Genomic DNA, 54,174 nt, shown 5'->3' with positions numbered 1-54,174 from the left:
ATTATGGCCCGCAAACATAACCGCTGCGATTCTGGCATTTTCGTCTTTCAATGTAAAATACATGTGACCACGACTATGATTTTTAAAGTTGGAAATTTCACCTTTTAACCAAACAGACTGTAAATGCGGGTCATATTCTATTTTTGTTTTTATATAGCGTGTTAATGCTGTAACGGTTAAATATTGTTTCTCCATTTCTCTCTCCTCATAGCCGACTCAAATTATTTACAAACGACACCTGCGCGTTTGGCAGATTCAACAGTATTATGAAGAAGCATTGTAATCGTCATTGGACCAACACCCTTTGGCACAGGCGTAATGTAACCCGCAACGTCTAACACGTTGTCAAAGTCAACATCACCACAAAGCTTGCCTGTTTCTAATCGATTCACACCAACGTCAATTACAACCGCGCCTTCTTTCATATAATCAGCTGTTACCATTTTAGGTCGTCCAACAGCTACGATTAAAATATCAGCTAACTTCGATAATTCTTTAATATTTTGCGTCTTAGAATGACAATATGTGACAGTTGCATTTTCATTTAAGAACAATTGCCCCACTGGTTTGCCGACAATATTACTTCTTCCAATTATTACAACATGTTTTCCCGAAATATCAAGATTCGTTTCTTTTACTAATTCTACAATACCATGCGGTGTACATGGAAGGAATGTATCTTGTCCCGTCATCATACGTCCCACGCTGATTGGGTGAAATCCATCTACATCCTTTTCTGGTGAAATTCTTTCAATGATAGCTTTTTCTTCAATATGTTTTGGTAAAGGTAATTGCACTAATATGCCATTAATGCGGTCATCGCCATTTAAGCGATCGATTTCAGCAAGCAAACGTTCCTCAGTAATCGTTTCAGGAAGTTCAATTAGCTCAGAATAAATTCCTACTTGTTCACAGCCTTTTTCTTTTCCTTTTACGTAAGAACGAGATGCTGGATCTTCTCCCACTAAAATCACTGCTAATCCTGGTACAATCCCTTGCTCTTTCAACTTCACAACTTCTTCTGTTAATTGTGCTCGTTTTTTCTCCGCAACTTCATTTCCTTTGATGATTACTGCTACCATTTTAAGATTCCCCCTTAAAGAAATTACAGTGTATCTTTTATATTAGATAAAACGCCGTTAATAAAACGACGAGATTCCTCATCCCCAAATGTTTTAGCAATTTCAATTGCCTCGTTAATTGTTACGTTGTGTGGAATTTCTTCCATGTACTTCATTTCATACACAGCTACACGTAAAATACTGCGATCAACAATACTAATACGCTCAAGCTTCCACTTTTTTAAGTTTTGACGAATTGCTGCGTCAATCTCTTCTTTATTGTCTACAAATCCTACAACAAGTGATTCTAAAAACTCATTTGTTTCTTCACCTTCATCTAGCGTATTTTCCACCGCTACCTTCGGTTCTAATTCACCTGTAATATCCATTTGGTATAATGCTTGCATAGCTCTTTCTCTAGCCGTCCTACGTTTCATTGTAACTCTCCTTTATGCTTCAAGTCTTTCCTTATGCTTTGTTATATTATTATAATTTATAAGCCGTCAATTCACTTACTCTTACAGTTTTCATTGATTTTCCAACCTTATAATACAATGATAATAACACAATTTATCGTTTCACACACGGGTTACAAGGCTGAAAAATAATAAAAAGATTAACTTCAAGTTCCATATCTTATCACAATGTACGTTTTTTGGAAAAACGAAACATTTTCTTTTTTATTTCTTATTTTTTGAAATAGTATAACAATTAGAGGGTTGTAATTTGTGAAGAAATGAAACGATAAAAAAGATGCCTATGTTACTAGGCACCTTTTTCATTCTTACACTGGTTCAATTTCTGTTTTTTGTGTTTCGAATGTTACGCCAACGATGTGAACATTCACTTCTTTTGGCTCAAGTCCTGTCATTGTAAAGAGTGCTTGGCGAATATTGTCTTGAATCTTTTGTGCAACAACTGGAATTGCTACACCAAAATACATTACAACATAAAGGTCAACGATAATATCTTCGTTTGCTAATTCAACCTTTACACCTTTACCATGATTTTTCTTACCTAACTTCTCAACAACATCTGTAGCAAAATTACCACGCATTGCCGCCACACCTTCTACCTCAGCAGCTGCAATACCTGCAATTACTTCAATTACTTCTGGTGCAATTTCTACTTTACCAAGAGTTGTATCTTGACCCATATCTAACATATGTTCAGCCATGAAAAAAACCTCCTTTAATGTATCACTGCGTCACAAGTTCATGCTCTTCCAAAAACTTCGTATTAAACTCACCTTTTACAAAATCAGGATGATCTAACAATTGCAAATGGAACGGGATTGTTGTATGTACGCCTTCAATGACAAACTCACTGAGTGCACGCTTCATTTTTGCAATTGCCTCTTCACGTGTTTTTCCGTGAACAATTAATTTAGCAACCATCGAATCATAGAAAGGTGGGATTGAATATCCCGGATATACAGCTGAATCGACGCGAATACCAAATCCGCCTGGTGGTAAGTACATTTCTACTTTACCTGGAGATGGCATAAATTTTTTGGCAGGGTTTTCCGCATTAATTCGGCATTCAATTGCCCAACCATTAAATTGTACTTCTTCTTGCTGTAACGATAACTTTTCTCCAGAAGCAACAAGAATTTGCTCTTTAATTAAGTCCATTCCTGTCACCATTTCAGTAACCGGATGCTCAACTTGAATTCTCGTATTCATCTCCATGAAATAAAAGCTTTTCGTTTTATATTCATAAATAAACTCAACCGTACCAGCACCTGTATAATCAACCGCTACCGCCGCTTTAACTGCCGCTTCACCCATCTGCTTGCGAACATTTTCATCAAGTGCAGGTGATGGACTTTCTTCTAATAGTTTCTGCAAACGGCGCTGAATTGTACAATCACGCTCTCCTAAATGAATGGCATTTCCGTGTGTATCTGCCATTATTTGAATCTCAACATGGCGGAAATCTTCAACGTACTTTTCTAAGTATACACCAGGGTTCCCAAAAGCGGTACTAGCTTCTTGCTGTGTAATTTGAATTCCTTTTACAAGCTCTTCTTCATGACGTGCAACACGAATACCTTTTCCGCCGCCACCTGCAGTCGCTTTAATAATAACTGGATATCCAATTTGATTTGCAAGCTCGATCGCTTCCTCGGTATTTTTTATAATCCCTTGTGAACCTGGTACAATCGGAACCCCTGCTTTTTCCATTGTATCACGAGCAACGTCTTTTGTGCCCATCTTTGAAATAGCTTCTGGACTTGGACCGATAAAAATTAAGTTACATTCACGGCATAACTCTGCGAAATCTGCATTCTCTGCTAAAAATCCGTATCCCGGATGGATAGCATCGCAGCCCGTTAACTTCGCAACGCTAATAATGTTCGTCAAATTTAAATAACTTTCTTTTGAAACTGTTGGTCCTACACAATACGCCTCATCTGCAATTTGTACGTGAAGTGACTCTTTATCTGCTTCTGAATAAATCGCAACTGTTTCAATATCCATTTCTTTACAAGCACGAATAATTCGTACAGCAATTTCCCCACGATTGGCTATTAATACTTTTTTTATCATCACAAAGACTCCCTTATTACGCTTTCACAAGAAATAGCGGTTGTCCATACTCAACAAGCTGTCCGTTATTAACAAGAACCTCAACAATTTCGCCCTCTACATCAGCGTCAATTTCGTTAAATAACTTCATAGCCTCGACAATACATACGATAGAATCTTTCGATACCCTGTCTCCAACACTTACATATGGAGGTGTATCAGGTGAAGATGAAGAATAGAATGTACCTACCATTGGTGAGGTAATCTTATGTAGGTTTTCATCTTGAACAGCTTTCTTCTCTTCTTGTTTTGGTGCTTCTACTTGCGCTGCCGCTACTGCTGTTTCAACTTCAACAGATGCTACTGGTTGCATAGCTTGTTTCGCTACAGGTGCTTGCATCGCAACAACTTCATTACCACGCTTTTTCATTTTGATTGTTGTACCGTCTTTTTTGTATTCAAATTCATCAATATTAGAGCTATCAATTAATTTAATTAATTCACGAACTTCTTGAATTTTAAACATGTAAAATCCACTCCCATACTCTTGTTTGTCCCGTTTTTACAGATTCTCATCACTAACACTAGATTGACTGTAAAAATACGATGTATTCTATTAGAAAATTTATTTTATTTACTAATAGAAATATTTACTATTTCCATCTTACGATAAATTTTTTAAACATTCCAATTTATATTTCTTTATAATAAATCGAAACTCCTGTAAAAATATTATTCCAATAAAAAATTTATTACCTAGTAATAATACCAAGTTTCACACGAAATTGGCAAGACCACTTCCTAAAAAACATTCCTTACCTTTTCAAAATGCTACACAGTAAACATCTAATTGCCGCTCCACTCTTCACCACATCTACGGTTCATAACATATTTTTACCAAATATTATTTTTTTGTTTACACGCCGTTCATCATTCCTTCATATAAGAATAGTATGTTCAAAGTGTAGAAAATATATTGTATCGAGGTGTGGACATATGATATGGCTCATGCTCTTCTTACCTGCCGTAATGGTTTGGGCATTCGTTCTCTTCATCCACGTCAAATCTGGAAAAAGTAATCATCATCACCATGAACCGCTAATTTTTTATTCACAACGTATTTCTCCATTCCGAGTTGAACATAGTAAAAACACATACAAAGACGAAATAGAAAAAAACTATCGAAAGTGATAGCTTTTTTCTATTATTATTTTTATCTAATTATTTTGAAGTACTCTATGTTCTTATTTACAAACAATGCGATTAGTAAAAATTAATAATCCGTGGGGGAAATCCCCCACGGATTAAAATTCTACTTATTTTGCTGATGGATCAAATTTCACACCTACATCTTTAGAACCGCCTTCACTTCTTACAAGCTGTATAATTTTGTTCGCTTCTTTTTGTGAATGTTTCGCTGCCTTCACTGTTACTCTAATGTCAGTTCCATCAGCTCTTACAAGGGCATCTTTATATCCTCCTTGAGCTTTAATAACTGTTTCAAGTAAACCTTCTTTTGTTTCCATTGTAGCGATTGCATCCATACCATCTTTCGCCTTACTTCTTTCTTCAGCAGTAGCGTTAGAAGACTTTATTACATTTTGTAATTTTTCTCTTTCAGCACTACGCTTATCTTCCATTTGCATACGTAAAGCTGTGAAATTCTCATCACTCGATTGAACTGATACATTCCCCTCTTTTTTACTTGTTTCTTTTTTAGCATTTTCTTTTTTATCTGTCTCTTTATTTGTTGTCTCTTTATTTGGTGTTTCCTTGCTTGGAGTTTCTTTTGTTGTTTCTTTATTTGGCGTTTCGTTTGTTACTGCTTTGTCAGTACCTTGTTTTTCTTGTCCAATCTTTTCACCTGTTGCCGGCGATGCTGTATTCATTTTGTCAGGAGTTGTTACGTAATACACAGATAGTACAACAACTAAACTTAACATTGTTAATAGCCAAACCGTTTGTTTTTTTAACACTTTATTTCCTCCCTATCAATTTTTCGGTGAAACTGAAACACGATGGGCTGGTACATCTAGCAGCCTTATCACAGCTTCTTTTACCATTGCTTTAACTTGTATATTATCCACTCCTTTTGCTACGACGAGAACACCTCGTACTTTCGGTTTCTCTGTCCGTAAAACAACGGGAGTTTCTTTATCACCTTCACGTATAATGACAGTCTTTTCATCAAGAGACTCGTCCTCTACTTCCCTCTTACCGCCTGTTTTATCTGTTTCACCTGTTGTTTGTGAGCGTTTCACTGTATTTTTTTCTAAAATTTTTTCTTCAGATGAATCTAAATTCACCTTAATCGTTACGTCTTTTACTCCTGCTATTTCTTCTAAAGCAGCTTTTAATTCTTGTTCATACGCTTTTTCATATTTTTCTACATTTGACATACTATCATTACTTTTTTGTCCGAAAGTTGGTACGTCTTTTTCTTGGTTTTGAGTTTTTTGTTCTTTAAATACAGGTACTTCTTCTTTTTTACTTGAAAAGAGACTACTAGAAAACATAAGCAAAATTCCAAGTATGAGTAGGACAAGTAAAAACTTAGGTGTTACCTTTTTCCCCTTCTCGTTGCTTTCTTTTTGATCCCCATTCAATAAGTTTCGAAAAAATGAGAACTTCGAATTTTTATCTTTATTGTCCATTTACTCTACCTGTCCTCCCTTCCGTTTGAACTTGGATTTGTTTATTCTCTAGTTGCCACCTGCTTGAAAAGAAATCTTTCATTTCTACATTCGTTTCTTCTACCTTTTTTGGAGGTTCATTCGTATTAATTTCAATTGGCTTTACTGTTTCAATTGCGTCATTTTTACTGCGTTCTTTTTCTTTCAACGTCACAACAACAGATTGAATATCTTTGGCTGACTTTACTTCTTCTACCCTTTCCGTTGCGACTATTTGTATTTCAGAGACTGTCATACCATACTTTTTCTCAAACTCTTTTCCTACTTCTTTTTTCATTTTGGTAGCCATCTCTTCTAAACTATATGCACGTGTTAGAGCTTGTATTTCTTTTTTCTTCGAATCTATTGAATTTTTTACAGATCCCTCTGCTACATACTTTTCTTCATTAAAATTTGCGATTACTTCATTTACATCTGTTTGCAACAGTTTAAAAAGAGGTGTTAAAATTAATACAACTAATAGTAGACTTACGACGAATTTAACGTATTTTTGCAAATTCGAGTTTGGAAGAATAAGATGAAGCATTGTCGCTAAGAGTAAAAAAACGATAATATTTCTAATCCACTCTGTAACAAATTGCATACTCTTCACCTCCTATCGCATCATAAGCGTAATGTTCCCCGCAGCAATAATAATTGTGATACTTAAAAAGAACATAAATGATACGATAGCTAAGCAAGCAAACACGTAAATGATGCTTCGTCCAATGATATCTAAACATTGAATAATTGCTCCTCCGCCAACTGGTTGCAATACTGCTGCTGCGAATTTATAAATAAACGCGATACAAAAAATTTGAATCGCTGGAAAAGCGACAATTAAACATAACATAACGAGCCCTATAATTCCGACTGTATTTTTTAATAACCCCGACGCACTAATAACAGTATCCGCTGCCTCTGTAAACATCCTTCCAACTACAGGAATAAAGTTCCCTGTTACAAATTTAGCAGTTTTCACAGCTATCCCATCAGCAACCGCTGTCGCTGTTCCTTGTACAGATAATACTCCTAAAAAAATCGTTAAAAAGATCCCGATAATCCCAACGCTAACGTTTTGCAGAAGCTTGGACAATTTCGTAACTTTATATTGATCACTCATCGTACTTACAATACTTAATATCGTTGCAAGTAATAAAAGTGGTAGAACGATGTAATTCATAAGAAGCCCACTCGTATTCATTAAGAAAATGATAATCGGATGAAAAAACGATACAGATACAACACCGCCTCCAGTTGCTATGAGTGCAAGCAAGATTGGTAATAGCGCTAATATGAAATCTACCATTGTTTGTATCGTTTCTCTTGCATATGTCATAACCACATAAAAACTATTTAAAGCAAAAATAATAAGCACCATATATACAACTGCATCGGCAATTTTACTTACACTACTCTTTGAAAAGGCAGATTGCAGTGATTGCAACAATGCACTAAAAATTGTGAGCATAATGAGTGTTCCAAGTAGCTTTCCATTTGCAGCAAGCTCGTGAAACAAATATTTTAATAAACCTAGCATCCATTCTTTTATAGAGAATTCTTTTTCTCCCTTTACAAACTCCATAAAGCTTCCTTTTTGACTCTCTGGTAAATAACCTCCATATTTTGTAACAAGCCCGTCCCAAAATTGCTTCACATCTTCAATTCCGAGCTTATCCAATTGTTGATCAACGACGTTTGTTTCTACAGGAGAAGCTTGTACAACAACCGGTAAAGAAAAGAAAAGGAAGCAAGCAAATAGCAGCTTAGCTCCAAACTTCCTCAACATTCACTCCCCCTTATCCCGTCGGTAAAAATCCGAGAATAGTTTCAATTACGACTGTCAAAATAGGAATTGCCATAACGAGAATTAAGATTTTACCAGCTAGTTCAATTTTCGAAGCGATTGCACCTTGCCCAGCATCTTTTGTAATTTGCGCTCCAAACTCAGCGATATAAGCAATCCCAATAATTTTCAGTAACGTTTCTACATAGACGTTGCTAACTTTCGCTTCACTCGCTACTCTCTCAATCATTTGTAAAATAGAGTGAATTTGATCGATTAAAATAAGAAACATTACGCTACCTACAAAAACAATAAATAGCGATGTAATGCTAGATTTATGCTGATTCAAAACAGCTGCTAAAAACGTAGCAACGAGGCCTAATCCGACAATTTGTATAATTTCGATTCGGACCGCCTCCTTTACTGGAAGAGAAAGACACTTTTAATCTTGTCGAACAACGTATTAATTAAAAATGCAACATGGAATAGAATGACGACAAAACCGACAAGGATAACCCAATTTGCAATATCCTCTCGTTTTAATTCTTTTAATACGGTATGAATGAAAGCTAAAACAATGCCGATTCCGGCGATTTGAAATATTAATCCAACATCAATGGACATCGCCTTTCTCCCTCCTATAGCAGTAAAATTACGATAAGTAGCCCCGCTAGTACCCCTAAGCTCTTAATCATTTTTTCATATTGCAGTTGTAACGCTTTCGCTTCTTCTTCCTCTCTCTCTAAATGTGTAATACATAATCGAATATGTTTTTGTTGTGATTCACGATCATGTTGTCCAAGTGTTTCACCAAATTGCTGCAAGATTTCATACTCGGTTTGTTGAAATGCTGTTAACTTCCAATTCTCTTTCAAACTTTCTATCCAAGCTTCCCTTACTGTTTGTTCCCCGTTTTCTAGTTTTTTGGCGAAACTTTGAAATATCCAATTTAATGGCTTGGGCATTTGTTTAACTAATCGTTCGGCGGCTTCAGATAAAGGTGTGTGCCCATACATAATTTCTGCCTCTAATGATTGGAGTGCCGATTTTAATAGTCTAAGTTGCCGCGGCCTCTCACTATATCTTTTTGCGTATGAAAACCCGAAAAAAGTGCTGACCGCAACGATTAACACTGCACCAATTATTTTCACCATACGCCCCCAGCCTTTCGATTCGGTAGTACTGGTTTTCCATATCTATCTTTCACTTGCATAACTGTTCCTGGGCCTCTTGCTTTTGATAACTCCACAAACCTATCAAATATGCCAAGCTCCAGCACTGCCTGTAGCGATGGACGTTTCACAACATCATCATAAGAAAACCCGTGTGCACTTATAAAAAGCTGGACCCCTGCATGCACCGCCTCCATAATTGCTTCACTATCTTCTTTACGTCCAATCTCATCTACGATCAAAACATCTGGACTCATAGAACGAATCATCATCATCATTCCTTCAGCCTTTGGACATGCGTCTAACACATCTACTCGTGTACCAAATTCATACTGAGGGATTCCTTTCACACATCCAGCAATTTCTGACCGCTCATCAACAATCCCCACTTTGCAAGAAGGAATTTTCGACGTACCAACCCCTTGACTCATGCAACGTGCTACATCTCTTAAAAGTGTCGTTTTCCCCGTTTGCGGCGGGCCAATTACCATCGTGTTTAACCATCTTGATTCATACAAATACGGCAAAAGCGGCTCAGCTATTCCTATTTTTTGACGAGAAATACGAATATTAAATGAAGAGACATCACGAATCATTTTCACTGTACTTTTCTCTGTAATGACTTTTCCTGCTAGGCCAATTCTATGTCCTCCTCGAAGTGTCACATACCCACGTTTCAATTCCTCTTCCATCGTATAAATTGAGAATTGACTTAACTTATTCAATAAGTAACTTGCATCTTCTGCTGTAGCGATATAGTCGTAAAAAAACACCTCTCCATGCGCAATACACTCTAGCGGTCTTCCAATTCGAACACGAATTTCCTCTAAAGTATTGTATTGCTTACAACTTTCAACTAACTGTTTCATCATTTTTGGTAAAACCTCTAATACTTCTTTCATAGGCTTCTCCCCACTATACTCGACTTACTATTTCAACAATGCGATAAAAATGCAGCCAATTCCAAGTGCCAGAAAAAAGAGTTTCAAGAAAGAAATTTCGCTCGCTACACTCGCTATGCCTATTGTCATTGTTAAAATTAATACGGTCGGTCCAACAAACGCCAACATACCATTTATAAACAATGCTTTCTTCGCATCATTCACGTAAAGCATAAGCAAAGCGGCGAATATTTCCGCGCTACCCGAAAACAACCGAAGTAACCCCATTACGAGCACGGATGTTTCCATTGCCGCTAGCCACTGTTTCATTCTCCCACCTTCTCCCGTAACGGTTACGAATTCTACATTCCAAAAAAGAATATATTTGTACAACCATATGCAGAGGTTGTCTATTTCAGAAGTAAAAACATAATTTTTCTCTAACACCTTTATTTAAATCTGAATATTCGTGTTTTTTAATGGTATATTATGGTATATTTAATTTAAAAGGGGTATAGACGATGCAGCACGTTACTTTATTACCACTTGATTTACGCTATGCAAATGTGCTTTTTGAGCTATCAAGTGAACCACACGTAAAAAATGCATTAGGAATACAGGTAGAAAAAGTCGAAGACACGAAAGCATTTCTTCTTTTTGCAATAGAAGAAGAGCGCCAAAAGAAGTCTTTATCGAGAATGATTGTAAATGAAGAGAATGAAATACTTGGCCTCACCACACTTAAACATATTAATTATGGGAAGAAACAATCTCACATTGGTAGTTGGCTTGGCTATCCATATTGGGGTAAAGGGTATAATGAGGCAGCTAAAAAAGAAATCTTTAAAATCGCTTTTTTAGACTTACAACTTACATACGTATTCACTGGTGCTAAAACGACTAACATTCGCTCGTTAAAAGCACAAGAAAAACTACCTTACATTTCATTGCATGTGAAAAACAAGTTTCCAGGCGAACATGCTGCACTGGAGAAAGAAGTAAAATCACCTTGCGTACTGCATGTCGTATCGCGTAAGAAATTTTTAAATTGGCTGGACGTACAAAATGAGGGGGGAAAATATGAAGGTTTTGAAAATTAGTTTAACAATTGTAGTAGAATTAGCTCTTATTTATCTTTTTTCATTATTGGTCGGTTGGTCATTTATAGAGACCTTTTTCCTTGGCAGTCTAGCAATATTTGCAATTATGTGGTTAATTATTATGAGTAACCATAGAAATAACATTACAGATCACGCAATAAGTAAAACATTAACTGGTGTTGAGACTGGTGAAATAAAACCATTTCAATTCATTTTCACACCATATATAGCGGGTACTCTTTCACTTGTTTTAGTTAGTTTTGTTGTCACCGCAATTTACTATATGCCCTATTTTCTATAAAAAAGCACTCGTGATAATCACGAGTGCTTTTTTACTATGCACGAGAAACGTATTTACCTTCACCAGTGTTGATGATAAGCATTTCGCCTTCGTTAATGAAGATTGGTACTTGTACAACAAGACCAGTTTCTAATGTAGCTGGTTTTGTTACGTTAGAAGCTGTGTCACCTTTAATACCAGGCTCTGTTTCTGTAACTTTTAATTCAACTGTGTTTGGAAGTTCAACACCAAGTACTTCACCTTGGTATGTCATAATAGATACTTCCATGTTTTCTTTTAGGAATTTTAATTCGCGCTCGATTTGGTTTTCACCAAGTTCGATTTGCTCATAAGTTCCGTTATCCATAAATACATGAGCCTCACCGCTCGCGTATAAGTATTGCATACGACGGTTTTCGATGTGTGCTTTTTCTACTTTTTCACCTGCACGGAATGTTTTCTCTTGAACAGAACCTGTGCGAAGGTTACGTAGTTTAGAACGAACGAATGCAGCACCTTTACCTGGCTTTACGTGTTGGAAATCAAGTACTTGCCAAAGGGCATTGTCCACTGAAATTGTTAAACCTGTACGAAAATCGTTTACTGAAATCATGTAAAAAAATCCTCCTGTGTATTACAAAATAATAAGTTCTTTTGGTGATTTCGTAATTACTTCATTACCTTCACTCGTTACAATGATATCATCTTCAATACGTACGCCGCCAATACCTGGAATATAAATACCTGGTTCTACTGTTACAGCCATACCTGGTTCAAGTACTGTATCAGAACGGAACGCTAAACCTGGCGCTTCATGGATTTCAAGGCCGATTCCATGACCAGTAGAGTGTCCAAAGTATTCACCATATCCTTTTTCCGTTATGTAATCACGCGTTAATGCATCTGCCTCGCGGCCTGTTAAACCAGCTTTAATACCGTTTACACCACGTAATTGTGCTTCTAAAACGACATTATAAATTTCTTTTAATTTATCAGATGGTTCACCGACTGCAATTGTACGAGTAATATCAGAACAATACCCTTTGTAATAAGCGCCGAAGTCTAATGTAACGAAATCTCCTGTTTCTATCACTTTTTCAGATGCCACGCCGTGCGGTAATGCCGAACGAAGACCTGAAGCAACGATAATATCAAACGAAGAAGATGTTGCTCCTTGTTTTCTCATGAAAAATTCAAGTTCATTTGACACTTCAATTTCAGATACTCCCGGGCGAATGAATGATAGAATATGCTCAAAGGCAGCATCTGCAATCTGTGCAGCTTCCTTTAATATCTTAATCTCTGAATCAGTCTTTATCAAGCGTAACTTTTCTACAAGCCCAGAAGTCGGGATAAATTCAGCTTCGATCGCCTCATTATGCGTTACGTAAGAGCTATATGTAAGAGTATCCTGCTCAAAGCCAAGCTTTTGAATTCCAAGTTCTTTCACTTGCTTTGCAACTTCATCAATAATTAATCCCGCATGCTGCACGATTTCATATCCAACAGCTTGTTTACTAGCCTGCTCTACATAACGAAAATCCGTAATAAATTGAGCACGCTCTTTTGAAATAAGTACAACTCCAGCTGTTCCAGTGAAGTTAGCCATGTATCTACGACTATGTTCATTTGTTAATAAAATACCGTCGATACCAGCCTCAGCAAATGCGCTTCTTAATCTTTCGATTTTCTCCATGACTTTATGCCTCCCTTAATTTCTCCATTAATGCAAATAACGCTAACTTATAGCCATAAAAACCAAATCCAACAATTTGTCCTGCACAAACAGCCGCCGTCACAGATTCGTGACGGAACGATTCACGCTGGTGAATGTTAGAGATATGTACTTCAATAACAGGAATCGAAATGCTCGCAATTGCATCTCGAATTGCATAGCTATAATGCGTAAATGCTCCAGGATTTAAAATGATCCCTTCATATATATCTTCAGCCTCATGAAGACGATCGATAATCGCACCTTCATGATTCGATTGGAAACATTCTAACTCCACTCCCATTGTTTTTGCTTCTTGCTTCATATCTGCTTCAAGTGTCGCTAACGTGCCCTTTCCATATACATTTACCTCACGAACACCGAGGCGATTTAAGTTAGGACCGTTTACGAGGAGTAACTTTTTCATATTCTTAAAACTCCTTAATATTAAATATCTATACAACATTTTAACATAGGAGTTACTTATTTGAATAGTTCGTCTTCTCTTCTCCTTCTTGCTCCGCTTTATTACTATTTACTGCGTAAGAAACAGAGTATGCAATAAACACACCATACAATATAAAAATACATATTGTCGTCACAATCGTCTCTTTCGGCAAATTGAACGCACTTTTAATAACAGGTGCCATTAAACCCATTCCGAAAAACAGTAACGCCCACCAAAATAGCCCATAAATAATCCCTGGAATGATTCCTTCAAATTTCGCCAAAAACGCTTTATACAAAAAGGAAATCAAGATTGAAAGAAGTCCCATGCAAACAATTCCTGACAGATTGCCCCATATCCCTTCTTTCCAACTCCCAAACGCAAATGGTAACAGTAAATAATTAGGTCCCGCTTCCGTGAATGAAAATATATGAAGGAAATACCATATTCCTCCCCAAAAAATTCCACCAAACAAACCGATTTGCACATAATTCCTTGTTCCTAATTGTTCTTGACTCACATCAACACCTCCGCTCAATAGTATGCCCGAAACTATTTTGAAGCATGTTTAAATACTGCGAAATTTGTCTATAAAAAGAATAAGAAATGTCCGACTCTCGTAACATTTTCTCTTGTCATATACTTGTATTTGTCGATAAAATAAAGGAAACTCGGTGATTGTCTTATTTCAAAACGACAGAACCCAGTATGACAATTGCCTCTTTTTCTACATAAGAGAGAAACAAATACAGGTTGGTGTTAACATGGCAGAAGAGTCAAAACAAATATATGGCGGGCAAGCAGTCATAGAAGGAGTTATGTTTGGCGGTAGAGAATATACTGTTACAGCGGTTCGTCGTAAAGATAAATCGATTGAATTTTATCGATTACCACGCGTTCGTAATAAAGCATTATCTATCCTAAAAAAAATTCCATTTTTACGAGGTATTGCCGCCATTGTGGACGCAAGTGCGAATGGAGCAAAGCATTTAAACTTCGCTTCAGAACGATTTGATGTCCACCCAGAAGATGATGAACAAATTGCAAATAAAAAAGAAGAACAATCAAAATTAACGATGGTATTAGGAGTTGCAGCAGTTGGCGTTTTATCTTTCATATTCGGTAAAGTCATTTTCACAGCAGTTCCTGCACTATTAGCTGAATTAACGAGACCGATTTTCCCATCTCATACAGGGCAAATCATTGTCGAAAGTGTCATTAAGCTCATGCTACTATTGAGCTATATATACTTTATTTCTTTAACCCCACTTATTAAACGGGTATTTCAGTATCACGGTGCAGAGCATAAAGTAATTAATGCTTATGAGAATAATCTTCCTATGACTGTAGAAAACGTCCAAAAGCAAACCCGCCTCCATTATAGATGTGGTAGTAGCTTTATTATATTTACAGTCATTATTGGAATGTTTGTTTATTTCCTCGTTCCTACAGATCCACTTTGGGCACGAGTAATAAACCGAATTTTATTAATTCCAGTCGTTCTCGGCATTTCGTTTGAAGTACTACAATTTACGAATCGATTGCGAGACATTCCTGTATTACGCATACTTGGATATCCCGGATTATGGCTGCAACTATTAACAACGAAAGAACCAACAGATGATCAAGTGGAAGTAGCTATTGCATCGTTTGAAGAATTATTACGTTTAGAAAACAAACAATAATTATTTAAAAATGGTGTTCAACTCCTCTCCTCATCGTTAATATACTAATTTTAATATATGTTTTTAGGAGGTGTTCCTTATGAACGGTCGTTCGTTTACTTTCGCTATATTTGTGCTTATAATCGGATTAGCAATATTCGGCCTTGTTTCATCTGTAATTACAAATCCAATGGGTGTATTAAGAAATATCGGGTATATGTTACTTGTTGTCGGTATCTTTTACTTGCTATACAAGATGTTTACTAATTCCAGTGGTTCTGCAAATTCGCAAAGCTCATATAAGCGCGCTGCAAAACAATCGAACCGCAAACATGGGAAACAAAATGTAGCACCCCTAAGCAATTCATTCTTGAAACGAAATACTTCTGATGACAAGGGCAAAAAGGGTAATTCTCCATCGTTGAAACGAAAAAGAAAACAATCTCATTTAACTGTCATTGAAGGTAAAAAGAACAAAAAGAAAGACCGTGCTTCCTTTTAGGAAATACGGTCTTTCTTTATACTTTCAAGCACTTCTTTCAAAGTTTTATCTATCATACTTTCAATTCGAAGGTGATGATTTTCAAATGGTAAATTTCTTGTCACATCATTTGGAACAACGACGCATTTTAATCCTGCCGCAACCGCTGCTTTCAATCCATTTAATGAGTCTTCAAATACAACAGCTTCTGATGGTTCAATTCCTAATTCCTCTATTGCAATTCGATAAAGTGCTGGATCTGGTTTTACCTTCTCAACATCTTCTCTCGTTTTAATTACTTCAAAATAATCTCGAATCTGTAGATCTTCTAAAAAACGAACAACCCATTCTCTAGATGAACTAGAAGCTAATGCGATTTTCAATCCCATTACTTTCGCTTCTTCTAAATATTCTTTTACCCCATCACGCGCTTCTGGTATTTTCATTTTCTCTTTATGTAAAGTCGTCACCTTTTCTTTTAGTGCACGCTCGTTAAACTTTTCTTTTAATTGTTCCTTTAAATATGCATAAAGTACATTATCTGTCGTTCCAATACATTTCGCAAATTCCTCTAAAGGTAACTCTCCGCCGTACTCACGAACAGCATCTCTGAAAGAGTGAAACCATATTGTTTCTGTGTCCACAATTAATCCATCAAAATCAAAAATAATTGCTTTCATAATTCTCCCGTCCTTTTCGATTGAAATAAAAAAGGAAACGCCATCCGTTCCCCTTAATTACTTTTCTCTTCATTTGCTTTTTGAACACCACGAAGTGTTTCTACTCGAACCTCATCTTGTTCAAAATATTGTACTAAATCACCGATACGGTCAATTGCTTCCCAACTTAAATGATGTTCAATCCCTTCAACATCATTGTAAATCTTGCTTTCATCCAAACCAATAATACGCATAAACTGCTCTAGCAAGTCATGACGATATACGAGACGTTCTCCGATTTTTTTACCTTTTGATGTTAATACAAGCCCTCTATATTTTTCATAAATTAGATATTCATCTTTGTCTAATTTTTGCACCATTTTTGTTACAGAGGATGGATGTACACTAAGCGCTTCAGCAATATCAGATACGCGGGCATAACCCTTTTCATCAATCAACAAATAAATTTGTTCAATATAATCTTCCATACTAGGGGTAGGCATCGGTTTCCTCCATCCAATTTCATTTTGCTTATTCCGAACGAAGCAATCAATAAAATGATACACCAGAAAGAATAACGTGACAAGGTAGAAACGAGCCTAAATCTGCAAAAGAGAAAAGAACCCGCATTCAAATACAAGTTCCTTTCATGTGAAATATTGAATTTCTGCGTCAGGAAAAAAGTGACGAATATATCCTCGAATCGTTTCCTCCAATACTTCTGCATCATCTTTTTTATAGACGTATTTCCCAATACCGTATCGTCCCCATTTATATTTCCGCTTCTCTTCGTCCATTTCAAGTTTCGTATTCGGATAACGCGCTTGAATGACCTTTTTTGCCGGCTTCGTAAAGCGATGCTGAATTAATTCAAACGTTAAATTTGGTATCACCATATCTTTCAAGGCATTGTATAATCTCTCAAACAATTCACGATACCCCTCTTCCCATCCTTCATGCATATAAAGTGGCGCAACTATAAAGCCAAGTGGATAATTAGCCCCTGCCACTTTACGAGCAGCCTCAATTCTCTCTTCGAACGGCGATGTCCCCGGTTCAAAATTTTTAATCACATAACGTGAATTAATGCTAAATCGAAAACGCGTTTTCCCATTATGCTTTGCATCTAATAAATGATCAACGTGCGAATATTTCGTAACGAAACGTAAACGCCCATGCTCACTTTCTCCCATAAATTCGATCGTTCGCTTTAAAGCATGCGTTAAATGATCAATTCCAACGATATCTGATGTACACGCCGCTTCAAATCTTGTTATTTCTGGTGCCCTTTCATCCATATATTGCTGTGCCTTCTCAAATATTTCATCTAAATTCACATATACACGAACGTAAGGTTTACTACCAAGCGTCGTTTGCAAATAACAATAATGGCAATGTCCCATACACCCTGTTGCAAGCGGAATTGCATATTCAGCTGACGGCTTTGACGTATCAAACTTTAATGTCTTCCTCACCCCAACGACAAGCGTTGCCTTTGCATTGCGATACTTTTGCAAATCATTTTCACCTGGCAAATTTCTAATTTGATTATGGGATGTCGTTTCACGAATTTCTAATCCCATCTTCGTAAACTTCTCATACAGCTCTTTTCCAAGTGGATATTCGAGTGCCTTCGGTTCAAAGTAAACAAGTTTTGGCATAAACGGTTTCATATACTTCCCTCCTCTCGTTAGTATGGAGAACATGGAAAAATTAAAACGCATTAAAGTTTTCCACTTCAGTAACTTGCATTGCAAGTTACTGAATGTTATAATTTGGATAACAGCTACCTTGCAAGGCAAGTTACCTGAATAAAAGGTGGGGAAATCATGCACAGCCAAATGTTAAAAGGTGTACTCGAAGGTTGCATCCTATACATCATTTCGCAAGAAGAAGTGTATGGATATGAGCTGAGTACAAAATTAAATAAATACGGCTTTACATTTGTCAGCGAAGGAAGCATATATCCGTTATTGTTACGTATGCAAAAAGAGAGGCTAATTGAAGGAACATTAAAAGCTTCCTCACTCGGTCCAAAGCGAAAATATTATCATGTAACCGATAAAGGAATAGAACAGCTTGAAGAATTTAAACAAAGCTGGGGAATGGTTTCGACAACGGTGAACAACTTATTACAGGGAGAGTGATAGGGATGAATGCGCAAGACATGATTGAATTGAACAACAAAAAACGCGAACTTCTAACATTTGAAAACGAAGCTTCTTATGGCGATATGCTAGTATATCTTCGGTTATCTAACGTACCTGAACAACAAGTAGAAGAACTATTATTAGAAATATTAGATCATCTCATCGAAGCACAAAGAGAAAATAAAAATGCTTATGATATTTTCGGCAATGACTTACAATCTTATTGTGATGAACTCATATCGGCTTTACCAGCTCAAACAAAGTTAGAAAAAACTTCTTTAATCGGTTTTGTTATTAGCTTACTTCTTGCTATACAGTTTGGAATGGATGCACTTGTTTCGACTTTCATTTTAATCTTCAGGAAAAATATCGAACAATTAAGCCCAGCTTTTAGCATCCCTGGAACCACTTTGTTCGTTTCACTTATTATACTAGGCATACTTTTCATTTTATATTTATTAAAGCGCTATTCCTTTGATCAAAAGATGAATTGGAAAAGAAGGATTCTATTTGGATTTGCATTTGCTACTCCATTTTGTTCAGCTGTATTTTTAAATGTCTATTTTAAAAAACAACCTTATCTCATTTACCACCTAACCTTTTGGCAAAACGCCTTAATTGCTATCTTATTTTTCATTTTATATAAATTACTATACAAAAAATCAAATTTTTAACAGCCTTTCAAAAGGCTGTTTTTCTTCTGTCTAATTTTACAAATTGAAAAATTTCATAAAGAAAATAAGAAAAATGCAAAATAATTAAAGTTAATTGTTGACGTGATGCTTTTATTATCGGTATCATAAATCTTCGTGAGCAATTATTTTTCGTTATACGATTTTTTTATTATTACTGAATTTTTGAGAGGAGAAATTAGATGTCAGTTAAGAAGAAAACGCAAGTACGCACCGGCAAAATGGTACGTGAACTAATGTTAGCAGACGAAGATGTAAATGCTTCGCTAATTATGGTATACAGTGAAAACGGTGTAAACGCAGAAATTAAAATCGAGGGCTTAACGCCGAAATGTAACGAAGAATTATTTTTGAGCGGAAACGTGGATTGGAACAAGAGTGTTATTTATAAAATTGTTGATTTCACTGGAAACGCTGAAGTTGGTAAAGTTACATTATCAGCGATGAACAAAAACAATGTTTCTCTAGAAATAGAACGCGTTATGTGGAGTAAAGAAAATAAAGAGGCTGCTGGTCAAGAAGAAACACCGGTAGAAGCCACACCGAAAAAAGAAGTAGTTGTAGAAGCTCCAAAAGCAGTTACACCTGCTCCTAAACCTATTACGCGTGTAGAAACACCTGCTATGGCCCCTAAGCCTACTCCGGTACCGACGCCGAAGCCAGTAAGCGTAGAAGCAGCTGTAGAACTAACTACTCCAGCACCTGTGAAAAAAGTAGTCCCTACTTCAGTTACAAAGCAAGAGACAGTACCGGTTGCTCCAGCAAAACCGAAACAACCTGCTTTGACTGAAACAAATTCAAAACTACAAGAAAATTATGTGAAACTCGTGAAAAAGACAATTGAAGTTTGTCAAGATTACGAGCTTGGCATCGACATAGATGATTCTATTGAAGGCTTAAAAGAAGAACTACAAAGCCAAGGTATTAGCGTTACATTCGACAAAGAAATTATGGACGTTGTAAATCGCCTTCGTTCTTTACAAGATAAAGGAATCAAAGTAGAAAAAGTACTTAATTTACTATAAAAAAATAAGAGATGGCAATTGCCATCTCTTATTTTTTATAATTCCATTCCTTACTTTCATACTTTTCTTTTGCTAACGTTTGAACTTCATGTAACTGTTCTTCTGTTAATTCATATGGCACAAGCTCTATATCCAATCCTTTTTCAAACCCAACCTCGAACGCTTTAATTAACTGTTCGATCGTAAATGTACGGTCTGTCAATTTATTAATTGCTACCGCTTTAGAAGAAAACATACTTTTCATACGTTCTTTCACACGTTCATTTGGGAATAAAAATAGGTCGTATAGTTCGTCTAAATCTATTTCTAACGGAATCGATCCGTGCTGTAAAATAACACCTTTTTGACGTGTTTGAGCACTACCTGCGATTTTTCTTCCTTCAACTACAATTTCATACCAAGATGGCGCATCAAAACATACTCCTGAACGCGGATTTTTTAAATTCTCACGATCCGCCTCTGTTTTCGGAACTGCATAATACGCTTCTAATCCTAATGCCTTAAAACCGTCCAATAAGCCTTGCGAAATAATGCGGTATGCTTCCGTAACTGTTTTTGGCATATTTGGATGATCTTCAGACACAATAACACTGTACGTTAATTCTTTGTCATGTAGTACACCCCTGCCGCCTGTTTGACGACGAACGAACCCATATTTCTTTTCGTTAACTACATCCATATTTATATCTTTTTCAACACGCTGGAAATACCCGACTGTTAATGTTGGTACTTCCCATTCATAAAAACGAATTGTTGGTTGCATCTTCTTTTCACTTTGCCAATTTAATAAACATTCGTCTAACGCCATATTAAACGCTGGTGAACATTGACCAGAGTTAATATAACACCATTTTTCTTTTCCCATCCTACACCTCATATAACCAATTATTTTTCACATTCTCTAGTCTACCAAATTCGACAAAATTTGTGAAAGAATACGAAATTTCTCCTTATATACAAATGAATCTGTTGCATAAATACATATGGGCATTATAATATTGAAAGTAGGATAAGAAAAAAGGGAGCGATAGAACCGTGTCAACAACTTGGATTATTTTATTAGCCGTAATCGTAGCGTTCATCGGTTACACTGTATGGATGTATTTCTATCAGAAAAAATTAATTAAAACTCTTACAGAAGAAGAATTTCGCGCTGGCTACCGTAAAGCACAGCTTATCGATATTCGCGAAGCAGACGAATATAACGCAGGGCACATTTTAGGTGCACGTAACATTCCGTTATCACAAATTCGCCTTCGTCATAAAGAACTTCGCCAAGATCAACCTGTTTACTTATACTGCCAAAGCGGATTCCGTACAGGCCGTGCAGCTCAATACTTAAAAAAACAAGGTTACAAAGATTTCTACCAATTACAAGGTGGATTTAAATCTTGGACAGGTAAAATTAAAAAGAAATAACATACAAAAACTAGCTGCATGCTGCAGTTAGTTTTTTATTTCATATTGTTTGCAATGTAATATAGATTCTTTTTTATTACATCTGCATCGTTCTCTTCTACATTACGATATAATAACTGGTATTCAATCCCCTTTTCTTTCCATAGAAGCGTAGCAAATTCCTCTCCTCTCTCGAAGTCATCTTTATTTTTAAAATAAGCAGACGCTCCATTATTCAATTTCATTTGTTCTTGAAATCGCTTTTCTTCTACAAAATCCGGAAAACTGTAAGGGAAATTTGCAACAGTTAGCTCAATATACTCATGTCTACCTTGCTCCTGTTGTTTATATTTAATCGTTAAGACAGCATTCTTCTTTTCAATCGTTCTTACTTCACCCAACACATCACTCGTAATGTCATACGGTAAAAAGGTAGGAACTTTAAATTTCGCCGGAAAATATTTTGGAAGTTCTTTTAAGGGAATCGGATCCGTAACGCGATCTGTAGCCCCACCTGTTGATCCCACAAATGTTTTTTCTTCTTGCATCGTTTGCTGAAATGAACATGAGCTAAGTAATACACTAGAAAACACGAAACAAATGATTCCTTTTTTCAATTTGTTTCCGCCCTTTCATACCGCCCTCTTAACGAACAAAGCGTTTATATGTTGTTCATATTCGCTTGAATGCCACACTCCACCTTTGAAAACTTTCCTCGTTATTCTCACACATTTTGACAAAACTGCTTTCAAACAAACAGAAAGACTTCGCTATTCTTACGCCCAAACGAAATGGTTACGCGAATAACAGAAGTCCTATTTATAACATAGATTGTGAAAAGCTTTTCAGGTCAAGATTTTTTCATTCTACTTATTTTCCCTTTATAATATAAGTAAAGAGGTGATGCATATGGCCAATATAAAACAAATCGCTAAAACTGCTGGTGTATCTATATCAACCGTTTCCCGTGTCTTAAATAATCACCCTTACGTAAAAGAAGACAAACGGAAACGAGTTCTAGAGGCGGTTGAAGAATTAAACTACGCAAAAAATATAAATGCTATTCATTTAATAAAGGGGAAAACATATACAATCGGGGTTATGCTCCCTTTCATTAATGTCCCTTACTTCAGTACCATTATTGAAGGAATCGGAAACGAAGCGTTAGCAGCTGGATATCACATTAATTTATGCCAAACAAATTACGATAGTATTGAAGAAATTCGTGTTCTTGAAATGATGAAAATGAAACAATTTGACGGGATGATTATTTGTTCTCGAACGAGTTCATGGGAACAAATCGAACCTTTCGCAAAATTCGCCCCTATTATTTCATGTGAAAAAATGAACCACCCCCTCATTTCATCTGTCTACGTAGATCATTATGAAGGATTCCGGCTCGGTACTGCATATTTACTAAGTAAAGGCCATGAAAAAATCGGAATTTGTTTAGCAAGAAAAACGAGTGTAAATTCTATGGAACGTGAAAAAGCGTTTGCTGATACACTTCATAACGAAGGTCAAACGTTACATCCTGAATGGATTTTTCATCAATGCTATACAATGCAGGACGGAGCACAAATACTCCACCGTATTTTACATATGAAAAATCGTCCAACTGCTATTTTCACAGCGAATGACCAAGTAGCTGCCGGTTTATTAACAGAGGCAAAGAAACATGGTGTTCGCGTCCCTGAAGATCTCGCTATTTTAGGATTCGATAACCATGAAATTTCAAAGGCATTAGAAATTTCGACTATTGAACACCCTGGTCTTACGATGGGATCACGTGCTTTTACCTTATTCCATAAACAGATGCAGGACGAACAAATAACCGGGAACTCAGAAGAACTTCCATTCCATTTAATTGAGCGAAAAACAGTCTGAAAAGGAGCGTTAACTATAGCACTCTTTTTCAGCTTTTCACCTATTGACTTTGTGTTTATTATCTCATATAATAAACCTAACGAACGGTAGGTAGGGGATGAAAATGACAGCAAATCGCATTAAAGCTGTAGCACTTTCTCATTTCGCACGCTACGGCTATGAAGGAACTTCATTGGCAAATATTGCCCAAGAAGTTGGGATTAAAAAACCATCGATTTACGCACACTTTAAAGGAAAAGAAGAGCTATATTTCATATGCTTAGAATCTGCTCTTCAAAAAGATTTGCAGAGCTTCACAGGCGATATCGAAAGCTTTTCCAATTCGTCCACTGAAGAATTGCTATTAAAATTATTAAAAGGCTACGCAAAACGATTTGGTGAAAGTGAAGAATCAATGTTTTGGTTACGAACTTCTTATTTTCCGCCTGATGCATTTCGCGAACAAATTATTAATAAAGCAAATGTACACATTGAAAACGTCGGAAAACTTTTATTCCCGGTATTTAAAAGAGCAAGCGAACAAGATGAGCTGCATAACATTGAAGTAAAAGACGCCTTAGAGGCTTTTCTATGCTTACTCGACGGTCTTATGGTTGAACTACTATACGCAGGTTTAAATCGTTTTGAGACACGTTTAGACGCTTCTTGGAAAGTATTTTGGCGCGGACTTTCAAACTGACGGATTGCTCCTTTGCAATGCGTCGTTTTTAAGCCCTTTACCTAACGACTGGTAGGAAGGAGAAATGACATATGGCATGGATTTATGTAATCATCGCTGGTATTATTGAAATCTTTTGGGTGATTGGACTAAAAAAAGCGGAGGCACCACTTGAGTGGGCTGGTGTTGCGCTATTAATTACAATTAGTTTCGTCTTATTATTTAGAGCTTATAAAGATTTACCTGTCGGCACTGTATACGCAGTCTTCACAGGAATCGGAGCGGGCGGAATCGTTCTTACAGAAATTTTCATCTTCGGAGAACCTTTCTCTATCGTAAAAGTTTTATTAATCGGTTTAATCTTCTTCGGAGTAATTGGTTTAAAACGAGTAACAGAAGAAAAAGAAGCGAAGGAGGCCGCATAAAATGGCTTGGGTATTTTTAATTCTAGCTGGTATTTGTGAAATTATTGGTGTACTCTTTATGAAAGTAGCCACTGAAAAGAAAGGCTGGGCACCAAAAGTTATTTTAATCGCTAACTTCGGCGTAAGCTTCTTCTTCTTATCCCTTGCGATGGACACATTACCGATGGGAACTGCTTACGCGATTTGGACTGGAATCGGAACTGCCGGAAGTGCACTTCTAGGCATTCTTATTTTCCGAGAATCAGCGGATTGGCGTCGTCTTGCCTTCTTAAGCTGCATTCTATGCGGCGCTGTTGGCTTAAAACTATTAAGCTAACGCGAGGTGAATGTCATGTGGAAAGAAAAAGGAAAACAAATGTTAGCATGGATCACACTCGTGATCGCCATTCTACTGCAAGTAAGTTTTCATATAATAGAATGGTTGTTTCATAAAGTATTATCCATTCTTGCATTCCTTCCGAACATGACACTTGAAATTTTATCTATCGTTTGGTCAATTATTGCCTCCATTGCAATCGTAATTATATGGAGTATCGCCAAGCTATATAATAAGTTATTTAAAAAGGACAGTTACTCTGAAAAAGAGTAACTGTCCTTTTTTATATTGATTCAGACTTTCTATAGAAGTTTGATGTGATAAGACAAAACAGACCAACTACGACAACACTCATACCAATCCCTTTATGCAAACTAGGAAATAGCGGTGGTATATCCGAATAAAAGTTTGCTAATATGCAACCAATTGAAACTAAAAGTATTCCTATTCTATATAACCATTTTCTTTTGTTCATCATTCTCCCTCCTAAAATTTTTCATACACTCCTACCTTTTGGACATACTACCTAAAAAAGGAGTGGATAATATGCAAAATTCTATACATAAACAGATCCTATTTTTATTTTTCCTCTTTCTCATTCTCATTATCGTTTTCAGCTTTATATTACATACTCCAAAAGATGTTGTACCGAATAGCCTCTCTGTTTATAAACTCTTACTTTCATATTGTCGATATTGAAGAAGGTGCCTTTTATGAGGCACCTTTTAAAATTCTCTCTTCTCATACAATTTCATTGAAACGAAGGCAGATACTATGAACATGCATATTGAACTAACGAATAATAAACTGTTATATAGTTGGATTTGTTCCAGGTTGATTTCAAAGAACATAGTACAAATGGCTGTCGGTGCTATTAGCATGAAAAGCGTAATAAAAATAGCTTTTTTATATGCTAGCCAAAATGATATCGGTAAAACCAAGCTTAAATATATTAAAATAAAGCTAATACTAGCAACCATTGTCGTTTCAATAAATTCAAATAGGTTAACCCCATTCTTCATTCCCATCGTGAAACAACCGACTATTACACTTATAAAAAGAATAATAATTGCTACTATATATTTCGCATACACAATTTGTTTTCTCAATATTGGTAAACTATTTACTATCACTTCACTCTCATTTTTACTATCTGCTTCAAATGTTTTTACTGTTGCCCCAATTGTAATAATTACTGACATAATTATGAACAGATTTTCCGTATCTGTTAAGGCCATATAAAAGAAAATAGGATACAGTATGTACCAAATTAAAAATTTCCATTGAATGATGAAATCTTTTAAAATTAATTGCTTAATCATGTATTACACCTCCTAACATGAAAATGCCACTTCTATAACTCTGCCTCTTGAAACATTTTCATTGAGAGTAACATTGATATGACTATACTTACTAACACTCCGATACCAAGAACACTCATCGCTACTGTAGCATCCTCAGAGTGAAGTACTTTTAACATAATTGTTTTATCACCAAAAACATTACACATAAGGCCAATCATACCTATTAAAGGAAAAATCATAATTACATACAAGACAGTAGTAGCTTTATTTCCTCCGATGTAATTAGTAGGTATCATTATCACACAATAAATCAAAGTTGCTACTATTGCTGAAAACATTGCATATCCAGGAATAACTATATCTCTGTCCAACAAAATATTTCCTAATATTACGACTATAAAAGTTGTACTCAAACCGACTATAATAAATAATGTAGTTGAAATATATTTAGCTATAACTATCTCTTTTCTCGTTATAGGCAAACTCACTAATACTTTTTCTGTTTTACTTTTTTCTTCATAATAAAAAGAAATATATATAATCATACTACATGTCATAAATAATCCTATTGCAATCCCCATCGGTTCTACAGAATTCCTAAAAATCGATAAAACGGGTATTAAAAAATAGAAAGGAATCATCTTCTTCTGTAAGAAAAACTCCTTCAAAATTAACTGTTGCATATGAATTCTCCTCTCTATAAATCACGGGCTCCATAAATTTTAATTGTTAGAAACATAGAAGCGATATAAATACTAACTAATGTAATGAATCCAACTATAAATACACCAATATGCATAGGATTCATAATCCACTCAATGAATGAAGGTGCTATTCCATTGATCTCATCACTAATAAATATCCAAAGTATCCCTCCGACTCCTATTGAGGCTGCTGATACTATACTTCTTACTACCTTCGACTTTGTACCATAATAACTAGGGAAAAACGTGACAACCAAAAATACGGCGTAAACAGCTCCATTTATTACTTCATACCACGGAATTTCAATGTATAGATTAGGATGATATGCACCGATATCACCGATGACCATAATGCCTCTTATAAGAAAAACAACTAACATCGTAGAGAGCATGCCACCTACAATAAATATTGCACAGGAAATATATCTAGCAATTATGATATCCTTTCGACTTAACGGTAAACTATTTATTACAATGTCACTTTTATTCCTTTCATCCATATAGATTAGCGTCATAACGGAGGAAAGGGTTATAAATAGACAACTCATCGGAAATAACAATTCACTCCCGGGCTCAAGTAAAAAGAACATAAGGGGCATAATAAGATTCACTAACCAAGTTACCCGAAAAAAGAACAAATCTTTATAGATGAGCTGACGCATAGGCACCTCTCCCTTTCGCAGTGTAAACGATAATATCATCTAATGTAGGCTTTTCTAGTACAACCTCATTTCCAAACCAATCGATAATTACTTGTTTATCCTTCGCTAAACCTTCAAAACCAAATTTATTTTTTCGTAATCCAACAAATAGCTCTTTTCCTTCTCGATCCAATAAATCATTACTTCCCTTTACGATTACGTAGCTCTCCATTAATTCATCTTTCTCACCAGTAAATATAATTTCCCCATCGTTGATAAAAGTAATATAATCTGCGATGCGCTCTAAGTCTGTTGTAATGTGCGTTGAGAATAATACAGATACTTCATCTTCCATTACAATTTCTTGCAATATATCAAGCAATTCACTTCGAACAACTGGGTCCAATCCTGCTGTTGGTTCATCCATAATAATAAACTCTGCATGATGCGAAAGCGCGATGGCAATCGCAAATTTCATTTTCATCCCTTTAGATAACTCTTTAATTTTTTTATACTTTGGAACTTGTAATCTCTCCATATACGATTGATACTGACATTCGTCCCACTTTTTATATAGCGGTGCAATAATACGCTTCATTTGTTCACACGTTAAATCTTCGTAGTAATGATTTTCATCATATACAAAGCCGATATTTTGTTTTATTTCCTTTTCTGCTTTCTTATTGTCCTTGCCAAAAATTTGTATATCGCCGCTCTCTTTTCTAATTAAATTCATAATCATTTTGATCGTCGTACTTTTCCCAGCACCATTCGGTCCGACAAATCCCATAATATATCCACGTGGCAGCGTAAAACTTATATTTTTCACTGCAAAATCTTGATATCTTTTACAAACGTTTTTTAGCTCTAACATTCCTTATTCCCCCTCATATAAACACGCAATCATCTGCTGTAAATCTTCAAGTGAAAGCTGCAACACTTTACTTTCTCTCACAATTTCTTCAGCCTTACTTTCCAATAAACGTAAGCGCTGTTCTTTTAATAGTTCATTGTTTTTACGTGAAACATAAGTCCCCTTCCCAGCAACAGTTTCTATATATCCTTCTTTTTCAAGTTCCTCGTACGCACGCTTCGTTGTAATTACACTAATTTGTAATTCCTTCGCTAAGCTACGAATAGACGGCAGTTGGTCTCCCCCCTTTAAACCACCATTTAAAATAAGTTGGCTTAATTGTTTCCTTATTTGTACATAAATAGGGTCTTGGGAAGAATTCGAAATAATAATATTCATGTTTTCCTCCAGTGTGTATATACTGTATATATCTTATATATACAGTATATACACACCATCCTATTTTTGGCAAGAAAAAAAGACCAACATTTTCCTGTTGGTCTTTCGTATATGTATCACTTTTCAAAGCGATCTAACATTTCGTCTCTCATTCCGAAACTAACAACCGCAATTCCTACATACATAAACAGAAGGAATGCCGGATGAACTGTATTGTACCAGCTGCTATCAACAATTAAATAAATCGTTAACGCCACAACAAGAACAAACGCTAAAATAAACATATAAAAGTGTCTTGTACTACCCATGATAAACTCCTCTCTACTCTCTGCACCATTCAACAGTATATTTTATCGAATAATTCGATATGACTCAAGGTTAACTTTCTTTTATGTAATCAAGTTCTACCTTTACAATGTCCTCACATGCTATTGAAATGATTGTTCCTTGTTTATCAATCGCCGTCACTTCTCTATTATCCATTACACGATGTGCTACTCTTTCTAACACTTTTCCTTGGTCTCGATAGCAAAATTCTTTTACATCTTTAATTGTTTCTCCATTTTCTAAATGGTATACCATTCTATAACATCGATATCCCACACTTTCACCCCCGCCTTGCTCGTTTTTTCACATATACATAAAAATGAGTAATTTTTGCCTCATCACATCTTCTTAATTTCAATAAAATTCTAACAAAAATAAATACTTTTATCAAACCGACTTTTTCAACAAAACTACCTATAAAACTACATCTTTACACAATTATGAAACAAAAAATATAAAGTTTTAACATTTTCTTCACTATTTCTGCATAAAGTGAAACTTTAATCAGTGGGGATTTTTGTTCATCCCCACTGATTATTAGCCTTCACCAATCGGGCATTTACGGACAGTTTATCTCCCACCTGGCTTCTTTGCACCAGCTAAGTTTTGAGTTGGGAGTTTTACTGTCCACAAATAGCAGGACAAATTCTCCAAACAAAAAAAGAACCCGCATGTAGCGAGTTCTTTTTTATTCTAATCAAACTTGTACAGGAGCAAGCTTTTCATAACGTAAAACAGGTTTACGAGCAGCCATTGTTTCGTCTAAACGTTTAATAACTGTAGTGTGTGGTGCTTCTTGTACAACTTCTGGATTTTCTTCTACTTCTTTAGCGATTTGAATCATCTTATCAATGAAACCATCTAACGTTTCTTTTGATTCTGTTTCTGTCGGTTCAATCATAATACATTCTTCCACATTTAATGGGAAGTAAATTGTTGGTGGGTGGTAACCGAAATCAAGCAGACGTTTTGCAATATCTAATGTACGTACACCAAGTTTCTTTTGACGACGACCTGATAATACAAATTCATGCTTACAATGTCTATCGAACGGAAGATCATAGAACGGCGCTAATCTTCTCATCATATAATTCGCATTTAATACAGCATACTCAGTTACTGCACGTAGTCCATCTGGACCCATAGAACGAATGTATGTGTATGCACGAACGTTAATACCGAAGTTACCATAGAATGGTTTCACACGCCCAATTGCTTCTGGACGATCGTAATTGAAGTGGTAGCCATTTTCCGTTTTCTCTAAAATTGGTTTTGGTAAGTACGGAATTAAATCAGCTTTCACACCTACTGGACCAGAACCTGGACCACCGCCGCCATGCGGACCTGTAAATGTTTTATGAAGGTTTAAATGCACAACGTCAAATCCCATATCTCCTGGGCGCGCTTGGCTTAATACCGCATTTAAGTTTGCACCATCATAGTATAATTTACCGCCTGCATTATGGACGATTTCAGCCATTTCTAAAATATTTTCTTCAAATAGACCTAATGTATTTGGATTTGTTAACATAAGTGCTGCTGTTTCTTCGTTTACAACACGTTTTAAATCTTCTAAGTCAACAAGACCATGTTCATTCGATTTTACTGTAATTGTTTCAAAACCAGCTACAGTTGCAGATGCTGGATTCGTTCCGTGAGCAGAGTCAGGAACAATTACTTTCGTACGGTTAAAGTCACCATTTGCTTCATGGTAGGCACGAATTAACATTAAACCTGTCCATTCTCCGTGTGCACCTGCTGCTGGTTGTAATGTAACAGTATCCATACCTGTAATTTCAATTAAATGCTCTTGTAAGTCGTACATTAATTCCATTGCACCTTGTACTGTCTCTTCATCTTGAAGTGGATGAATATTTGCAAATCCTGCAAAACGAGCTACATTCTCATTAATTTTCGGATTATATTTCATCGTACAAGATCCAAGTGGATAGAATCCAGAATCCACGCCGTGGTTACGGTTTGAAAGTGCTGTATAGTGGCGCATAATGTCAAGTTCAGATACTTCTGGTAGCTCTGCATCTTCTACTCGAATATAATCGCTCTCAAATACATCTTCTAGTTTCACTTCTTCTACATCTAATTTGGGTAAGCTATATCCTACGCGTCCTTCTTTAGTCACTTCAAAAATAAGTGCTTGGTCTTGGTTCTTCATTGGATAGCCCCCATTTCGTTTACAAGTGTGTCAATTTCCTCTTTTGTACGAAGCTCAGTTACTGCTAACAGCATATGATTTTCTAATTCTTTATAATCACGGCCTAGATCATAACCACCGATAATATTCTTTTGTAGTAATGCGTCGTTTACTTCTTTCACTGGACGTTTGCAATCTACAACGAATTCATTGAAGAATGGTCCAGCAAATGTAGCTGTAAAGCCTTTCGCTTCGAATTGACGTTTTGCATATTGTGCTTTAGAAATATTTTGAAGTGCCATTTCTTTCACACCTTGTTTTCCAAGTGCCGTCATTGCAACAGAAGCTGCTAATGCATTTAACGCTTGGTTTGAACAAATGTTAGATGTCGCTTTGTCACGACGAATATGCTGTTCACGTGCTTGTAGCGTTAATACAAATCCACGTTTACCATCTGAATCTACCGTTTGTCCGACAAGACGTCCTGGAATTTTACGCATAAATGCTTTCGTTGTTGCAAAGTAACCACAGTGTGGTCCACCAAACTGTGTTGGAATACCGAATGGTTGTGCATCACCGATTACAATGTCAGCACCGAATTTCCCTGGTGGTGTTAATGCGCCTAATGATAACGGATTTGAAGAAACGATAAATAATGATTTTTGTTGATGAACGATTTTTTCAATATCAGCTAACTTTTCAACTTGTCCGAAGAAGTTTGGATATTGAACGATTACACAAGCAACTGTATCGTCTACTTCGCTTTGTAATACGTCTAAATCTGTTACACCATCTTTATGATTAATTTCAACAACTTCTAGATGTTGACCTTTTGCATAAGTTTCAAGTACTGCTCTTGATTCTGGGTGCACTGCACTAGATACAAGAATTTTCTTTTTACGAGTATGGCCAGCCGCTAACATTGCCGCTTCAGCTAAAGCTGTACCTCCGTCATACATAGAAGAGTTTGCTACATCCATTCCTGTTAATTCACAAATCATTGTTTGGAATTCAAAGATTGCTTGTAATTCCCCTTGTGAAATTTCTGGTTGGTATGGCGTGTAAGCAGTATAAAACTCTGAACGAGAAATAACATGATCAACAATTACTGGAGCATAATGATCGTATACGCCTGCTCCTAAGAAAGAAGCATATTCTTTTAAATTAGCATTTTTACCAGCCATTTGAGATAGCTCTTTTAAAAGCTCTGGCTCTGATTTTGCTTCTTTAATTTTTAAATCCCCTTTAAAACGAACACTCTCTGGAATATCAGAGAATAATTCGTCGATCGTTTGAACGCCGATCGTTTGTAACATTTCTTTTTTGTCTTCTTCTGTCATTGGAAGATAACGATGCAACATGAAATCTACCCCTCTCCCCGTTACTTTGAACGTTTATAAAATGGTGTTGGAACAACTACTGCTTTGACGCGTTTATTACGAATTTCAATTTCTACTTCTGTATCAACTGCTGCGTATTTTACATCAATTAGTGCTAAACCAATGCTTTTCTTTAACGTTGGAGATTGTGTACCACTCGTTACTTCCCCGATTTTTTCTTCTCCTACAAATACAGGGTAATGCGTACGAGGAATACCGCGTTCGATCACTTCGATGCCGACTAATTTACGAGATGCACCGTTTTCTTTTTGCTCTTTTAACGTTTCTTTTCCAAAGAAATCTGCTTCTTTGTTTGGTTTTACCGCAAAGCCAATTCCTGCTTCAATCGGTGTAATATCTTTTGATAATTCTTGTCCGTATAACGGAAGTGTTGCTTCAAAGCGAAGTGTATCACGAGCACCTAAACCACATGCTTTTAAGCCCTCTTCTGCTCCAACTTCAAGAAGTTTCTCCCAAAGTTTTGCAGCATCTTCACTCTTACAGTAAATTTCGAATCCGTCTTCACCTGTGTAACCTGTACGAGATACAAGTGCAGGAATTCCATCTACAAGAATATCGTTTTTAAATTTAAAGAACTTAATTTCTTTCAAATCTTCTGACACAACTTTTTGTAAAATGCCTTCTGCTTTTGGTCCTTGAATTGCAAGCTGCGCAACTTCACTAGAAACATTGACTACTTTCGCATCGCCAATTACATGACTTGCTAACCATTCGTAATCTTTCTCGATATTTGATGCATTGATTACTAATAAATAGTCTTCTTCACCACGTTTGTAGATTAATAAATCATCTACTGTACCACCATTTTCGTAGCACATAGCTGTATATTGTGCGCCTCCTACCTTTAAGGTAGATACGTCATTTGTAACAACACGTTGTAAAAATGCTAAACTATCTACACCTTTTACCTCAACTTCTCCCATATGAGACACATCGAACAAACCTGCCGCTGTACGTACAGCTTCGTGTTCTTCTTTAATGCTTGAAAATTGAACTGGTAATTCCCAGCCACCAAAGTCGATTGTTTTCCCACCATACTTCGCGTATACATCAAATAACGGTGTACGTTGTAATGTAATCATGCTCTTTCCCCCTTATGCTCTGACAAATCAATAAAAGTTGCTTCCCATATCTAAACATTTTCATTCTGAAAAGATAGGATATACGGAATCTCACTATATTTTTTTATGAAAGCGTAAATAAAAAAGTACTTTCTTGGATAAAATACGAAAGATTCCACACATTTCACACCATTATCCTAACATCATTCGCTATATTTCATCAATATTCTAGCATAAAAAATAATTTAGAATTTTTCATTCTTAATCTTACTAAATACAACTTTTGAGATTTAATGCTTATTATTGTCTATCATATAGCCTTTAATAACGATAACAAAGCCTTCTTTCAAGGCGAATCATTATACATGTAAAAAATAATTACTTTAACTTATAAAAGGTGGGAGAGTCGTAATGAATGTTGATATTTCCGTAGATCGGACGTGGCAAAACAATTTTTTAAATAGAATTGAAGAAGATGGTCCTTGGACAAACTGGGATTTATACCATTTAGCTTATGAAACAGAAAAATCGTTACTTGTTCCTACTTTCGATGGACTACAAGCACCGAAGCACTTATCCCATTTCACACCGCTTCCTCATCAATTAGAAGTCGCTCAAAATGTTATTGAACAAATGAACGGTAAAGCGATACTAGCCGACGAAGTAGGGCTTGGAAAAACAATTGAAGCTGGACTTATTTTAAAAGAATATATGGTGCGTGGGCTTGTGAAAAAAGTACTCATACTCGTCCCAGCCTCTCTCGTGTCACAATGGGCATACGAACTAAATACAAAGTTTTTCATTCCAGCTGTAGCTCAAAAGAAAAGCTACTCGTGGGAGCAAGCTGACGTGATCGTATCATCAATTGATACTGCAAAACGTTCACCACATCGCGATATCGTTTTGAACTTAGAATATGATCTTATTATTATCGATGAAGCACATAAACTAAAAAATAATAAAACAAAAAACTATGAATTTGCACAGCGATTAAAAAAGAAGTTTTGTTTATTACTAACAGCTACTCCTGTTCAAAACAAGATTGATGAAATTTTCAACCTTGTTTCTTTATTAAAACCAGGACATTTGGGCAATCAATCCAACTTTGAAGAATACTACGCTTCAAAAAATCGTTCAGCCGAATCAGATGAAGACTTAAAAGCTCTCATTAACAAAGTAATGGTCCGAAATAGACGTCATAATACCGGAATTGATTGGCCGAAGAGGCATGTACGTACAATTTTTGTAGAGTTTAATAAAGAAGAGCAAGCTTTATATAATGCAATTGAACACTGGGGAGGACGAGATGCCTTCACATCTGCTTTCTCATCCTTAACATTAAAACGCGAGGCATGTAGTAGCCGTGAAGCTGTGTACTATTCATTAAAAAAGCATGTAGAAAAACGTCAGAAAGAAAATGAACAATATATAAAAGATCCATATATTGATGTGCTAATGGATAATATTAATCATATTCCATTCAACTCAAAAGCAAATAAAGCTCTTGAGCTTATAAAAGAAATTGACGATAAAGTCGTCATCTTCACGGAATATCGAGCGTCACAAATGTACTTACAATGGTTTTTACAGCAGCACGGCATTTCTTCCGTTCCGTTCCGCGGTGGATTTAAACGTGGGAAAAAAGATTGGATGAAGGAACTTTTCCAAAAACACGCGCAAGTATTAATTGCAACGGAAGCTGGCGGAGAAGGAATTAACTTACAGTTTTGTAGCCATATGATCAATTATGATTTGCCATGGAACCCAATGCGTCTTGAACAAAGAATTGGACGTATTCACCGTCTTGGTCAAAAAAATGATGTTCATATTTATAACTTAGCTACAAAGCATACTGTTGAAGAACACATTTTGAAACTGTTATATGAAAAAATAAATTTATTTGAGCGTGTTATCGGTGAACTCGATGAAATTTTAACAAGAATTAATATGAAAAACATCGATGCGCATATTCAAGAAATTTTTGCGCAATCAAAAAGCGAAGGAGAAATTCGAATTAAGATGGAAAACTTAACATCTATTATCGACTTTGCGAAGCGAAATGAAGCTGAGGTGCAAGGCTATGCAGCAACATGAAATCCATAATTACTTAAACAATTTCTTTGAGGCGAATAACTGCGAAATTTTAGGACGTTCCCCTCACCTATTAGATGTGCAGTTAACAATTGAGATGGATAAATTATTAATGAACCGCCCTTTCTATTGGCACTATCTTGAAAAAACAGGAGGCGTACCGAATCCGATGCGCCTTACTCTTATTACAAATCCAGAAAATGAAGAAAACGATGGCGAACTTATTCACTACGGTTCACCACGACTACATCAAATTTTCCAGACAACGAAAGAATTAGGCTCTTACATACGTTTATATGAGGAAATAAAGCATAACGGGGCAACGCATACACCGCTCCATCCTTGGCTCGGTGTAAATATAAAAGTGTCTTATCAATGTGATCGAAAAAAAGACATCCTTCATTCCATTGGTATTCATCTCATCTCTGGAACAATGATGGCAAATTTTCATGAAACATTAACTAACATTAAACTTACACCGAAAATACCTGACTTTTGTTTTACGCTCTCTCCTATCATTAAGCCTCAAAGCGGCTTACAACGTATAGAGGACGCTTTAAAAAATATAATTGCAGAAGATGATCATGCGTGGGCGAAAGAAGCGAGGGTACGTTGGAATCACGATTTAGATCTTTTAAATCGTTTTTATGAAGATAGTGATGAACTTCCTGAAAGCTATGAAATTGAAAAACAAGCCTTGCAAGAACAATATGAACCACGTATTACAGTGCAAATTATTAACGGTGGCCTCTTTTATGTTACCGCTAATCATTTTCTATCTTAAAAAAGCTCCTTCCGTTTTTAGAAGGAGCTTTTTTTTTATTTATTTTCTATCCTACTCGCTATCGTCACTACGCTCTTGCTGTTTTTTCTGTGCCATACGTTTCTGCTGTGCACGATCCTTTGCGCTCACATGATTTGCATCAGTTGGAAGGTTTTCTTTCGAACGTCCAATTCCATTGCTCATCTTTCCCACTCCTTTTTACGTTTTTCAAAACACATGTTTATTTTCAGCTAGAGTTACAATCCTTATACAAAAAAATAAGAGCAGCCATTGGCTACTCTTACTCACTCACATATTTTTGAAACATATCATGGATGCCTTTATTTACGAGGTTCGAGATCTGTTCGTCAGATTTATTCGGATAACGATCGCGCAATCTGATAGATGCCTTCACCATTAAATTTTCTAATACAGAACGGCCACCTTCTCCATAAATAATTTCAGCATACTTAACAAGCCTTCCATCCTCTACTGTTGCTGGATTATGATTGAAGAAAAATTTACTCATTGTTTCCACCTCTCTCTTTGATAACGTTTACATTTATATATTTTATTTATGTTATTTATTTCACAATATTGTATGCACGTATATTTAATTAGTTTCATTATAAAGCAACATATCGATAGTACATATGTGATTTTCCGTCCATTTTGTGAACAAACCAAAATGAAAGCGTTTCCTTTATTATATACTAAAAAAACTTACTACGCTAGGGGCAATTTTTTCAATCTACTAATCCCTCAAAAATTGATATATTTTTTCTTTTCCAATCAAACCTTATACAATTTTCAGAAATTATATTATAAAATATATGTATGACTTAAGGAGGATTTGTATGAATCAAAATAAAAAAGCTATATTAGATCTTGTCTTTTATCTCGTAATCCCATTCCTCATTTGGAAATTTGCAAAACCTTATATTGATCCTTATTACGCGATGTTAATTTCCTCTGTTCCGGGGATTATTTATACACTGTATACCTTTAAAAAAGAAAAGCAGTTTAACGTGACAGGATTCTTTATTTTAATTACACTCATTTCTAATACGACGGTAGATTTATTATCTGGATCAGCTGAACGAATGTTGTGGAACGATGCGTATTATCACATCGTACTCGGTATTATCGTCATATGTACAATTTTTATAAAAAAACCACTTATGTTATATTTCGCAGCAGATATTGCAGCACTACAAGGGCATGACCGTGATAAAAGTCGTGAACTGTATCGTGATAGTCGTATATATCCAGCACTACAATATTTAACGCTATTTTTCGGGCTTCAATTTATATTAAAAAGCTTTTTAAAAATTTATTTCATCTCCGTTTTCGGTGTAGATGGCTACGGTGAAATGAGAGCGATTATGACTGCTGTCGGCTGGGGCATTTCAATTTGCATCGGAATAGGGTTCGTATGGGTGAACAATAAAATACATGCGGTTACTGAGGAAAAAGAATCCGTACAGTAAATGAAAATCCCCTAGTATATAACGCTACTAGGGGATTTTCATTTTGCTAGGCATATGACTAAAAGTTAACTTGATTTTTTCCTTTTATTTTTTACGTTTCGATAAAATAAAGCTGCACTAAGCGGCATAACACCAAACCATTTATTTAAAAATGGCTCTTTTTCAGAGCGGCGTTGTTCTTTCTTTTGTTTACGATCTTCTTTTGGTGCATCCATATATGACACAAACTGCTGCGTCACAAAGCGAACATAATCATTAGTAGACATATTATCATCACCTCTACTTGATTAGTATGTCCACTTTTTTATTCATTAATCTTTTCCTTTAATTCATTCATAATTTGCTTTACTGACTTATTTGTCGTGTCGATATGAATATGTGCCTCTTCATAATACGCTCGGCGCGATTCGAATTTCGTTACAAATGCCTCTATATCTTTCTTCTGAAATAGTGGACGTGTCGTATCTTCACGAAGCCTTTCTGCAATTACATGCGGATCACAATATAAATACACGACAGTCCCGTTCTCTTTCATCCACTTTCGATTTTCCACTCGCTCAATAATCCCTCCACCAGTTGTAATGATTGCATTATGAACTGGTAGTGAACGTAACATCTCACTTTCATATTCTCGAAAAGTTATTTCGCCTTCTTCTGCAAAAATATTTCGAATTGCCTTCTCTTGCTTCTCTTCGATTTTTTGATCTGTATCTACAACATCCATTTGCAGTTCTTTACTTAACGCTTTTCCAATTGTTGTTTTCCCAGCTCCCATATAGCCGGTTATGTATATAGATTTCATTTTCTGTCCTCTCAATCGTCATGTATTAATTGTTATTATAACGAAAGATGCTACTTTGTTTAATAAAAAAACGTTTTGTTCTTCTTATACTAAGAAGAACAAAACGTAACATACTCGCTTTTACCTATAAGTACCTCTTCTCACCCACTGCGTTGCAATCCATTTCTCGCCTTTCGTTACAGGTGCCCCTCCGTGTAACGTAAGCTCATTTAGTGATTGATCTTGATAAAAATACTCAAAGTATACTGCCATTCCCTTTCTAGGGTGTACAGAAAGATTTAATTTCGGGAAGAACGTTTCTCCGCCTTCTTCTACATCATTTAAGTACATTACAAGCGTGCTAATACGATTATTAGCAGCTGATCTACTATGTTCCGCAAAATAATCATAGTGCGCTTTATATTGTTGATCCACTTCATAATTTAAAATGTGCAATCCTTCTCCATGCGTCACCGGAACATTCATGATAGATGAAATACGTTTTTCAATCTTCGAAGTAAGTTCATTCTCTTCCAAAAATGCGCCACTACTTGTTCGGATATCATTTACATCACGTGCTGAACCAATTGTAGAACGTTTTATTTTATTTTTAGACATTTCAATTAATTCGTCGCATTCTTCGTCACTTATTACATTTCCTAATACGACGATAAGAGGTTCTTCGAATTTCGAAATAATTTGTATTTCCCTATCTTCTGTCATAATCGTATTTCCTTTATGATCAAAAATAGTTTGTTCTTTATTTTCACCTATTTGATTGTTCTTTGTCATTTCCCTATTCTCCCTAAAAAAAATGATTGGATAGCATGAATATATCATATTCTTTCTACCTTTCTCTTTTTTGAGAAAATTTAAACTTTTGATCGTTATATTTATCCATTTCCCAAAAGAAATTGAAGCTCTTCACAATGGAAATTCATGGTTTTACTCAGCATACTTTACCTGTCATCCTTCTATCCAATCAAATATTTTCTCATCATTTTTTCTATACCGAAAGCTCACCGTATAGAAAATTCTTTGTTTTGTCTCGCACTGCAAAGAAACGAGAATCATATCATTTTCAAATTCGTACTTTCCACTCACTTTTCCCTTTGTATATTGAAAGAAAAAGGTACCATCTCTTTCTGTTTTCTGTAAGTCTACTTTTATATCTGCAATAGCTCGATTAATCAACTCTTCCACTAAAAATTTTTGCTCTATTTCAGTAGAAAATTTTTTATCAGAAAGCAACATATTCGTTTCGTATACAAAAAAAGAGGTTAATAAAATTAAAAAAATGATTGTTGCTGGCATTGTAAATCCATCTTGTTTTTTCATTCCTTTATTTCCATTTCGCTATATCTTACAACTACACCTTCATGTATTTTCCCACTAGTATCTTTCATATTTATAAAGAGCACATGAGGTGTTAGTTTGTACGAAACATTGCCAACCTTTTGTAATATAACTTCCCTTCCACGCATATTCACTTTTCTTATAAGATGATTATTCACTTTTTCATATATCACTTCATCCCCATTACGCAAACGGAAGCGTAAAATACTACCTTTATTTTCAAGGGCCATTATATGTTCCCCAAACGATACCTCACGAAACTCCAGTTGTACTTGGCCTAAAAACACATCCCACTCCCACTCATTTAATCCTTTTGAGTGTTTATTCTCCATTCCGATAAAATGAAGACTCGGTAAAAGTAAAAAGAACAGTGATACTAGAAACAAACATACGATCATTTCTATTAATGTAAATCCAACTTCTAATTTATTTTTCCTCCCACATAAAAACATTGTTCCATCATTCTTCCCTTCACATCTTTCCACATAGTACACACTTCACTTCCTCCCCAATATGTGTAATATACAAGTTCGTTTATAATTTTTTCTTTTACTCGCATTTCCTCATTCTCATACATATATAAAGCTGCTTCTTTTTTTAATAATACGAATGCCTTATAGCGGAGTTGTATATTTTTTCTTTCTTGCATGACCAATACTGTTTGCGGCAGTAGTACCGATACCGCCATCATTAGTATGCTTAACGATACAAGCATTTCAGCCATTATGGATCCTTTTTGATATTTCATGATACGTAAATCTCCCTCTTCCGAGCTGAAATACAATCTCATATTTATAACTTCGATACGAAAGTAAAATTGTACCACCTCTATTAATATTTCCGCTCGGATTATATGTCATCGGATTTGGAAATGTATGCAAATCAATTTGTATATCGTTACCATAGTCTCTCGACACAATAAAATGATTCGTACCCGACTCCTCAATGTAATACGTGTTTTTCTCTTTATACCACCGTAGCGTATAGTATTTCTGACGATTTATCGCTAATTGTTGCATATACAAAATATCATTTGAAAATTGGCTCAAAAATTGTTCGACTTTTTGTTTTTCATATAATGAATGAACATTAAAATACGTAATCATACTTAAGACAGAAATTACAAATAAAACGAGCAACATTTCTAAAAGAGTAAATCCTTTTTGTTTCACAATGTCCCGATTGATACTGTGCCATCATCTGAAATATGAATAGATTCACCATTCGGACACTTATGAGTTGTAATATATTTTTCGTCACTTAGCTCTTTTAACGAAGGAATTTTATTATGCTGTAATTGATATACCTGTATTTGCGCTTCTATAGATTTCACATAGGCTGCGCATCCTTTTCCTTGAACTGATGAGCGCTGCTTCACTACATTCGGAATAATTAATAGTAATAATACAGTTATAACAACCATAACCAATAACATCTCTAACAGAGTAAATCCTTCCTCATTCTGCATGTAAATGCCTCCTAAATGGAATTCATCATTTGAAACATCGGCATAATCATCGCTAAATACATAAGAACAACTATTCCTCCAATGCATGTAAATAAAATCGGTTGAATGATAACTAACATACGTTTCATTTTTTGTTCCATCTTTTCTATAACAAGATCGCTATAGTCCTCTAATTCAACTGCCAAATTACCGTTTGCTTGTCCATGCCTAATAATATAAGAAAGTTCTTTTTCGTAATAACCACTTTTAGCAATGATAGATTGTAACGATTCTCCTGCAATTAATTGCCGTTCAATTCGGGCCGCTTCATACTGAAAAAATCGATTATATTTTTGCTCCATCATTATTGTGAGTGCTTCGAGCACCGATAGTCCGCCGTACAATAAACCACTCAATTGAGTGGAGAAATAATGCGAATGCTTTAAAATAAGAAATACTTTTATGAGAGGAATACGAAGCATGATTTTTACCTGTTCAATATGTGGGAGTTTCCGAAAATAAAACAAATATACGCTACATCCAATAATAAAGATAAGAATACCGCTAATAATAATGTAAGGTATTCGTTTAATTGCACTTAAAATTTGTTCTGTAAATAGCGGCACTGTAGAACCAAATGAACTATACACCATTTCAACCTGCGGTAATAAGATGAGATTGAAAACAGCAAGCATAATCATTAAAAAGAATGCTAATAGCATAGGATACTGCATTATTTTCATCATATCTTTCCTATACTTATCCTTCTTATAAAGAAGTGCGCTCCCTTGTTGCAATGCAAAAGAAATATCACCATGTTTCTCAGCATAAAATAAATAACTTAACATCTCCTGATGAAACATTAATTGATGAAATGAATCGTGTAGACTTCTCCCCTCTTTTAATCCCTCAATCATATGCTGTAATTGTACTTTCTTTTCTATGGGTAATTGAAATCGTAAAAATTCTAGTGCCTGCAAAAGGGAGTATCCTTTTTCTAATAGTTCTCCTAATCGTTTCAACAATACTAATTGCTCACTTAAACTCCATGTTTTCTTAAACATAAACATCTTCTTCTAAAAATCCTAAAGCATACCCTTTTCGTATCGAAGATTCTAATGTTTCATGTTTGTACGTAACACATTCTCCGTTCGCTTCTTTAATCGCTTGTTGCAAATCATATCCATCTAACAACTCGTAAACGCTTGCTTGTCTTACTTGCCGCATTGATTTACATAAAATTGAGCACTTTCCTCTGCAAAATGGACACTTTAATTCAACAAGTCGCTGTGCAGCTACAGCCAATAAAGATTGTTCAATTTCTTGCCTCGTTATGCCATAATCCATAAATCTGAGTATCGCTCCTTTCGCATCATTCGTATGCAGGGTCGTCATTACTAAATGTCCAGTTAAACTTGCTCTTACAGCTATTTTTGCTGTTTGTTCATCTCGGATTTCACCAACTAATATAATATCTGGATCATGGCGTAAAATAGCCTTTAGTCCAGCCTCATATGTGATACCTGCTTTTTCGTTTATTTGAATTTGTAATAAATCGTCTTTTCTTTTTTCAACTGGGTCTTCAAGTGTTACAATTCGACGTGTTTTCCTTTTTCTAATTACCTCTAATAATGCATACATTGTCGTTGTCTTCCCAGAACCAGTCGGTCCAGTAAATACGAGTAGACCATGTGAATAACGTAAAAAAGAGAGGAGTTTTTCCGCCGTACTTGGAAATAACGAAAGATGAGATAACGGCTGCACAGATGCTTGTAAATGAAGGCGAATCACGAGACTTTCTCGATATACAGTCGGAAGTGTTGAAAGACGTAAATACACTTCTTGTCCATCAATTTGTAAATACAATGAACCATTTTGTGGCTTCCGCCTCTCTCCTATATCCATGGATGCCAAAAATTTAAAGTGCGAAACAAGTTTTTCTCCAAACTCCTTTTCAATACATTGTTTCGTAATTAAATCTTTTCCTATACGTAGCTGAACCGCTACATCCTTCTGCCGGGGCACAATATGTAAGTCCGATGCTTGTACCCTACACGCTTCTTTCAAAATTGTATTCGCAAAAATTTCAATTCCATTCATCATTTTCCCTCCTCACTATGTATATAGCATGAAAAAATGCACAATAAAAATTGGGACTTTTGTATTTTCATCAGAATAAAAAGGAAAATTATGTTTGTGAAATTATGAACAATTTCCGAATTATTGTCTGAAATTACCTATATGGAAGTTTATCTGTATTATAATGTTATTATCTTGGATAAAGTGATAAAGGTGGAGATCCTCATGGAACAAGCTTTAAAAATTACAGGTGTATTATCTGACCCAACTCGTTATTACATTTATAAATATATTTCTCAAAAACATAGTTACGTAACTGTACAAGAAATTGCAGATGAGTTTGACATTCATCCAAACGTAGCACGCTTACATTTATCTAAATTAGAAGATGTTCATATGCTTAAATCTGAAACAAAGAAAACTGGAAAGGGTGGAAGACCAAGCAGATTATATGTATTATCTGATGATGTTATCCAATTGCAATTTCCATTCCGTGATTATCAATTATTAGCAAAAATAGCGTTCAATTCTCTCCTTAGCCTTGGAGCTGCTGGTGAAAAAGCGCTATACGAAACAGGAAAACAATTCGGAGCAGAATTAATGCAACAACATATGCACCGCTTAAATGTGAGTGAAGAAGACTTAACAGTAGAACAAAAAGTTCAAATTGCAAAAGAAGCTTTCTCAACAGCTGGTTTATCACCTGCATTTGAATTAAGTGCAGATGGAACAAAAATTTTCTATGATGTACACAATTGTCCATTTAAAGAAGTTGCTGTTCATCACCCAACTGAAATTTGTAATATGCATGGGGATATGATGAAAGGGATTTTTGAAATCCTATTCCCTAACATGGAATTAACACGAAATGATAGTCTACTAGATGGATGTAAATCTTGTAATTATAAATTAACAATTTAATTTCTCATATAAAAAGAAGCCAATTATAATTGGCTTCTTTTTATATGAACGAATATTTACAATAGTAAGAAAAATAAACTATAATGAGGAGAGGTTTACTTTTTCTAGAAAAGGAGGGAGATGGCATGGAGCGCATGTTTCGCGTTCTCGGCTTTTGGACTGGAATTTTCTCGGTTATGTTTTACGTAGGGGATATGCAACAGGCTGCACTACTATTTTTAGGACAAACAGGTTTCTTCGTACTTTTAAGTTATTTAAAATTAACAGAGCGTATGTATATATACGTATTTGGGGCCTACTTAACTGTTTTCTTCATAGGATTTACATACTACACGACGTTTTTACTTGTCCCTGGGGCTGGACATTAAAAGATGGCAATTTGCCATCTTTTTTTTAATCGTGGAATTTCCTAGTTGACTTATAGGTTTTATTACCTTATATTCTATATAACAGATTGGAATTAGGGGGAATCAACATGAATACACTGCTTGTCGGAATTAACGTTGCAGTCATGCTCATTTTAGTCGGCGTATTATATTATATGCAACGTAAGCATGTATCTTTTAATAAACGTGTATTTACTGCTTTAGGAGTCGGAATTTTATTTGGTCTTATATTACAATTTATTTATGAGCCTACTTCTAAAGTAATTATTGAATCAAATACTTGGTTTGGCTTAATCGGTAACGGTTATGTGAAATTGCTTCAAATGATCGTTATGCCACTTATTTTAGTATCTATTATTTCAGCCTTTACAAAATTACAATTAACGAAAAATCTTGGTAAAATCAGTGGCCTTATTATCGGAATTTTAATTCTTACTACAGGAATTGCTGCAGCTGTCGGAATCGCTGCAAGTGCAGGATTTGATGTATCAGCAACAGGCCTACAACAAGGTGATGCAGAATCTGCTCGTCTGAAACTAGTTGAAGAAAGATTTACTTCTATTGAAAAGACAACAATTCCAGACAAATTATTAGAGCTATTACCTACAAATCCATTTCTTGATTTAACAGGTGCTCGTCCAACATCAACAATTTCTGTCGTAATATTTGCAGCCTTTATCGGCATTGCCTTTATAGGTGTAAAACGAAAATATCCAGAACAAGCAGAGTTATTTAAGAAGATGCTTGATGCTGTATATGCAATCGTAATGCGTATGGTAACATTAATTTTACGCCTTACTCCATACGGCGTATTAGCTCTTATGGCAAAAACAGTTGCTGGTAGCGATATAAATGCTATTTTAAAACTTGGTAACTTCGTGTTAGCGTCTTACGTAGCACTTATCGTAATGTTCGTTATTCACTTATTATTAATTGCTCTATCTGGTTTAAATCCAATTCAATATTTGAAAAAGGTATTCCCTGTATTAACATTTGCATTCACATCTCGCTCTAGTGCTGGTGCAATGCCATTAAATATTGAAGCGCAAAAAGAAAAGCTTGGTATTTCCGAAGGGATTGCAAACTTCGCAGCTTCATTCGGGGTATCTATCGGTCAAAACGGTTGCGCAGGTATTTATCCAGCAATGCTTGCAATGATGGTCGCTCCAACTGTAGGAATTGATCCGTTACAACCACAATTTATTTTAACTTTAATCGCTGTCGTTGCTATTAGCTCATTCGGTGTTGCCGGTGTTGGTGGCGGTGCAACATTCGCAGCGTTAATCGTACTATCTACAATGAACTTACCAATTGGCATTGTCGCTCTTGTTATCTCGGTTGAACCATTAATCGATATGGGCCGTACAGCCCTTAACGTAAGTGGTTCTATGACAGCAGGTCTTATTTCTAGTAAATGGCTTGGTGAATTAGATCAAGATACGTACAATCAAGATGATACAAAAACTGGTGAAATTGCTTCATAATAAGAAAAAGACGCTAACATAAAACTGTTAGCGTCTTTTTTTACATCCCATCTTGAAAAGTATCACTCCAAGCATTCTTCTAGTTGCTCTTTTAACTCCTCCTCAATCTCATAATAAGAATAATCAACAAGTTCTCCTACTTTCTTACTCCCCCAAATTCTTGATTGAGTTAGCATTCCTAAAAAGATATTTTCGCATTTCCAAATTGGAATGATATAAAAGTCAATCATCTCACCTTCTTCATCTACTATCGCCATAGAAACTGATGAATAATACCCCGTTTCAAAGGGATCTTTTTTTTCTCTTTCGAATCCAATGTCTAATTCCATACTTTTCTCAATATATAAATGCGCATACTCTCTAAAAAGTTTAAGTGATATTCGCTCTATCTCCTTTTCCATACATTGAATTTTCTCTTTCAATTCCAATGTAAAATCTCGTTCTTTATACTTCATTTCCGTCTCCTTACACATAGAAAAAGAGAATACAATAACATATTCTCTTTTCTCAAATATATTTCATTATCTCACAGCCCGTCCTTTTCACAAATAACCATTCTGCTCGCACCATTTATGAAATTGTCCTACGTCCACTCCAACTAACACGATATCCTTTAGCTCGACATCAATACTTTGTTCTCCAATTATAATAGCGAAGTGTGGTTTTAATTGTTCTTCGTTTTTCTTTACAATTCCAATTCGGTTCCGATGCGGTCCATCTTTTATATATGCTTTTTGCCCTACAATATCAAAGTTCAAGATTCTCACCTCTTTTACTGCGCTCAAATTGGAAATACAATCTCCACCTCGGAAAATTTCCTTTCATTGCACTATTTCTCTATATATATGACGAAACAATAAAAGAGTCCTTCCTTCTTTACAATTATTTTTTCTTTGTTTCATTTTTATGATTGAAACGTAAAGTTTATAATAAAATACATTTGGAAGCGCTTTCTATGTAATTTTTTATGTTATAATATAAAAGTAGAACTTCGTAAAGAGGGTTAAAAAATGAATACAAAAATAATAAAAAAAGTAATTGACGCATTAAAAGTATATGGCTTTCAGGATGTATCATTCTGTGACAAAACGAAACAATTTTTATTTCATAACGAAACGGATATTATGAGCGGCTATGCAGAAATAACATATAGTAGTCAATTTGAAAAATTTAACGTACAAATTCATCCAATTGAAACACATCATCAAGCAGAGTTACAAGAGGTTGAAAGACATATACAAGCTTGTATAAGAAAAGTGGAATATTTAAACGCACTTCTTACTGGGCAGACAAAACTAGATGATAAAATTATTATTATGTAAAAAAAAGAACGTGATATCCTCACGTTCTTTTTTCATTATACGTTCATCTTTTCCTTCAGTTGTAATCCTGTAATGGATTCTAATACATCCATCGCTTCTCCAAACGTCATATCAAAAATCGTCTTATCCTCTATGTATGGAAACTGTCTGAAACGCTTTTCTAACATCTTCACAGCATCTGATGTAAAGTTTGCACTATCAACACCAAATTCTGTTTCAAGAAGCACGATCCAATCTAACACATGAAAACCTAATCCATTTACGAATAAAATCAGTTTCTCTTCTGGTTGTGAAGATAAGAATACGTATCGCTCCATCTCACTGAATAGTTCTTCGCCTAAAACTTCTGCTAATTCATCATCATGTTCGCGTTCAATAATCTCTTCATATCCGTAATCATCAGTAAGCTCTTCTACTTCTTCACTATCTGCAAAAAGCAATTGACTAAGAAGCGCATCTTTCTTAAATTCACTCTTTTGTACCACTTCTAAAAAACTTGTTTCCCAACTATTTTCTAATTTCATATTATATAGCTCCTTTATATACTTTCCTTATCATCACTGTACCCAAAAGATTATCTTTATAACCTTTTAAACATCCACATTATTCATAACGTGAGCTACAAACTTTTCTGCATCCCCTTCAAAAATATGTACTTCTGGCAAATGGTAAAATGTTGTTTGCAGCGAATTTCCTTCATGATACATATATATTTTTTTCTCTAGTGCAATGGCCATTCCAAACTCTGTATGACTTCCATTTCCACCATCTAATATAAGTAAAAAGACATCGGCTTCCTTTATAGCATTCTTTTCCGCCTCACCAATTTCTCTTAATTGTTCTTGATTAACTGCTCTTTCGTTTTTTGTCCAATCATATGTATGGTGCCATCCTGCTTCTTTTAACTGGCCTGATACAAAACGAACAATGTGTTTATTTTGAAATCCCGATGCTATATAAAATTTCATTTATGTTCATCCTTTAAATATGTATGGGGAAACTCCTTTTAGCGTTACTTGCTATAGATATAATAAAGAACGACATCAAAAAAAATCCCCATCTTTAGAACTTATTTGCGTTTAAATGATGGGTTGCTTCATGGTCTTCTTTTATTTTTTGTTTTTTATAACTTTCATCAGCTAACATTTCTAGTTCTGCTGTTATTTCTGATTTTTCAAGCTCTCGTTCTTGCGAAAATTTCCTTGAAATATAAACAATCACACTACCAACGTACAACACAAAGCATATAATAAGTGCAGTATTTTCATAGAGACTTAGCTCCAACACAGTCACTCCTAATCCATTCGTATTTTCACGCTTAATCAATTGGAATTTCCCTACTAACCATTTGTTATTGTAACATAAAAATATCAATTCTTGGAATCTTTCATCCTATTAAAAAAGACATGATTGTATAATCATGCCTCTGAAATATGTTTAATAATAGTTTTAATCGCTTCTTCTCCATTGTATTTCTTTAATGCCCTTTTATACACCTCATTATTTTGATCTAACTCTTCGACATACTTTATAAGAGAATTCATAGTAACATCTTCTTCGTACAATACTGAGGCATAACCTTGTTTTTCGAAGGATTCTGCATTTAAAATTTGATCTCCACGACTAGCAAATTTTGATAAGGGAATTAAAACCATTGGCTTTTCTAATGTTAAAAACTCAAAGATTGCATTGGATCCCGCACGTGAAATAACAAAATCTGTTGCCGCTAATATGTCTGGTAACTCCTCATGAATATATTCAAATTGTTTATATCCTTCTTTATTTTGTAAGCTTTCATCAAGATTACCTTTTCCGCAAAGGTGAACAATTTGATACTTTTTAAGAAGTTTTGGTAACGCTTCTCGAACTGTTTCATTGATTTTCTTCGCACCCAAACTTCCACCCATAATTGTAATAACCGGCTTTTTACGTGAAAAACTTAAAAACGCTAAACCTTTTTCACGATTTCCCTTTAGCACTTCTTCACGTACAGGAGCTCCCGTATATATTACTTTTTCTTTCGGTAAATGTTTCGCTGCTTCCTCAAATGTAACAAATATTTTCGAAGCAAAACGGAGCGCAATTTTGTTTGCTAGTCCTGGTGTCATATCGGATTCATGCAATAAAACTGGCACTCTATTTAACCATCCTCCAATTACGACTGGTACAGATACGAAACCACCTTTTGAAAAAATTACATCCGGTTTTAGTTTTCGAATCCTTACATACGCATCCATAACCCCCTTCATTACAAGAAAAGGATCTTTTATATTTTTCAAATCAAAATAACGACGTAGCTTTCCACTCGCAATACTATAGTACGGAATGCCCTCTTTTTCTATAATCGCTTTCTCAATCCCTTGATGAGAACCAATATAAGAGATATCCCAATGCTGTTCTTGTAAATATGGAATGATGGCTAAATTAGGTGTTACATGCCCTGCCGAACCGCCACCTGTAAAGACTATTTTCTTCATACGTCTCCCCCTTCTACACTATAGTACACTAAAATACCTTGCCTCAGGGTGAGAAAATACCATAGCCGTTACTGATGCTTCTGGTTCCATCATGAATCCTTCCGTTAATGAAATACCTATTTCCTCTGGATGAATTAGACGGAACAATTTTTCTTGATCCGCAAGTTCTGGGCATGCTGGATAACCAAATGACACACGTATTCCTCTATATTTCGTACGGAAACGCTCTTCCATCGTCAATTCAGGTGAATCTGGAATGCCCCAGCGGTCACGAATGAGCATATGTGTTTTTTCAGCAAGCCCCTCTGCTAATTCAAGCGCTAACGATTGAATTGCATGACTGCGTAAATAATCTCCCTTCGCCTTCCACTCCTCAGCAATATCCCGAACTCCTTCCCCAACAGTAACAGATAAGAAAGCGACATAGTCCATCTCATCTCCAATAGGGCGCAAATAATCACCTAAAGTACGGTATGGTGCTTTTCCTTGTCTAGGAAATGTGAAACGCTCTATTACGCGCGTATGATCTTCTGGATCATATATTACGATGTTTTGTCCATCGCTTTGCGCTGGGAAAAATTGATACACTGCTTTCGGTTTTAACCAAGATTGTCCTTCCACCAATAATTCGTCTATTAAATCATTTAATTCGTGCGCTCTTTTATCCCCCTCTTTCAAAAGCTTCTTCACATTTCCTTTTAATCCAAGGTGATGTCCAAGTAACATTTGTCTATTTAAAAATGGGGCAAGATGTGAGACAGGAACATCTCGTAATACAATTCGTTTTGTTGAATCAGGCACCATAACCTCTGATTTTGGTAACGGCTCAATTACTGCTGGAATTTCCACTTTCTTCTCTTCTTTTTTTACGATATGAAGATGACGTTCTTTTTTATCCTGTTTCATCTTCTCACGCTCTTCTTCTTTTTGAAGCTTATTAATAATATCAAGACCTGTCATCGCATCGCTCGCATAACATACGAGCCCTTTATACGATGGAGAAATACGATTATCTGTAAACTTTCTCGTTAACGCTGCACCACCAACAACAATTGGAATATCAATATTCGCCGCTTTTAAATCCTCAGCAGTTGTTACCATTTGTTGTGCTGATTTTACTAGCAAGCCAGAAAGACCTATAATATCAGGTTTTTTTTCTTGCACTTCTTGAACGATTCGATCCGAACGAACATTAATTCCTAAATTAATAATCTCATATCCGTTATTTGATAAAATAATTTCAACAAGATTTTTCCCAATATCATGTACGTCCCCTTTAACGGTCGCTAATAATACTTTTCCTTTTTTCGCACTATCGCTAGATTCCATATGCGGCTCCAAATAACTTACAGCAGCTTTCATACTTTCAGCACTTTGCAATACTTCAGCAACTATAAGTTCATTATTATTAAATAATCGTCCCACCTCATCCATTCCTGCCATAAGTGGACCATTAATAATATCCAAAGGTTTTCTTCCCTCTGTCAGCGCGAGACTTAAATCTTCATGTAATCCTTGCTTTGTACCTTCTACAATATAGTTGGCTAGTCGCTCATCAAGCGTTAATGTTTCTTGAACAACAACCTCTTTCTTTTTAGCAACACGATAAAAATTCGTAAATTCTTCTAACGTCTCTTTCGTCGTTTCAAATAATAATGCATCTGCAAGACGTTTTTCTTCCTCTGGAATTGACGCATAGCGCTCTAATTTCTCAGTATTAACAATCGCATAATCTAATCCTGCTTTCGTTGCATGATATAAAAAGACAGAATTTAACACTTCACGTCCAGCTGGTGGTAAACCAAATGATATATTACTCACACCTAAAATCGTTAAACATTCTGGTAACACTTCTTTAATAAGTCGAATTCCTTCTATCGTCGCTGCCGCTGAACCGATGTATTCTTCATCACCTGTCCCTACTGGAAATACAAGTGCATCAAAAATAATATCTGACGGGCGTATACCATATTTCGTCGTCAATAATTCATAACTTCTTTTCGCAATTTCTAGTTTTCTTTCAGCACTTACTGCCATACCATCTTCGTCAATTGTCCCAACTACAATTGCGGCACCATACTTGCGAAGCAGTGGCGTTACCTTTTCAAAACGCTCTTCTCCATCTTCTAAGTTAATAGAGTTAATAACAGCTTTCCCTTGAATATAAGTAAGTGCTCTCGCCATTACATTTTCATCTGTTGAATCAATCATAATCGGTACTTTTAACACTTTTGTAACTTCTGATAAGAATTTTTCCATATCTTCTATTTCATCACGGTCAGGGTCTGCCATACAAATATCAATAATATGAGCATTTTTCTTCACTTGTGCTCTTGCCACTTCAGCAGCCTCTTCAAATTTACCTTCTGCCACTAATCGTTTAAATTTACGTGACCCTATAACATTCGTTCTTTCACCCACAAATAACGGTCTCATAGACTCATCATATTGCAGCGCCTCTAATCCACTAATTCCATGTCCGGCTCGTTCATTTTGCTCACGCGGTGTAAGAGATGCTAGCGCTTCTTTCATTGCTCTTATATGTTCTGGTGTTGTGCCGCAACAACCACCAATAATATTAATCCATCCTTCTTCAGCAAATCGCTTCACTTTTTCAGCGAGAGAAGATGGAGATTCATGATAATGTCCATCTTCATCAGGAAGACCTGCATTTGGATAACAAGAAATGTAACACTCCGATAGATCAGATAAAGAACGAATATGGTCTCTCATAAACTCCGGACCAGTCGCACAGTTTAATCCAACAGATAATGGCTTCATATGTTCTACGGATAAGTAAAAAGCCTCAATTGTTTGCCCAGCCAGAGTCGTCCCCATCGGCTCAATCGTCCCAGAGATCATAATAGGAACAATTTTATTTAGTTCTTCAAAAGCAGCTTGAATTCCAATATAAGCTGCTTTCACATTACGCATATCTTGACTCGTCTCAACGAGTAACACATCAACTTCGCCATTTAATAATCCCCTCGCCTGCCTAGTATAAGCTTCTATTAGTTCTTCAAATGTAACTCCTCCTGTAACACTAATTGCTTTCGTTGTCGGTCCCATCGCACCTGCAACATATACTTCATTCCCGCTTTCTTTAACAGCTTGTTTCGCTAATCGTGCTGCCTTTTCATTTAGTTCTTCATCTAAATGAGACAGCTCATAATCACTTAATACGATATTTGTCGCCCCAAATGTATTTGTTTCAATAATGTCAGCTCCAGCTTCAATATAAGCTTTATGAATCTTTAAAATAACATCCGGCCTTGTTTCTACTAAATATTCATTACAGCCCTCGTACTCTTCTCCTCCGAAATCTTCCGCAGTTAAGTCCTCTTGTTGTATCATTGTCCCCATTGCACCGTCTAATATTAAAATGTTATTTTGTAATTTTTCTTCTATACACTTCATCAATTAATACCTTCTTTCACTTCTTGCTTTTCTCTCACATATTTAACAAGATGTTCTGTAATTTCATATTTTAGAAATGGTGTAATTAAATAGATACCGTTAAAATATTTCATCGCTGCATCGATCAACTCTTGTGAAATACGAATCCCTTCCTCGATAGCGGCCTCTTTCGTTTCGTGTCCATCCATTCTCTCTCTTATTTCTTCAGGAAGAGTAATACCCGGCACCTCAAAATGGAGAAAGTCTGCATTCCGCTTACTTACTAATGGCATAATTCCAATAAAAATAGGTTGTTCCAAATGTTTTGTTGCTTCATATA

Annotated in this window: 76 protein-coding genes and 1 pseudogene (2 of these 77 only partly in view); 22 read left to right on the top strand and 55 right to left on the bottom strand. The window is 35.6% G+C overall.

What is annotated here, in order from left to right; all coding sequences use genetic code 11:
- The 6 genes from xseA to accB all read right to left on the bottom strand — a co-directional run.
- Positions 1-195: the 5' portion of an exodeoxyribonuclease VII large subunit gene (gene xseA, locus DPQ31_RS21830; RefSeq protein ID WP_000415264.1), read on the bottom strand. 1,164 nt of this gene lie to the left of the window's left edge; the window shows 195 of its 1,359 coding nt (coding positions 1-195); it begins with the start codon at positions 193-195; its stop codon lies off the left edge, out of view.
- Positions 196-221: 26 nt separating this feature from the next.
- The gene (gene folD, locus DPQ31_RS21825; protein WP_000226729.1) at positions 222-1,082 is read right to left on the bottom strand and encodes a bifunctional methylenetetrahydrofolate dehydrogenase/methenyltetrahydrofolate cyclohydrolase FolD; all 861 of its coding nucleotides are present in this window, start codon (positions 1,080-1,082) and stop codon (positions 222-224) included.
- Positions 1,083-1,105: 23 nt separating this feature from the next.
- The gene (gene nusB, locus DPQ31_RS21820; RefSeq protein ID WP_000830246.1) at positions 1,106-1,498 is read right to left on the bottom strand and encodes a N utilization substance protein NusB; all 393 of its coding nucleotides are present in this window, start codon (positions 1,496-1,498) and stop codon (positions 1,106-1,108) included.
- A gap of 347 nt (positions 1,499-1,845) precedes the next feature.
- Positions 1,846-2,238, bottom strand: a complete 393-nt coding sequence (locus DPQ31_RS21815; protein ID WP_000807630.1) for an Asp23/Gls24 family envelope stress response protein — start codon at positions 2,236-2,238, stop codon at positions 1,846-1,848.
- A gap of 22 nt (positions 2,239-2,260) precedes the next feature.
- Positions 2,261-3,613 (bottom strand): acetyl-CoA carboxylase biotin carboxylase subunit, encoded by a 1,353-nt coding sequence (gene accC / locus DPQ31_RS21810; RefSeq protein WP_000592880.1) that lies wholly within the window; start codon positions 3,611-3,613, stop codon positions 2,261-2,263.
- Between the two features lie 16 nt (positions 3,614-3,629).
- On the bottom strand, positions 3,630-4,118 hold the full coding sequence (accB, locus tag DPQ31_RS21805; RefSeq protein WP_000472855.1) for an acetyl-CoA carboxylase biotin carboxyl carrier protein: 489 nt from the start codon (positions 4,116-4,118) through the stop codon (positions 3,630-3,632).
- Positions 4,119-4,588: 470 nt separating this feature from the next.
- Between accB and DPQ31_RS21800 the strand changes: the two genes are divergently transcribed.
- Complete coding sequence (locus DPQ31_RS21800) at positions 4,589-4,783, top strand: hypothetical protein (protein ID WP_000638007.1); 195 nt, start codon at positions 4,589-4,591, stop codon at positions 4,781-4,783.
- A 125-nt stretch (positions 4,784-4,908) separates the two neighbouring features.
- Here the strand turns inward: DPQ31_RS21800 and DPQ31_RS21795 are convergent, their stop codons facing one another.
- From DPQ31_RS21795 to DPQ31_RS21755, 9 genes are read right to left on the bottom strand one after another with little or no spacing between them, the layout of a single operon-like run.
- Complete coding sequence (locus DPQ31_RS21795; protein WP_000914719.1) at positions 4,909-5,568, bottom strand: SpoIIIAH-like family protein; 660 nt, start codon at positions 5,566-5,568, stop codon at positions 4,909-4,911.
- A 15-nt stretch (positions 5,569-5,583) separates the two neighbouring features.
- Positions 5,584-6,246: a stage III sporulation protein AG gene (gene spoIIIAG, locus DPQ31_RS21790; RefSeq protein ID WP_000368888.1), complete on the bottom strand. Its 663-nt coding sequence runs from the start codon at positions 6,244-6,246 to the stop codon at positions 5,584-5,586.
- Positions 6,236-6,868, bottom strand: coding sequence for a stage III sporulation protein AF (spoIIIAF, locus tag DPQ31_RS21785; RefSeq protein WP_001161043.1), 633 nt, complete (start codon positions 6,866-6,868; stop codon positions 6,236-6,238). Before spoIIIAF ends, spoIIIAG begins: the two co-directional genes overlap by 11 nt.
- Before the next feature lie 12 nt (positions 6,869-6,880).
- On the bottom strand, positions 6,881-8,053 hold the full coding sequence (gene spoIIIAE / locus DPQ31_RS21780) for a stage III sporulation protein AE (protein WP_097957951.1): 1,173 nt from the start codon (positions 8,051-8,053) through the stop codon (positions 6,881-6,883).
- A gap of 10 nt (positions 8,054-8,063) precedes the next feature.
- Positions 8,064-8,447 carry a stage III sporulation protein AD gene (gene spoIIIAD, locus DPQ31_RS21775; protein WP_077393170.1) on the bottom strand — a complete coding sequence of 128 codons (384 nt, stop codon included), beginning with the start codon at positions 8,445-8,447 and terminating at the stop codon, positions 8,064-8,066.
- 23 nt (positions 8,448-8,470) lie between these two features.
- Positions 8,471-8,674: a stage III sporulation protein AC gene (gene spoIIIAC, locus DPQ31_RS21770; RefSeq protein WP_000020914.1), complete on the bottom strand. Its 204-nt coding sequence runs from the start codon at positions 8,672-8,674 to the stop codon at positions 8,471-8,473.
- Between the two features lie 14 nt (positions 8,675-8,688).
- Entirely contained in the window at positions 8,689-9,204 is a 516-nt protein-coding gene (spoIIIAB, locus tag DPQ31_RS21765) for a stage III sporulation protein SpoIIIAB (RefSeq protein WP_015000953.1), read from the bottom strand.
- Positions 9,198-10,124 carry a stage III sporulation protein AA gene (spoIIIAA, locus tag DPQ31_RS21760; RefSeq protein WP_097957949.1) on the bottom strand — a complete coding sequence of 309 codons (927 nt, stop codon included), beginning with the start codon at positions 10,122-10,124 and terminating at the stop codon, positions 9,198-9,200. The genes spoIIIAB and spoIIIAA overlap by 7 nt, the downstream gene beginning before the upstream one ends.
- 27 nt (positions 10,125-10,151) lie before the next feature.
- The gene (locus tag DPQ31_RS21755; protein ID WP_000816054.1) at positions 10,152-10,433 is read right to left on the bottom strand and encodes a YqhV family protein; all 282 of its coding nucleotides are present in this window, start codon (positions 10,431-10,433) and stop codon (positions 10,152-10,154) included.
- Between the two features lie 191 nt (positions 10,434-10,624).
- On the opposite strand from DPQ31_RS21755, the gene DPQ31_RS21750 reads away from it, so the two are divergent.
- Together DPQ31_RS21750 and DPQ31_RS21745 are read left to right on the top strand one after the other, a co-directional pair.
- Positions 10,625-11,203, top strand: coding sequence for a GNAT family N-acetyltransferase (locus tag DPQ31_RS21750; protein WP_001164998.1), 579 nt, complete (start codon positions 10,625-10,627; stop codon positions 11,201-11,203).
- Positions 11,184-11,504 (top strand): hypothetical protein, encoded by a 321-nt coding sequence (locus tag DPQ31_RS21745; RefSeq protein WP_000866179.1) that lies wholly within the window; start codon positions 11,184-11,186, stop codon positions 11,502-11,504. The genes DPQ31_RS21750 and DPQ31_RS21745 overlap by 20 nt, the downstream gene beginning before the upstream one ends.
- 34 nt (positions 11,505-11,538) lie before the next feature.
- On the opposite strand, the gene efp is transcribed toward DPQ31_RS21745, so the two are convergent.
- Genes efp through DPQ31_RS21725 form a run of 4 tightly spaced genes read right to left on the bottom strand, consistent with a single transcriptional unit; the run spans position 11,539 to position 14,165 of the window.
- Complete coding sequence (gene efp, locus DPQ31_RS21740; RefSeq protein ID WP_000626519.1) at positions 11,539-12,096, bottom strand: elongation factor P; 558 nt, start codon at positions 12,094-12,096, stop codon at positions 11,539-11,541.
- 21 nt (positions 12,097-12,117) lie between these two features.
- On the bottom strand, positions 12,118-13,179 hold the full coding sequence (gene pepQ, locus DPQ31_RS21735) for a Xaa-Pro dipeptidase (protein WP_000411034.1): 1,062 nt from the start codon (positions 13,177-13,179) through the stop codon (positions 12,118-12,120).
- A 4-nt stretch (positions 13,180-13,183) separates the two neighbouring features.
- Positions 13,184-13,624, bottom strand: a complete 441-nt coding sequence (aroQ, locus tag DPQ31_RS21730) for a type II 3-dehydroquinate dehydratase (RefSeq protein WP_000735144.1) — start codon at positions 13,622-13,624, stop codon at positions 13,184-13,186.
- 52 nt (positions 13,625-13,676) lie between these two features.
- A complete protein-coding gene (locus DPQ31_RS21725; RefSeq protein ID WP_000076902.1) occupies positions 13,677-14,165 on the bottom strand; it encodes a YqhR family membrane protein in 489 nt (162 codons plus the stop codon).
- Between the two features lie 244 nt (positions 14,166-14,409).
- On the opposite strand from DPQ31_RS21725, the gene DPQ31_RS21720 reads away from it, so the two are divergent.
- Positions 14,410-15,330 (top strand): DUF1385 domain-containing protein, encoded by a 921-nt coding sequence (locus DPQ31_RS21720; RefSeq protein ID WP_000797102.1) that lies wholly within the window; start codon positions 14,410-14,412, stop codon positions 15,328-15,330.
- Positions 15,331-15,409: 79 nt separating this feature from the next.
- Positions 15,410-15,811, top strand: a complete 402-nt coding sequence (locus tag DPQ31_RS21715; RefSeq protein ID WP_001014465.1) for an SA1362 family protein — start codon at positions 15,410-15,412, stop codon at positions 15,809-15,811.
- Here the strand turns inward: DPQ31_RS21715 and DPQ31_RS21710 are convergent.
- The 3 genes from DPQ31_RS21710 to splB all read right to left on the bottom strand — a co-directional run bounded on the left by DPQ31_RS21710 (position 15,808) and on the right by splB (position 18,122).
- Positions 15,808-16,470 (bottom strand): HAD family hydrolase, encoded by a 663-nt coding sequence (locus DPQ31_RS21710; RefSeq protein WP_141555926.1) that lies wholly within the window; start codon positions 16,468-16,470, stop codon positions 15,808-15,810. The two genes, DPQ31_RS21715 and DPQ31_RS21710, sit on opposite strands and share 4 nt — an antisense overlap.
- Before the next feature lie 53 nt (positions 16,471-16,523).
- Positions 16,524-16,952: a transcriptional regulator MntR gene (gene mntR / locus DPQ31_RS21705; protein ID WP_001143071.1), complete on the bottom strand. Its 429-nt coding sequence runs from the start codon at positions 16,950-16,952 to the stop codon at positions 16,524-16,526.
- Between the two features lie 144 nt (positions 16,953-17,096).
- A complete protein-coding gene (splB, locus tag DPQ31_RS21700) occupies positions 17,097-18,122 on the bottom strand; it encodes a spore photoproduct lyase (protein WP_000802126.1) in 1,026 nt (341 codons plus the stop codon).
- A gap of 156 nt (positions 18,123-18,278) precedes the next feature.
- Here splB and DPQ31_RS21695 point away from each other — a divergent pair, with 156 nt between their 5' ends.
- The 3 genes from DPQ31_RS21695 to DPQ31_RS21685 all read left to right on the top strand — a co-directional run bounded on the left by DPQ31_RS21695 (position 18,279) and on the right by DPQ31_RS21685 (position 20,316).
- A complete protein-coding gene (locus DPQ31_RS21695) occupies positions 18,279-18,596 on the top strand; it encodes a PadR family transcriptional regulator (protein WP_000556090.1) in 318 nt (105 codons plus the stop codon).
- Positions 18,597-18,601: 5 nt separating this feature from the next.
- Positions 18,602-19,273 (top strand): DUF1129 family protein, encoded by a 672-nt coding sequence (locus tag DPQ31_RS21690; protein WP_000993577.1) that lies wholly within the window; start codon positions 18,602-18,604, stop codon positions 19,271-19,273.
- A gap of 200 nt (positions 19,274-19,473) precedes the next feature.
- Complete coding sequence (locus tag DPQ31_RS21685) at positions 19,474-20,316, top strand: hypothetical protein (RefSeq protein WP_000111890.1); 843 nt, start codon at positions 19,474-19,476, stop codon at positions 20,314-20,316.
- Between the two features lie 28 nt (positions 20,317-20,344).
- On the opposite strand, the gene DPQ31_RS21680 is transcribed toward DPQ31_RS21685, so the two are convergent.
- Positions 20,345-21,181, bottom strand: a complete 837-nt coding sequence (locus tag DPQ31_RS21680) for a lipoate--protein ligase family protein (protein WP_000514088.1) — start codon at positions 21,179-21,181, stop codon at positions 20,345-20,347.
- A 170-nt stretch (positions 21,182-21,351) separates the two neighbouring features.
- Between DPQ31_RS21680 and DPQ31_RS21675 the strand changes: the two genes are divergently transcribed.
- The gene (locus DPQ31_RS21675) at positions 21,352-21,735 is read left to right on the top strand and encodes a rhodanese-like domain-containing protein (protein ID WP_000108653.1); all 384 of its coding nucleotides are present in this window, start codon (positions 21,352-21,354) and stop codon (positions 21,733-21,735) included.
- 35 nt (positions 21,736-21,770) lie between these two features.
- Here the strand turns inward: DPQ31_RS21675 and DPQ31_RS21670 are convergent, their stop codons facing one another.
- A complete protein-coding gene (locus tag DPQ31_RS21670; protein ID WP_142345868.1) occupies positions 21,771-22,307 on the bottom strand; it encodes a DNA polymerase III subunit delta in 537 nt (178 codons plus the stop codon).
- A gap of 316 nt (positions 22,308-22,623) precedes the next feature.
- Between DPQ31_RS21670 and DPQ31_RS21665 the strand changes: the two genes are divergently transcribed.
- The 5 genes from DPQ31_RS21665 (at position 22,624) to DPQ31_RS21645 (ending at position 25,273) form a co-directional block, all read left to right on the top strand.
- Complete coding sequence (locus tag DPQ31_RS21665) at positions 22,624-23,601, top strand: LacI family DNA-binding transcriptional regulator (protein WP_001273954.1); 978 nt, start codon at positions 22,624-22,626, stop codon at positions 23,599-23,601.
- 97 nt (positions 23,602-23,698) lie between these two features.
- Positions 23,699-24,280: a TetR/AcrR family transcriptional regulator gene (locus DPQ31_RS21660; protein WP_002005730.1), complete on the top strand. Its 582-nt coding sequence runs from the start codon at positions 23,699-23,701 to the stop codon at positions 24,278-24,280.
- A gap of 71 nt (positions 24,281-24,351) precedes the next feature.
- Complete coding sequence (locus tag DPQ31_RS21655) at positions 24,352-24,684, top strand: DMT family transporter (RefSeq protein ID WP_000312339.1); 333 nt, start codon at positions 24,352-24,354, stop codon at positions 24,682-24,684.
- 1 nt (position 24,685) lies between these two features.
- Complete coding sequence (locus tag DPQ31_RS21650) at positions 24,686-25,000, top strand: DMT family transporter (RefSeq protein WP_000312621.1); 315 nt, start codon at positions 24,686-24,688, stop codon at positions 24,998-25,000.
- A 15-nt stretch (positions 25,001-25,015) separates the two neighbouring features.
- Entirely contained in the window at positions 25,016-25,273 is a 258-nt protein-coding gene (locus DPQ31_RS21645; protein WP_000265398.1) for a DUF3975 family protein, read from the top strand.
- 10 nt (positions 25,274-25,283) lie between these two features.
- On the opposite strand, the gene DPQ31_RS21640 is transcribed toward DPQ31_RS21645, so the two are convergent.
- From DPQ31_RS21640 to gcvT, 11 genes are all read right to left on the bottom strand, one after another.
- Positions 25,284-25,475: a hypothetical protein gene (locus tag DPQ31_RS21640; protein ID WP_141523499.1), complete on the bottom strand. Its 192-nt coding sequence runs from the start codon at positions 25,473-25,475 to the stop codon at positions 25,284-25,286.
- Between the two features lie 250 nt (positions 25,476-25,725).
- On the bottom strand, positions 25,726-26,322 hold the full coding sequence (locus tag DPQ31_RS21635; RefSeq protein WP_000595334.1) for an ABC-2 transporter permease: 597 nt from the start codon (positions 26,320-26,322) through the stop codon (positions 25,726-25,728).
- A 32-nt stretch (positions 26,323-26,354) separates the two neighbouring features.
- Positions 26,355-26,987: an ABC-2 transporter permease gene (locus DPQ31_RS21630; RefSeq protein WP_001186575.1), complete on the bottom strand. Its 633-nt coding sequence runs from the start codon at positions 26,985-26,987 to the stop codon at positions 26,355-26,357.
- Between the two features lie 14 nt (positions 26,988-27,001).
- Positions 27,002-27,670, bottom strand: a complete 669-nt coding sequence (locus tag DPQ31_RS21625) for an ABC-2 transporter permease (protein WP_208730968.1) — start codon at positions 27,668-27,670, stop codon at positions 27,002-27,004.
- Complete coding sequence (locus DPQ31_RS21620) at positions 27,651-28,523, bottom strand: ABC transporter ATP-binding protein (protein WP_000891283.1); 873 nt, start codon at positions 28,521-28,523, stop codon at positions 27,651-27,653. Before DPQ31_RS21620 ends, DPQ31_RS21625 begins: the two co-directional genes overlap by 20 nt.
- Positions 28,524-28,526: 3 nt before the next feature.
- Positions 28,527-28,901, bottom strand: coding sequence for a GntR family transcriptional regulator (locus DPQ31_RS21615; RefSeq protein ID WP_001021357.1), 375 nt, complete (start codon positions 28,899-28,901; stop codon positions 28,527-28,529).
- A gap of 116 nt (positions 28,902-29,017) precedes the next feature.
- A complete protein-coding gene (locus DPQ31_RS21610; RefSeq protein ID WP_000535934.1) occupies positions 29,018-29,209 on the bottom strand; it encodes a hypothetical protein in 192 nt (63 codons plus the stop codon).
- A gap of 70 nt (positions 29,210-29,279) precedes the next feature.
- On the bottom strand, positions 29,280-29,483 hold the full coding sequence (locus tag DPQ31_RS21605; protein ID WP_002039587.1) for a DUF3929 family protein: 204 nt from the start codon (positions 29,481-29,483) through the stop codon (positions 29,280-29,282).
- Between the two features lie 442 nt (positions 29,484-29,925).
- The gene (gene gcvPB / locus DPQ31_RS21600) at positions 29,926-31,401 is read right to left on the bottom strand and encodes an aminomethyl-transferring glycine dehydrogenase subunit 2 (RefSeq protein WP_098137347.1); all 1,476 of its coding nucleotides are present in this window, start codon (positions 31,399-31,401) and stop codon (positions 29,926-29,928) included.
- The gene (gcvPA, locus tag DPQ31_RS21595; RefSeq protein ID WP_208730967.1) at positions 31,398-32,741 is read right to left on the bottom strand and encodes an aminomethyl-transferring glycine dehydrogenase subunit 1; all 1,344 of its coding nucleotides are present in this window, start codon (positions 32,739-32,741) and stop codon (positions 31,398-31,400) included. Before gcvPA ends, gcvPB begins: the two co-directional genes overlap by 4 nt.
- A gap of 20 nt (positions 32,742-32,761) precedes the next feature.
- Positions 32,762-33,862 carry a glycine cleavage system aminomethyltransferase GcvT gene (gcvT, locus tag DPQ31_RS21590; protein WP_000631761.1) on the bottom strand — a complete coding sequence of 367 codons (1,101 nt, stop codon included), beginning with the start codon at positions 33,860-33,862 and terminating at the stop codon, positions 32,762-32,764.
- Positions 33,863-34,252: 390 nt separating this feature from the next.
- On the opposite strand from gcvT, the gene DPQ31_RS21585 reads away from it, so the two are divergent.
- Both DPQ31_RS21585 and DPQ31_RS21580 read left to right on the top strand, forming a co-directional pair.
- Complete coding sequence (locus tag DPQ31_RS21585; protein ID WP_001100044.1) at positions 34,253-35,935, top strand: DEAD/DEAH box helicase; 1,683 nt, start codon at positions 34,253-34,255, stop codon at positions 35,933-35,935.
- Positions 35,922-36,716 (top strand): YqhG family protein, encoded by a 795-nt coding sequence (locus DPQ31_RS21580; RefSeq protein WP_001183954.1) that lies wholly within the window; start codon positions 35,922-35,924, stop codon positions 36,714-36,716. The genes DPQ31_RS21585 and DPQ31_RS21580 overlap by 14 nt, the downstream gene beginning before the upstream one ends.
- 51 nt (positions 36,717-36,767) lie before the next feature.
- On the opposite strand, the gene DPQ31_RS29405 is transcribed toward DPQ31_RS21580, so the two are convergent.
- Positions 36,768-36,899, bottom strand: a complete 132-nt coding sequence (locus DPQ31_RS29405; protein WP_000064664.1) for a hypothetical protein — start codon at positions 36,897-36,899, stop codon at positions 36,768-36,770.
- 97 nt (positions 36,900-36,996) lie between these two features.
- Complete coding sequence (locus DPQ31_RS21575) at positions 36,997-37,224, bottom strand: hypothetical protein (protein ID WP_000032702.1); 228 nt, start codon at positions 37,222-37,224, stop codon at positions 36,997-36,999.
- A 72-nt stretch (positions 37,225-37,296) separates the two neighbouring features.
- On the opposite strand from DPQ31_RS21575, the pseudogene DPQ31_RS29400 reads away from it, so the two are divergent.
- Both DPQ31_RS29400 and DPQ31_RS21570 read left to right on the top strand, forming a co-directional pair.
- A pseudogene (locus DPQ31_RS29400) lies at positions 37,297-37,412 on the top strand (GTP pyrophosphokinase).
- Positions 37,413-37,552: 140 nt separating this feature from the next.
- A complete protein-coding gene (locus DPQ31_RS21570) occupies positions 37,553-38,185 on the top strand; it encodes a VC0807 family protein (RefSeq protein ID WP_001073100.1) in 633 nt (210 codons plus the stop codon).
- 65 nt (positions 38,186-38,250) lie between these two features.
- Here DPQ31_RS21570 and DPQ31_RS21565 read toward each other — a convergent pair whose 3' ends face one another.
- The 10 genes from DPQ31_RS21565 to comGA form a co-directional block, all read right to left on the bottom strand.
- A complete protein-coding gene (locus tag DPQ31_RS21565; RefSeq protein ID WP_000106086.1) occupies positions 38,251-38,451 on the bottom strand; it encodes a YqzE family protein in 201 nt (66 codons plus the stop codon).
- 38 nt (positions 38,452-38,489) lie between these two features.
- Positions 38,490-38,987, bottom strand: coding sequence for a shikimate kinase (locus tag DPQ31_RS21560; protein ID WP_000836652.1), 498 nt, complete (start codon positions 38,985-38,987; stop codon positions 38,490-38,492).
- A gap of 120 nt (positions 38,988-39,107) precedes the next feature.
- On the bottom strand, positions 39,108-39,758 hold the full coding sequence (locus DPQ31_RS21555; protein WP_199632676.1) for a 2OG-Fe(II) oxygenase: 651 nt from the start codon (positions 39,756-39,758) through the stop codon (positions 39,108-39,110).
- A 174-nt stretch (positions 39,759-39,932) separates the two neighbouring features.
- Positions 39,933-40,304, bottom strand: coding sequence for a competence type IV pilus minor pilin ComGG (comGG, locus tag DPQ31_RS21550; RefSeq protein WP_199632675.1), 372 nt, complete (start codon positions 40,302-40,304; stop codon positions 39,933-39,935).
- Entirely contained in the window at positions 40,301-40,774 is a 474-nt protein-coding gene (gene comGF, locus DPQ31_RS21545; protein WP_000477948.1) for a competence type IV pilus minor pilin ComGF, read from the bottom strand. Before comGF ends, comGG begins: the two co-directional genes overlap by 4 nt.
- Positions 40,744-41,046: a hypothetical protein gene (locus tag DPQ31_RS21540; protein ID WP_000829525.1), complete on the bottom strand. Its 303-nt coding sequence runs from the start codon at positions 41,044-41,046 to the stop codon at positions 40,744-40,746. Before DPQ31_RS21540 ends, comGF begins: the two co-directional genes overlap by 31 nt.
- Entirely contained in the window at positions 41,039-41,494 is a 456-nt protein-coding gene (gene comGD, locus DPQ31_RS21535; RefSeq protein ID WP_098137348.1) for a competence type IV pilus minor pilin ComGD, read from the bottom strand. The genes DPQ31_RS21540 and comGD overlap by 8 nt, the downstream gene beginning before the upstream one ends.
- Positions 41,491-41,790, bottom strand: coding sequence for a competence type IV pilus major pilin ComGC (gene comGC, locus DPQ31_RS21530; RefSeq protein ID WP_001178691.1), 300 nt, complete (start codon positions 41,788-41,790; stop codon positions 41,491-41,493). The genes comGD and comGC overlap by 4 nt, the downstream gene beginning before the upstream one ends.
- 11 nt (positions 41,791-41,801) lie before the next feature.
- The gene (gene comGB, locus DPQ31_RS21525) at positions 41,802-42,839 is read right to left on the bottom strand and encodes a competence type IV pilus assembly protein ComGB (RefSeq protein WP_016109090.1); all 1,038 of its coding nucleotides are present in this window, start codon (positions 42,837-42,839) and stop codon (positions 41,802-41,804) included.
- A complete protein-coding gene (gene comGA / locus DPQ31_RS21520; RefSeq protein WP_199632674.1) occupies positions 42,826-43,869 on the bottom strand; it encodes a competence type IV pilus ATPase ComGA in 1,044 nt (347 codons plus the stop codon). Before comGA ends, comGB begins: the two co-directional genes overlap by 14 nt.
- Positions 43,870-44,073: 204 nt before the next feature.
- On the opposite strand from comGA, the gene DPQ31_RS21515 reads away from it, so the two are divergent.
- The 3 genes from DPQ31_RS21515 (at position 44,074) to DPQ31_RS21505 (ending at position 46,639) form a co-directional block, all read left to right on the top strand.
- A complete protein-coding gene (locus DPQ31_RS21515; protein ID WP_000434114.1) occupies positions 44,074-44,769 on the top strand; it encodes a helix-turn-helix transcriptional regulator in 696 nt (231 codons plus the stop codon).
- A gap of 125 nt (positions 44,770-44,894) precedes the next feature.
- Positions 44,895-45,137, top strand: coding sequence for a DUF2626 domain-containing protein (locus DPQ31_RS21510; RefSeq protein ID WP_000440717.1), 243 nt, complete (start codon positions 44,895-44,897; stop codon positions 45,135-45,137).
- Positions 45,138-45,244: 107 nt separating this feature from the next.
- Positions 45,245-46,639, top strand: a complete 1,395-nt coding sequence (locus DPQ31_RS21505) for an L-cystine transporter (RefSeq protein WP_001094345.1) — start codon at positions 45,245-45,247, stop codon at positions 46,637-46,639.
- A gap of 62 nt (positions 46,640-46,701) precedes the next feature.
- Here the strand turns inward: DPQ31_RS21505 and DPQ31_RS21500 are convergent, their stop codons facing one another.
- Entirely contained in the window at positions 46,702-47,094 is a 393-nt protein-coding gene (locus DPQ31_RS21500) for a hypothetical protein (protein WP_199631965.1), read from the bottom strand.
- An 87-nt stretch (positions 47,095-47,181) separates the two neighbouring features.
- The gene (locus tag DPQ31_RS21495) at positions 47,182-47,397 is read right to left on the bottom strand and encodes a DUF3912 family protein (RefSeq protein WP_001008324.1); all 216 of its coding nucleotides are present in this window, start codon (positions 47,395-47,397) and stop codon (positions 47,182-47,184) included.
- Positions 47,398-47,649: 252 nt separating this feature from the next.
- On the opposite strand from DPQ31_RS21495, the gene DPQ31_RS21490 reads away from it, so the two are divergent.
- Entirely contained in the window at positions 47,650-47,961 is a 312-nt protein-coding gene (locus tag DPQ31_RS21490) for a hypothetical protein (protein WP_001092833.1), read from the top strand.
- Positions 47,962-47,996: 35 nt separating this feature from the next.
- Here DPQ31_RS21490 and DPQ31_RS21485 read toward each other — a convergent pair whose 3' ends face one another.
- The 6 genes from DPQ31_RS21485 to DPQ31_RS21460 all read right to left on the bottom strand — a co-directional run.
- Positions 47,997-48,485, bottom strand: coding sequence for a hypothetical protein (locus tag DPQ31_RS21485; protein ID WP_098710842.1), 489 nt, complete (start codon positions 48,483-48,485; stop codon positions 47,997-47,999).
- Positions 48,486-48,551: 66 nt separating this feature from the next.
- Entirely contained in the window at positions 48,552-48,929 is a 378-nt protein-coding gene (locus DPQ31_RS21480; RefSeq protein ID WP_098227148.1) for a nucleoside 2-deoxyribosyltransferase, read from the bottom strand.
- A 94-nt stretch (positions 48,930-49,023) separates the two neighbouring features.
- Complete coding sequence (locus tag DPQ31_RS21475; RefSeq protein WP_079519680.1) at positions 49,024-49,284, bottom strand: DUF3966 domain-containing protein; 261 nt, start codon at positions 49,282-49,284, stop codon at positions 49,024-49,026.
- A gap of 95 nt (positions 49,285-49,379) precedes the next feature.
- Complete coding sequence (locus DPQ31_RS21470; RefSeq protein WP_098137349.1) at positions 49,380-50,438, bottom strand: undecaprenyldiphospho-muramoylpentapeptide beta-N-acetylglucosaminyltransferase; 1,059 nt, start codon at positions 50,436-50,438, stop codon at positions 49,380-49,382.
- Positions 50,439-50,456: 18 nt separating this feature from the next.
- The gene (metH, locus tag DPQ31_RS21465) at positions 50,457-53,855 is read right to left on the bottom strand and encodes a methionine synthase (protein WP_199631966.1); all 3,399 of its coding nucleotides are present in this window, start codon (positions 53,853-53,855) and stop codon (positions 50,457-50,459) included.
- Positions 53,855-54,174 carry the 3' end of a bifunctional homocysteine S-methyltransferase/methylenetetrahydrofolate reductase gene (locus DPQ31_RS21460; protein WP_000770362.1) on the bottom strand. It continues 1,513 nt past the right edge of the window, so 320 of the gene's 1,833 nt are visible here — the last part of the coding sequence; its start codon lies off the right edge, out of view; the stop codon is at positions 53,855-53,857. The genes metH and DPQ31_RS21460 overlap by 1 nt, the downstream gene beginning before the upstream one ends.

The organism is Bacillus sp. COPE52 (assembly GCF_003355115.1).
Lineage (GTDB): Bacteria > Bacillota > Bacilli > Bacillales > Bacillaceae_G > Bacillus_A > Bacillus_A toyonensis.
Note: the sequence above shows the minus strand (reverse complement) of the source record. Positions and strands in the feature narration are given on the sequence as shown.

Excerpts from the sequence above, each read along its gene's own strand:
- DPQ31_RS21625 (WP_208730968.1), bottom strand. The coding sequence starts at position 27,670 with ATGCGTCAGCTCATCTATAAAGATTTGTTCTTTTTTCGGGTAACTTGG.
- DPQ31_RS21610 (WP_000535934.1), bottom strand. The coding sequence starts at position 29,209 with ATGGGTAGTACAAGACACTTTTATATGTTTATTTTAGCGTTTGTTCTT.
- gcvPA (WP_208730967.1), bottom strand. The coding sequence starts at position 32,741 with ATGTTGCATCGTTATCTTCCAATGACAGAAGAAGACAAAAAAGAAATG.
- DPQ31_RS21485 (WP_098710842.1), bottom strand. The coding sequence starts at position 48,485 with ATGAAATTAGAAAATAGTTGGGAAACAAGTTTTTTAGAAGTGGTACAA.
- DPQ31_RS21490 (WP_001092833.1), top strand. The coding sequence starts at position 47,650 with ATGAATACAAAAATAATAAAAAAAGTAATTGACGCATTAAAAGTATAT.
- DPQ31_RS21695 (WP_000556090.1), top strand. The coding sequence starts at position 18,279 with ATGCACAGCCAAATGTTAAAAGGTGTACTCGAAGGTTGCATCCTATAC.
- gcvPB (WP_098137347.1), bottom strand. The coding sequence starts at position 31,401 with ATGAAGAACCAAGACCAAGCACTTATTTTTGAAGTGACTAAAGAAGGA.
- spoIIIAE (WP_097957951.1), bottom strand. The coding sequence starts at position 8,053 with ATGTTGAGGAAGTTTGGAGCTAAGCTGCTATTTGCTTGCTTCCTTTTC.
- accC (WP_000592880.1), bottom strand. The coding sequence starts at position 3,613 with ATGATAAAAAAAGTATTAATAGCCAATCGTGGGGAAATTGCTGTACGA.
- DPQ31_RS21555 (WP_199632676.1), bottom strand. The coding sequence starts at position 39,758 with ATGACAAAGAACAATCAAATAGGTGAAAATAAAGAACAAACTATTTTT.
- mntR (WP_001143071.1), bottom strand. The coding sequence starts at position 16,952 with ATGCCTACCCCTAGTATGGAAGATTATATTGAACAAATTTATTTGTTG.
- DPQ31_RS21500 (WP_199631965.1), bottom strand. The coding sequence starts at position 47,094 with ATGAAGTATAAAGAACGAGATTTTACATTGGAATTGAAAGAGAAAATT.
- folD (WP_000226729.1), bottom strand. The coding sequence starts at position 1,082 with ATGGTAGCAGTAATCATCAAAGGAAATGAAGTTGCGGAGAAAAAACGA.
- comGG (WP_199632675.1), bottom strand. The coding sequence starts at position 40,304 with ATGAAAAAACAAGATGGATTTACAATGCCAGCAACAATCATTTTTTTA.
- DPQ31_RS21680 (WP_000514088.1), bottom strand. The coding sequence starts at position 21,181 with ATGGGAAAAGAAAAATGGTGTTATATTAACTCTGGTCAATGTTCACCA.
- spoIIIAA (WP_097957949.1), bottom strand. The coding sequence starts at position 10,124 with ATGAAAGAAGTATTAGAGGTTTTACCAAAAATGATGAAACAGTTAGTT.
- DPQ31_RS21815 (WP_000807630.1), bottom strand. The coding sequence starts at position 2,238 with ATGGCTGAACATATGTTAGATATGGGTCAAGATACAACTCTTGGTAAA.
- efp (WP_000626519.1), bottom strand. The coding sequence starts at position 12,096 with ATGATTTCAGTAAACGATTTTCGTACAGGTTTAACAATTTCAGTGGAC.
- DPQ31_RS21660 (WP_002005730.1), top strand. The coding sequence starts at position 23,699 with ATGAAAATGACAGCAAATCGCATTAAAGCTGTAGCACTTTCTCATTTC.
- DPQ31_RS21800 (WP_000638007.1), top strand. The coding sequence starts at position 4,589 with ATGATATGGCTCATGCTCTTCTTACCTGCCGTAATGGTTTGGGCATTC.
- DPQ31_RS21650 (WP_000312621.1), top strand. The coding sequence starts at position 24,686 with ATGGCTTGGGTATTTTTAATTCTAGCTGGTATTTGTGAAATTATTGGT.
- comGB (WP_016109090.1), bottom strand. The coding sequence starts at position 42,839 with ATGTTTATGTTTAAGAAAACATGGAGTTTAAGTGAGCAATTAGTATTG.
- DPQ31_RS21640 (WP_141523499.1), bottom strand. The coding sequence starts at position 25,475 with ATGAACAAAAGAAAATGGTTATATAGAATAGGAATACTTTTAGTTTCA.
- accB (WP_000472855.1), bottom strand. The coding sequence starts at position 4,118 with ATGTTTAAAATTCAAGAAGTTCGTGAATTAATTAAATTAATTGATAGC.
- DPQ31_RS21645 (WP_000265398.1), top strand. The coding sequence starts at position 25,016 with ATGTGGAAAGAAAAAGGAAAACAAATGTTAGCATGGATCACACTCGTG.
- DPQ31_RS21575 (WP_000032702.1), bottom strand. The coding sequence starts at position 37,224 with ATGAGTAAATTTTTCTTCAATCATAATCCAGCAACAGTAGAGGATGGA.
- DPQ31_RS21470 (WP_098137349.1), bottom strand. The coding sequence starts at position 50,438 with ATGAAGAAAATAGTCTTTACAGGTGGCGGTTCGGCAGGGCATGTAACA.
- spoIIIAG (WP_000368888.1), bottom strand. The coding sequence starts at position 6,246 with ATGGACAATAAAGATAAAAATTCGAAGTTCTCATTTTTTCGAAACTTA.
- DPQ31_RS21570 (WP_001073100.1), top strand. The coding sequence starts at position 37,553 with ATGAATCAAAATAAAAAAGCTATATTAGATCTTGTCTTTTATCTCGTA.
- DPQ31_RS21620 (WP_000891283.1), bottom strand. The coding sequence starts at position 28,523 with ATGTTAGAGCTAAAAAACGTTTGTAAAAGATATCAAGATTTTGCAGTG.
- DPQ31_RS21540 (WP_000829525.1), bottom strand. The coding sequence starts at position 41,046 with ATGGCTGAAATGCTTGTATCGTTAAGCATACTAATGATGGCGGTATCG.
- spoIIIAF (WP_001161043.1), bottom strand. The coding sequence starts at position 6,868 with ATGCAATTTGTTACAGAGTGGATTAGAAATATTATCGTTTTTTTACTC.
- comGA (WP_199632674.1), bottom strand. The coding sequence starts at position 43,869 with ATGAATGGAATTGAAATTTTTGCGAATACAATTTTGAAAGAAGCGTGT.
- pepQ (WP_000411034.1), bottom strand. The coding sequence starts at position 13,179 with ATGGAGAAAATCGAAAGATTAAGAAGCGCATTTGCTGAGGCTGGTATC.
- DPQ31_RS29405 (WP_000064664.1), bottom strand. The coding sequence starts at position 36,899 with ATGAGCAATGGAATTGGACGTTCGAAAGAAAACCTTCCAACTGATGCA.
- aroQ (WP_000735144.1), bottom strand. The coding sequence starts at position 13,624 with ATGAAAAAGTTACTCCTCGTAAACGGTCCTAACTTAAATCGCCTCGGT.
- splB (WP_000802126.1), bottom strand. The coding sequence starts at position 18,122 with ATGAAACCGTTTATGCCAAAACTTGTTTACTTTGAACCGAAGGCACTC.
- DPQ31_RS21515 (WP_000434114.1), top strand. The coding sequence starts at position 44,074 with ATGGAACAAGCTTTAAAAATTACAGGTGTATTATCTGACCCAACTCGT.
- DPQ31_RS21635 (WP_000595334.1), bottom strand. The coding sequence starts at position 26,322 with ATGATTAAGCAATTAATTTTAAAAGATTTCATCATTCAATGGAAATTT.
- DPQ31_RS21750 (WP_001164998.1), top strand. The coding sequence starts at position 10,625 with ATGCAGCACGTTACTTTATTACCACTTGATTTACGCTATGCAAATGTG.
- nusB (WP_000830246.1), bottom strand. The coding sequence starts at position 1,498 with ATGAAACGTAGGACGGCTAGAGAAAGAGCTATGCAAGCATTATACCAA.
- metH (WP_199631966.1), bottom strand. The coding sequence starts at position 53,855 with ATGAAGTGTATAGAAGAAAAATTACAAAATAACATTTTAATATTAGAC.
- DPQ31_RS21580 (WP_001183954.1), top strand. The coding sequence starts at position 35,922 with ATGCAGCAACATGAAATCCATAATTACTTAAACAATTTCTTTGAGGCG.
- gcvT (WP_000631761.1), bottom strand. The coding sequence starts at position 33,862 with ATGATTACATTACAACGTACACCGTTATTTGATGTATACGCGAAGTAT.
- comGC (WP_001178691.1), bottom strand. The coding sequence starts at position 41,790 with ATGCAGAATGAGGAAGGATTTACTCTGTTAGAGATGTTATTGGTTATG.
- DPQ31_RS21715 (WP_001014465.1), top strand. The coding sequence starts at position 15,410 with ATGAACGGTCGTTCGTTTACTTTCGCTATATTTGTGCTTATAATCGGA.
- DPQ31_RS21560 (WP_000836652.1), bottom strand. The coding sequence starts at position 38,987 with ATGAAATCTATATACATAACCGGCTATATGGGAGCTGGGAAAACAACA.
- DPQ31_RS21480 (WP_098227148.1), bottom strand. The coding sequence starts at position 48,929 with ATGAAATTTTATATAGCATCGGGATTTCAAAATAAACACATTGTTCGT.
- DPQ31_RS21565 (WP_000106086.1), bottom strand. The coding sequence starts at position 38,451 with ATGTCTACTAATGATTATGTTCGCTTTGTGACGCAGCAGTTTGTGTCA.
- DPQ31_RS21690 (WP_000993577.1), top strand. The coding sequence starts at position 18,602 with ATGAATGCGCAAGACATGATTGAATTGAACAACAAAAAACGCGAACTT.
- spoIIIAB (WP_015000953.1), bottom strand. The coding sequence starts at position 9,204 with ATGGTGAAAATAATTGGTGCAGTGTTAATCGTTGCGGTCAGCACTTTT.
- DPQ31_RS21755 (WP_000816054.1), bottom strand. The coding sequence starts at position 10,433 with ATGAAACAGTGGCTAGCGGCAATGGAAACATCCGTGCTCGTAATGGGG.
- DPQ31_RS21720 (WP_000797102.1), top strand. The coding sequence starts at position 14,410 with ATGGCAGAAGAGTCAAAACAAATATATGGCGGGCAAGCAGTCATAGAA.
- DPQ31_RS21745 (WP_000866179.1), top strand. The coding sequence starts at position 11,184 with ATGAAGGTTTTGAAAATTAGTTTAACAATTGTAGTAGAATTAGCTCTT.
- spoIIIAC (WP_000020914.1), bottom strand. The coding sequence starts at position 8,674 with ATGTCCATTGATGTTGGATTAATATTTCAAATCGCCGGAATCGGCATT.
- DPQ31_RS21615 (WP_001021357.1), bottom strand. The coding sequence starts at position 28,901 with ATGAATATTATTATTTCGAATTCTTCCCAAGACCCTATTTATGTACAA.
- DPQ31_RS21605 (WP_002039587.1), bottom strand. The coding sequence starts at position 29,483 with ATGGTATACCATTTAGAAAATGGAGAAACAATTAAAGATGTAAAAGAA.
- DPQ31_RS21505 (WP_001094345.1), top strand. The coding sequence starts at position 45,245 with ATGAATACACTGCTTGTCGGAATTAACGTTGCAGTCATGCTCATTTTA.
- DPQ31_RS21510 (WP_000440717.1), top strand. The coding sequence starts at position 44,895 with ATGGAGCGCATGTTTCGCGTTCTCGGCTTTTGGACTGGAATTTTCTCG.
- DPQ31_RS21655 (WP_000312339.1), top strand. The coding sequence starts at position 24,352 with ATGGCATGGATTTATGTAATCATCGCTGGTATTATTGAAATCTTTTGG.
- DPQ31_RS21630 (WP_001186575.1), bottom strand. The coding sequence starts at position 26,987 with ATGCAACAGTTAATTTTGAAGGAGTTTTTCTTACAGAAGAAGATGATT.
- DPQ31_RS21665 (WP_001273954.1), top strand. The coding sequence starts at position 22,624 with ATGGCCAATATAAAACAAATCGCTAAAACTGCTGGTGTATCTATATCA.
- DPQ31_RS21685 (WP_000111890.1), top strand. The coding sequence starts at position 19,474 with ATGTCAGTTAAGAAGAAAACGCAAGTACGCACCGGCAAAATGGTACGT.
- DPQ31_RS21585 (WP_001100044.1), top strand. The coding sequence starts at position 34,253 with ATGAATGTTGATATTTCCGTAGATCGGACGTGGCAAAACAATTTTTTA.
- comGF (WP_000477948.1), bottom strand. The coding sequence starts at position 40,774 with ATGTTTTTATGTGGGAGGAAAAATAAATTAGAAGTTGGATTTACATTA.
- DPQ31_RS21710 (WP_141555926.1), bottom strand. The coding sequence starts at position 16,470 with ATGAAAGCAATTATTTTTGATTTTGATGGATTAATTGTGGACACAGAA.